This window comes from Bacillus sp. SORGH_AS_0510 (genome assembly GCF_030818775.1).
Classification (GTDB): Bacteria; Bacillota; Bacilli; order Bacillales; family Cytobacillaceae; genus Neobacillus.
The window spans coordinates 825001-879807 of sequence record NZ_JAUTAU010000001.1 but is presented as its reverse complement, the minus strand read 5'-3'; the positions used below and the strand labels follow the sequence as shown (position 1 = coordinate 879807).

69 protein-coding genes, 19 tRNA genes and 1 pseudogene (2 of these 89 cut by a window edge) are annotated in these 54807 nt (G+C 37.3%); 16 read left to right on the top strand and 73 right to left on the bottom strand.

Features of this window, described 5'->3' with window-relative positions:
* From QE429_RS04805 to QE429_RS04780, 6 genes are all read right to left on the bottom strand, one after another.
* A protein-coding gene (locus QE429_RS04805) for an alpha/beta fold hydrolase (RefSeq protein WP_307284631.1) crosses the window boundary here: on the bottom strand, window positions 1-648 show its 5' portion. Its footprint begins 159 nt before the window's first position; 648 of the gene's 807 nt are visible here — the first part of the coding sequence; it begins with the start codon at window positions 646-648; the stop codon falls past the left edge of the window.
* Window positions 649-718: 70 nt separating this feature from the next.
* Complete coding sequence (locus QE429_RS04800) at window positions 719-1318, bottom strand: hypothetical protein (protein WP_307284628.1); 600 nt, start codon at window positions 1316-1318, stop codon at window positions 719-721.
* A gap of 83 nt (window positions 1319-1401) precedes the next feature.
* On the bottom strand, window positions 1402-2604 hold the full coding sequence (locus QE429_RS04795; protein WP_307284626.1) for a YecA family protein: 1203 nt from the start codon (window positions 2602-2604) through the stop codon (window positions 1402-1404).
* A 293-nt stretch (window positions 2605-2897) separates the two neighbouring features.
* Window positions 2898-3275: a glyoxalase superfamily protein gene (locus tag QE429_RS04790; RefSeq protein WP_307284625.1), complete on the bottom strand. Its 378-nt coding sequence runs from the start codon at window positions 3273-3275 to the stop codon at window positions 2898-2900.
* Window positions 3276-4123: 848 nt separating this feature from the next.
* Window positions 4124-4285 carry a hypothetical protein gene (locus tag QE429_RS04785; protein WP_307284623.1) on the bottom strand — a complete coding sequence of 54 codons (162 nt, stop codon included), beginning with the start codon at window positions 4283-4285 and terminating at the stop codon, window positions 4124-4126.
* 172 nt (window positions 4286-4457) lie between these two features.
* Window positions 4458-5003, bottom strand: a complete 546-nt coding sequence (locus QE429_RS04780; protein WP_307284621.1) for a cupin domain-containing protein — start codon at window positions 5001-5003, stop codon at window positions 4458-4460.
* A gap of 152 nt (window positions 5004-5155) precedes the next feature.
* Here QE429_RS04780 and QE429_RS04775 point away from each other — a divergent pair, with 152 nt between their 5' ends.
* On the top strand, window positions 5156-5782 hold the full coding sequence (locus QE429_RS04775) for a LysE family translocator (protein ID WP_307284619.1): 627 nt from the start codon (window positions 5156-5158) through the stop codon (window positions 5780-5782).
* Window positions 5783-5830: 48 nt separating this feature from the next.
* Here QE429_RS04775 and QE429_RS04770 read toward each other — a convergent pair whose 3' ends face one another.
* The 8 genes and pseudogenes from QE429_RS04770 to QE429_RS04735 all read right to left on the bottom strand — a co-directional run bounded on the left by QE429_RS04770 (window position 5831) and on the right by QE429_RS04735 (window position 11219).
* Entirely contained in the window at window positions 5831-6298 is a 468-nt protein-coding gene (locus QE429_RS04770) for a CBO0543 family protein (RefSeq protein WP_307284618.1), read from the bottom strand.
* Complete coding sequence (locus QE429_RS04765) at window positions 6295-6786, bottom strand: CBO0543 family protein (RefSeq protein ID WP_307284616.1); 492 nt, start codon at window positions 6784-6786, stop codon at window positions 6295-6297. Before QE429_RS04765 ends, QE429_RS04770 begins: the two co-directional genes overlap by 4 nt.
* 109 nt (window positions 6787-6895) lie before the next feature.
* Complete coding sequence (locus QE429_RS04760; protein WP_307284614.1) at window positions 6896-7504, bottom strand: alpha/beta hydrolase; 609 nt, start codon at window positions 7502-7504, stop codon at window positions 6896-6898.
* Complete coding sequence (locus QE429_RS04755) at window positions 7504-8448, bottom strand: ring-cleaving dioxygenase (RefSeq protein WP_307284613.1); 945 nt, start codon at window positions 8446-8448, stop codon at window positions 7504-7506. The genes QE429_RS04760 and QE429_RS04755 overlap by 1 nt, the downstream gene beginning before the upstream one ends.
* A gap of 17 nt (window positions 8449-8465) precedes the next feature.
* Window positions 8466-9405: pseudogene (locus QE429_RS04750) on the bottom strand (ring-cleaving dioxygenase).
* Between the two features lie 87 nt (window positions 9406-9492).
* Window positions 9493-9891, bottom strand: coding sequence for a DoxX family protein (locus tag QE429_RS04745; protein ID WP_307284611.1), 399 nt, complete (start codon window positions 9889-9891; stop codon window positions 9493-9495).
* Window positions 9892-9963: 72 nt separating this feature from the next.
* On the bottom strand, window positions 9964-10380 hold the full coding sequence (locus QE429_RS04740; RefSeq protein WP_307284609.1) for a MarR family winged helix-turn-helix transcriptional regulator: 417 nt from the start codon (window positions 10378-10380) through the stop codon (window positions 9964-9966).
* 149 nt (window positions 10381-10529) lie between these two features.
* Window positions 10530-11219, bottom strand: a complete 690-nt coding sequence (locus QE429_RS04735) for a hypothetical protein (protein WP_307284607.1) — start codon at window positions 11217-11219, stop codon at window positions 10530-10532.
* A 214-nt stretch (window positions 11220-11433) separates the two neighbouring features.
* Between QE429_RS04735 and QE429_RS04730 the strand changes: the two genes are divergently transcribed.
* Together QE429_RS04730 and QE429_RS04725 are read left to right on the top strand one after the other, a co-directional pair.
* Window positions 11434-12054: a TetR/AcrR family transcriptional regulator gene (locus QE429_RS04730; protein WP_307284605.1), complete on the top strand. Its 621-nt coding sequence runs from the start codon at window positions 11434-11436 to the stop codon at window positions 12052-12054.
* Window positions 12055-12184: 130 nt separating this feature from the next.
* Window positions 12185-13699 carry a DHA2 family efflux MFS transporter permease subunit gene (locus tag QE429_RS04725; protein WP_307284603.1) on the top strand — a complete coding sequence of 505 codons (1515 nt, stop codon included), beginning with the start codon at window positions 12185-12187 and terminating at the stop codon, window positions 13697-13699.
* 94 nt (window positions 13700-13793) lie between these two features.
* On the opposite strand, the gene QE429_RS04720 is transcribed toward QE429_RS04725, so the two are convergent.
* Entirely contained in the window at window positions 13794-14357 is a 564-nt protein-coding gene (locus tag QE429_RS04720; protein WP_307284601.1) for a DUF1259 domain-containing protein, read from the bottom strand.
* A 247-nt stretch (window positions 14358-14604) separates the two neighbouring features.
* Between QE429_RS04720 and QE429_RS04715 the strand changes: the two genes are divergently transcribed.
* From QE429_RS04715 to QE429_RS04705, 3 genes are read left to right on the top strand one after another with little or no spacing between them, the layout of a single operon-like run.
* Window positions 14605-14946 (top strand): PadR family transcriptional regulator, encoded by a 342-nt coding sequence (locus QE429_RS04715; protein ID WP_307284599.1) that lies wholly within the window; start codon window positions 14605-14607, stop codon window positions 14944-14946.
* Window positions 14939-15421, top strand: coding sequence for a hypothetical protein (locus QE429_RS04710; RefSeq protein WP_307284597.1), 483 nt, complete (start codon window positions 14939-14941; stop codon window positions 15419-15421). The genes QE429_RS04715 and QE429_RS04710 overlap by 8 nt, the downstream gene beginning before the upstream one ends.
* On the top strand, window positions 15418-15945 hold the full coding sequence (locus tag QE429_RS04705; RefSeq protein WP_307284592.1) for a permease: 528 nt from the start codon (window positions 15418-15420) through the stop codon (window positions 15943-15945). Before QE429_RS04710 ends, QE429_RS04705 begins: the two co-directional genes overlap by 4 nt.
* A gap of 53 nt (window positions 15946-15998) precedes the next feature.
* Here the strand turns inward: QE429_RS04705 and QE429_RS04700 are convergent, their stop codons facing one another.
* From QE429_RS04700 to QE429_RS04685, 4 genes are all read right to left on the bottom strand, one after another.
* Complete coding sequence (locus tag QE429_RS04700) at window positions 15999-16505, bottom strand: GNAT family N-acetyltransferase (protein WP_307284590.1); 507 nt, start codon at window positions 16503-16505, stop codon at window positions 15999-16001.
* Window positions 16506-16648: 143 nt separating this feature from the next.
* Window positions 16649-16897 carry a hypothetical protein gene (locus tag QE429_RS04695; RefSeq protein WP_307284587.1) on the bottom strand — a complete coding sequence of 83 codons (249 nt, stop codon included), beginning with the start codon at window positions 16895-16897 and terminating at the stop codon, window positions 16649-16651.
* Window positions 16898-17006: 109 nt separating this feature from the next.
* Window positions 17007-17192, bottom strand: a complete 186-nt coding sequence (locus tag QE429_RS04690; protein ID WP_307284584.1) for a hypothetical protein — start codon at window positions 17190-17192, stop codon at window positions 17007-17009.
* Between the two features lie 11 nt (window positions 17193-17203).
* Window positions 17204-17623 carry a hypothetical protein gene (locus QE429_RS04685; protein WP_307284583.1) on the bottom strand — a complete coding sequence of 140 codons (420 nt, stop codon included), beginning with the start codon at window positions 17621-17623 and terminating at the stop codon, window positions 17204-17206.
* A gap of 171 nt (window positions 17624-17794) precedes the next feature.
* On the opposite strand from QE429_RS04685, the gene QE429_RS04680 reads away from it, so the two are divergent.
* The gene (locus tag QE429_RS04680; protein ID WP_307284580.1) at window positions 17795-18172 is read left to right on the top strand and encodes a DUF3888 domain-containing protein; all 378 of its coding nucleotides are present in this window, start codon (window positions 17795-17797) and stop codon (window positions 18170-18172) included.
* 114 nt (window positions 18173-18286) lie between these two features.
* Here QE429_RS04680 and QE429_RS04675 read toward each other — a convergent pair whose 3' ends face one another.
* The 5 genes from QE429_RS04675 to QE429_RS04655 all read right to left on the bottom strand — a co-directional run bounded on the left by QE429_RS04675 (window position 18287) and on the right by QE429_RS04655 (window position 22909).
* Window positions 18287-18979, bottom strand: a complete 693-nt coding sequence (locus QE429_RS04675) for an ABC transporter ATP-binding protein (RefSeq protein ID WP_307284579.1) — start codon at window positions 18977-18979, stop codon at window positions 18287-18289.
* Window positions 18980-20101, bottom strand: coding sequence for an ABC transporter permease (locus QE429_RS04670; RefSeq protein ID WP_307284574.1), 1122 nt, complete (start codon window positions 20099-20101; stop codon window positions 18980-18982).
* Between the two features lie 106 nt (window positions 20102-20207).
* Window positions 20208-20783, bottom strand: a complete 576-nt coding sequence (locus tag QE429_RS04665; protein WP_307284572.1) for a TetR/AcrR family transcriptional regulator — start codon at window positions 20781-20783, stop codon at window positions 20208-20210.
* 612 nt (window positions 20784-21395) lie between these two features.
* Window positions 21396-22199 carry a hypothetical protein gene (locus QE429_RS04660; RefSeq protein WP_307284570.1) on the bottom strand — a complete coding sequence of 268 codons (804 nt, stop codon included), beginning with the start codon at window positions 22197-22199 and terminating at the stop codon, window positions 21396-21398.
* A gap of 164 nt (window positions 22200-22363) precedes the next feature.
* On the bottom strand, window positions 22364-22909 hold the full coding sequence (locus tag QE429_RS04655; RefSeq protein WP_307284567.1) for a hypothetical protein: 546 nt from the start codon (window positions 22907-22909) through the stop codon (window positions 22364-22366).
* A 379-nt stretch (window positions 22910-23288) separates the two neighbouring features.
* Between QE429_RS04655 and QE429_RS04650 the strand changes: the two genes are divergently transcribed.
* Window positions 23289-24527, top strand: a complete 1239-nt coding sequence (locus QE429_RS04650) for an IS110 family RNA-guided transposase (RefSeq protein ID WP_307284559.1) — start codon at window positions 23289-23291, stop codon at window positions 24525-24527.
* Between the two features lie 399 nt (window positions 24528-24926).
* Here the strand turns inward: QE429_RS04650 and QE429_RS04645 are convergent, their stop codons facing one another.
* From QE429_RS04645 to QE429_RS04635, 3 genes are all read right to left on the bottom strand, one after another.
* Complete coding sequence (locus tag QE429_RS04645) at window positions 24927-25400, bottom strand: hypothetical protein (RefSeq protein ID WP_307284564.1); 474 nt, start codon at window positions 25398-25400, stop codon at window positions 24927-24929.
* Between the two features lie 257 nt (window positions 25401-25657).
* Entirely contained in the window at window positions 25658-26125 is a 468-nt protein-coding gene (locus QE429_RS04640) for a DUF2691 family protein (protein WP_307284562.1), read from the bottom strand.
* Between the two features lie 169 nt (window positions 26126-26294).
* Window positions 26295-26744 (bottom strand): hypothetical protein, encoded by a 450-nt coding sequence (locus QE429_RS04635; protein WP_307284561.1) that lies wholly within the window; start codon window positions 26742-26744, stop codon window positions 26295-26297.
* Between the two features lie 380 nt (window positions 26745-27124).
* Between QE429_RS04635 and QE429_RS04630 the strand changes: the two genes are divergently transcribed.
* Window positions 27125-28363, top strand: a complete 1239-nt coding sequence (locus QE429_RS04630; protein WP_307284559.1) for an IS110 family RNA-guided transposase — start codon at window positions 27125-27127, stop codon at window positions 28361-28363.
* 156 nt (window positions 28364-28519) lie between these two features.
* Here QE429_RS04630 and QE429_RS04625 read toward each other — a convergent pair whose 3' ends face one another.
* The 4 genes from QE429_RS04625 to QE429_RS04610 all read right to left on the bottom strand — a co-directional run bounded on the left by QE429_RS04625 (window position 28520) and on the right by QE429_RS04610 (window position 31816).
* Window positions 28520-28852: a DUF6572 domain-containing protein gene (locus QE429_RS04625; RefSeq protein ID WP_307284557.1), complete on the bottom strand. Its 333-nt coding sequence runs from the start codon at window positions 28850-28852 to the stop codon at window positions 28520-28522.
* 264 nt (window positions 28853-29116) lie between these two features.
* Window positions 29117-30709, bottom strand: a complete 1593-nt coding sequence (locus QE429_RS04620) for a HEAT repeat domain-containing protein (protein ID WP_307284555.1) — start codon at window positions 30707-30709, stop codon at window positions 29117-29119.
* A 79-nt stretch (window positions 30710-30788) separates the two neighbouring features.
* Window positions 30789-31088 (bottom strand): hypothetical protein, encoded by a 300-nt coding sequence (locus tag QE429_RS04615; protein ID WP_307284554.1) that lies wholly within the window; start codon window positions 31086-31088, stop codon window positions 30789-30791.
* A gap of 338 nt (window positions 31089-31426) precedes the next feature.
* Entirely contained in the window at window positions 31427-31816 is a 390-nt protein-coding gene (locus QE429_RS04610) for a cupredoxin domain-containing protein (RefSeq protein WP_307284551.1), read from the bottom strand.
* Window positions 31817-32012: 196 nt separating this feature from the next.
* On the opposite strand from QE429_RS04610, the gene QE429_RS04605 reads away from it, so the two are divergent.
* Window positions 32013-33416: a PQQ-dependent sugar dehydrogenase gene (locus QE429_RS04605; RefSeq protein WP_307284548.1), complete on the top strand. Its 1404-nt coding sequence runs from the start codon at window positions 32013-32015 to the stop codon at window positions 33414-33416.
* Between the two features lie 240 nt (window positions 33417-33656).
* Here the strand turns inward: QE429_RS04605 and QE429_RS04600 are convergent, their stop codons facing one another.
* From QE429_RS04600 to QE429_RS04545, 12 genes are all read right to left on the bottom strand, one after another.
* Window positions 33657-34697, bottom strand: coding sequence for a DUF3231 family protein (locus QE429_RS04600; RefSeq protein ID WP_307284546.1), 1041 nt, complete (start codon window positions 34695-34697; stop codon window positions 33657-33659).
* A 207-nt stretch (window positions 34698-34904) separates the two neighbouring features.
* Complete coding sequence (locus QE429_RS04595) at window positions 34905-35462, bottom strand: DUF4256 domain-containing protein (protein WP_307284544.1); 558 nt, start codon at window positions 35460-35462, stop codon at window positions 34905-34907.
* A gap of 180 nt (window positions 35463-35642) precedes the next feature.
* Window positions 35643-36017 carry a DUF4181 domain-containing protein gene (locus QE429_RS04590; RefSeq protein ID WP_307284542.1) on the bottom strand — a complete coding sequence of 125 codons (375 nt, stop codon included), beginning with the start codon at window positions 36015-36017 and terminating at the stop codon, window positions 35643-35645.
* Between the two features lie 112 nt (window positions 36018-36129).
* Window positions 36130-36288 carry a DUF4083 domain-containing protein gene (locus QE429_RS04585; protein WP_307284540.1) on the bottom strand — a complete coding sequence of 53 codons (159 nt, stop codon included), beginning with the start codon at window positions 36286-36288 and terminating at the stop codon, window positions 36130-36132.
* 165 nt (window positions 36289-36453) lie between these two features.
* On the bottom strand, window positions 36454-36852 hold the full coding sequence (locus tag QE429_RS04580; protein WP_307284538.1) for a hypothetical protein: 399 nt from the start codon (window positions 36850-36852) through the stop codon (window positions 36454-36456).
* A 167-nt stretch (window positions 36853-37019) separates the two neighbouring features.
* The gene (locus tag QE429_RS04575; protein ID WP_307284535.1) at window positions 37020-37721 is read right to left on the bottom strand and encodes a hypothetical protein; all 702 of its coding nucleotides are present in this window, start codon (window positions 37719-37721) and stop codon (window positions 37020-37022) included.
* Between the two features lie 110 nt (window positions 37722-37831).
* Window positions 37832-38431 carry a hypothetical protein gene (locus tag QE429_RS04570; protein WP_307284533.1) on the bottom strand — a complete coding sequence of 200 codons (600 nt, stop codon included), beginning with the start codon at window positions 38429-38431 and terminating at the stop codon, window positions 37832-37834.
* A 68-nt stretch (window positions 38432-38499) separates the two neighbouring features.
* The gene (locus QE429_RS04565; RefSeq protein ID WP_307284530.1) at window positions 38500-39120 is read right to left on the bottom strand and encodes a VanZ family protein; all 621 of its coding nucleotides are present in this window, start codon (window positions 39118-39120) and stop codon (window positions 38500-38502) included.
* A 193-nt stretch (window positions 39121-39313) separates the two neighbouring features.
* Window positions 39314-39763, bottom strand: coding sequence for a hypothetical protein (locus QE429_RS04560; RefSeq protein ID WP_307284529.1), 450 nt, complete (start codon window positions 39761-39763; stop codon window positions 39314-39316).
* Window positions 39764-39834: 71 nt separating this feature from the next.
* Entirely contained in the window at window positions 39835-40008 is a 174-nt protein-coding gene (locus QE429_RS04555) for a hypothetical protein (RefSeq protein WP_307284527.1), read from the bottom strand.
* A gap of 33 nt (window positions 40009-40041) precedes the next feature.
* Complete coding sequence (locus tag QE429_RS04550; protein ID WP_307284525.1) at window positions 40042-40515, bottom strand: NUDIX hydrolase; 474 nt, start codon at window positions 40513-40515, stop codon at window positions 40042-40044.
* Window positions 40516-40533: 18 nt separating this feature from the next.
* Window positions 40534-40794: a DUF4190 domain-containing protein gene (locus QE429_RS04545; RefSeq protein ID WP_307284523.1), complete on the bottom strand. Its 261-nt coding sequence runs from the start codon at window positions 40792-40794 to the stop codon at window positions 40534-40536.
* Between the two features lie 288 nt (window positions 40795-41082).
* Here QE429_RS04545 and QE429_RS04540 point away from each other — a divergent pair, with 288 nt between their 5' ends.
* Window positions 41083-41505, top strand: a complete 423-nt coding sequence (locus QE429_RS04540; protein ID WP_307284521.1) for an SRPBCC family protein — start codon at window positions 41083-41085, stop codon at window positions 41503-41505.
* A 104-nt stretch (window positions 41506-41609) separates the two neighbouring features.
* On the opposite strand, the gene QE429_RS04535 is transcribed toward QE429_RS04540, so the two are convergent.
* The 6 genes from QE429_RS04535 to QE429_RS04510 form a co-directional block, all read right to left on the bottom strand.
* Entirely contained in the window at window positions 41610-42437 is an 828-nt protein-coding gene (locus QE429_RS04535; protein ID WP_307284519.1) for an MBL fold metallo-hydrolase, read from the bottom strand.
* 135 nt (window positions 42438-42572) lie between these two features.
* Window positions 42573-43577: a DUF3231 family protein gene (locus QE429_RS04530; RefSeq protein ID WP_307284517.1), complete on the bottom strand. Its 1005-nt coding sequence runs from the start codon at window positions 43575-43577 to the stop codon at window positions 42573-42575.
* A 129-nt stretch (window positions 43578-43706) separates the two neighbouring features.
* On the bottom strand, window positions 43707-44033 hold the full coding sequence (locus QE429_RS04525) for a helix-turn-helix domain-containing protein (RefSeq protein WP_307284515.1): 327 nt from the start codon (window positions 44031-44033) through the stop codon (window positions 43707-43709).
* Window positions 44034-44325: 292 nt separating this feature from the next.
* Window positions 44326-44844: an NUMOD4 motif-containing HNH endonuclease gene (locus tag QE429_RS04520; protein WP_307284513.1), complete on the bottom strand. Its 519-nt coding sequence runs from the start codon at window positions 44842-44844 to the stop codon at window positions 44326-44328.
* Window positions 44845-45021: 177 nt separating this feature from the next.
* Window positions 45022-45675 (bottom strand): BA5345 family protein, encoded by a 654-nt coding sequence (locus QE429_RS04515; RefSeq protein WP_307284511.1) that lies wholly within the window; start codon window positions 45673-45675, stop codon window positions 45022-45024.
* Between the two features lie 254 nt (window positions 45676-45929).
* Complete coding sequence (locus QE429_RS04510; protein WP_307284510.1) at window positions 45930-46418, bottom strand: hypothetical protein; 489 nt, start codon at window positions 46416-46418, stop codon at window positions 45930-45932.
* Window positions 46419-46554: 136 nt separating this feature from the next.
* On the opposite strand from QE429_RS04510, the gene QE429_RS04505 reads away from it, so the two are divergent.
* Complete coding sequence (locus QE429_RS04505) at window positions 46555-47553, top strand: restriction endonuclease (RefSeq protein WP_307284509.1); 999 nt, start codon at window positions 46555-46557, stop codon at window positions 47551-47553.
* 434 nt (window positions 47554-47987) lie between these two features.
* Here QE429_RS04505 and QE429_RS04500 read toward each other — a convergent pair whose 3' ends face one another.
* From QE429_RS04500 to QE429_RS04490, 3 genes are all read right to left on the bottom strand, one after another.
* Window positions 47988-48878, bottom strand: coding sequence for a hypothetical protein (locus QE429_RS04500; RefSeq protein ID WP_307284507.1), 891 nt, complete (start codon window positions 48876-48878; stop codon window positions 47988-47990).
* A gap of 129 nt (window positions 48879-49007) precedes the next feature.
* Window positions 49008-49139, bottom strand: a complete 132-nt coding sequence (locus tag QE429_RS04495) for a hypothetical protein (RefSeq protein ID WP_307284505.1) — start codon at window positions 49137-49139, stop codon at window positions 49008-49010.
* 38 nt (window positions 49140-49177) lie between these two features.
* Window positions 49178-49342 carry a DUF5659 domain-containing protein gene (locus QE429_RS04490; RefSeq protein WP_307284502.1) on the bottom strand — a complete coding sequence of 55 codons (165 nt, stop codon included), beginning with the start codon at window positions 49340-49342 and terminating at the stop codon, window positions 49178-49180.
* 272 nt (window positions 49343-49614) lie between these two features.
* Here QE429_RS04490 and QE429_RS04485 point away from each other — a divergent pair, with 272 nt between their 5' ends.
* The 4 genes from QE429_RS04485 to QE429_RS04470 all read left to right on the top strand — a co-directional run bounded on the left by QE429_RS04485 (window position 49615) and on the right by QE429_RS04470 (window position 50541).
* On the top strand, window positions 49615-49830 hold the full coding sequence (locus QE429_RS04485; protein WP_307284501.1) for a hypothetical protein: 216 nt from the start codon (window positions 49615-49617) through the stop codon (window positions 49828-49830).
* Window positions 49831-49846: 16 nt separating this feature from the next.
* On the top strand, window positions 49847-50020 hold the full coding sequence (locus QE429_RS04480; RefSeq protein WP_307284499.1) for a hypothetical protein: 174 nt from the start codon (window positions 49847-49849) through the stop codon (window positions 50018-50020).
* Window positions 50013-50222, top strand: a complete 210-nt coding sequence (locus tag QE429_RS04475; protein WP_307284496.1) for a hypothetical protein — start codon at window positions 50013-50015, stop codon at window positions 50220-50222. The genes QE429_RS04480 and QE429_RS04475 overlap by 8 nt, the downstream gene beginning before the upstream one ends.
* A gap of 85 nt (window positions 50223-50307) precedes the next feature.
* Complete coding sequence (locus tag QE429_RS04470) at window positions 50308-50541, top strand: class I SAM-dependent methyltransferase (protein ID WP_307284495.1); 234 nt, start codon at window positions 50308-50310, stop codon at window positions 50539-50541.
* 42 nt (window positions 50542-50583) lie between these two features.
* On the opposite strand, the gene QE429_RS04465 is transcribed toward QE429_RS04470, so the two are convergent.
* From QE429_RS04465 to QE429_RS04365, 21 genes are all read right to left on the bottom strand, one after another.
* Complete coding sequence (locus QE429_RS04465; protein WP_307284493.1) at window positions 50584-50913, bottom strand: hypothetical protein; 330 nt, start codon at window positions 50911-50913, stop codon at window positions 50584-50586.
* Window positions 50914-51594: 681 nt separating this feature from the next.
* On the bottom strand, window positions 51595-52554 hold the full coding sequence (locus tag QE429_RS04460; RefSeq protein WP_307284491.1) for a tyrosine-type recombinase/integrase: 960 nt from the start codon (window positions 52552-52554) through the stop codon (window positions 51595-51597).
* A 143-nt stretch (window positions 52555-52697) separates the two neighbouring features.
* A tRNA-Arg gene (locus QE429_RS04455) sits at window positions 52698-52771 on the bottom strand.
* 77 nt (window positions 52772-52848) lie between these two features.
* Window positions 52849-52923: transfer RNA gene (locus tag QE429_RS04450), tRNA-Asn, on the bottom strand.
* 16 nt (window positions 52924-52939) lie between these two features.
* Window positions 52940-53016, bottom strand: a tRNA-Ile gene (locus QE429_RS04445).
* A 6-nt stretch (window positions 53017-53022) separates the two neighbouring features.
* Window positions 53023-53096, bottom strand: a tRNA-Gly gene (locus tag QE429_RS04440).
* 5 nt (window positions 53097-53101) lie between these two features.
* Window positions 53102-53175 (bottom strand) — tRNA-Cys (locus QE429_RS04435).
* Window positions 53176-53179: 4 nt separating this feature from the next.
* Window positions 53180-53251, bottom strand: a tRNA-Gln gene (locus tag QE429_RS04430).
* A gap of 13 nt (window positions 53252-53264) precedes the next feature.
* Window positions 53265-53340: transfer RNA gene (locus QE429_RS04425), tRNA-His, on the bottom strand.
* A gap of 7 nt (window positions 53341-53347) precedes the next feature.
* Window positions 53348-53432 (bottom strand) — tRNA-Tyr (locus tag QE429_RS04420).
* 36 nt (window positions 53433-53468) lie between these two features.
* Window positions 53469-53541: transfer RNA gene (locus tag QE429_RS04415), tRNA-Phe, on the bottom strand.
* A 364-nt stretch (window positions 53542-53905) separates the two neighbouring features.
* Window positions 53906-53982: transfer RNA gene (locus QE429_RS04410), tRNA-Asp, on the bottom strand.
* Between the two features lie 21 nt (window positions 53983-54003).
* Window positions 54004-54096, bottom strand: a tRNA-Ser gene (locus QE429_RS04405).
* Between the two features lie 8 nt (window positions 54097-54104).
* A tRNA-Met gene (locus QE429_RS04400) sits at window positions 54105-54178 on the bottom strand.
* 18 nt (window positions 54179-54196) lie between these two features.
* Window positions 54197-54269: transfer RNA gene (locus QE429_RS04395), tRNA-Ala, on the bottom strand.
* A 19-nt stretch (window positions 54270-54288) separates the two neighbouring features.
* Window positions 54289-54365 (bottom strand) — tRNA-Pro (locus tag QE429_RS04390).
* A gap of 6 nt (window positions 54366-54371) precedes the next feature.
* Window positions 54372-54448 (bottom strand) — tRNA-Arg (locus QE429_RS04385).
* 13 nt (window positions 54449-54461) lie between these two features.
* Window positions 54462-54550: transfer RNA gene (locus QE429_RS04380), tRNA-Leu, on the bottom strand.
* Between the two features lie 5 nt (window positions 54551-54555).
* A tRNA-Gly gene (locus QE429_RS04375) sits at window positions 54556-54630 on the bottom strand.
* Window positions 54631-54649: 19 nt separating this feature from the next.
* Window positions 54650-54734 (bottom strand) — tRNA-Leu (locus QE429_RS04370).
* Between the two features lie 14 nt (window positions 54735-54748).
* Window positions 54749-54807 (bottom strand) — tRNA-Lys (locus QE429_RS04365) (it continues 17 nt past the right edge of the window).

Sequence of the window (54807 nt, the reverse complement as noted above, 5' to 3'; positions counted from 1 at the left end):
CTTTCCTAGAAGAAAAACACTAGGGTGATTAAATGAAATACAATCCACATTAAATGTGAATCCGTAATTCTTCTTAATGACCGCTAAGAATTTTTCATCTGCAATGGCACAACCACTGGATACTTCCTTTTTGTACCGCTTCCACTTATTCTCATCCAGTACCACATTAATCGCACAAAAATCATCTTTATCTTCTTTGCTTAATTGGCCCAAGAATTCCTTATCTTCAAAAAGAACGACATGTTCTGGTAAGGTTCTATTCTCCATTTCTGGTACAATCATTGGACAAATAAAAGCAACACCATCGACCATTTTCTTTCGCTTTGCGATGACCCCGCGAGATATATACCCACCATAAGATTGACCAGCAAGTAAAAAGTTTTGATTCGGAATAATGGTATCAATAAATTGAATCACAACATCTAGCATGTCATCTGAACACTGGATGGATTCATGCCCTTTCGTATGCCCCATCCCCGGTAGGTCTATATAAATCCTTTTATACCCTTCTCTTTTCGTAAAAATAGGTTCCATACAACCTATCATTAATCTAGAATCAGGACCGAAACCATGAATTAAGACAACCGGCTTTCCTTCACCAAATATTTCATAGTTCATCGCTATATCGCCAACCAGACACTTAGGCATCCTTATCCCCCCGCTGATTTCTTTGGGGGGACAGTCCCCCACTGCGCTGAAGCGCCGGGGGACTGTCCCCTTAATTATGTATCATTTCATTCGCCATTTTGATGAGTTCCTTCTGCTGCTTATCTTTCGAAATGTCCCCGTTCCAGTAGACAATATTATAAGAGACATCTTCGAATTGGAAGTACAGGGCATTCCCTTTGTATTCCCCTTCAACACCCTCATCTAGTTTGATTTCCGTCACGTTTTTTAACGTGTTCTCAATAACAGGATGCCCCGCATCAATTTTAAACTGCATGTTGGCGTTTTGCTCTTTAGGCTTAGCGAAAAATGTCGCCCTTAACTGCGTTCCATCATGCTTGAAATCCCGTATGTTGAACCCATATTGTTCCACTTTAAATGGGATATTATCGGGCATTTTCATATCAAAAGGAAGTGCCTTCCTCCCTACTTTTAGCGACGGGGCATTATAAAGAATCGGCAGTCCCTTCGCTTGCTCCTTCGTCGTATGTTCATACTCCACTTTCTCCAACTTAGACGTATCCAGCTTTCCAGTATGATTAGCCCCGCACCCAGTCAAGACAGTCAAAAACAAAACCGAACCTATTATACTCTTCCTCATCACTAGCCCTCTCTCTACCAAACTAACATCCTCACTATATTCTCTGCCCATATGGTAAAATCCTCCTAGAAACGCAAGAATGGGGACAGTCCCCCGCTGCGCTAAAGCGCCGGGGGACTGTCCCCATTCAATCATTATTTCCCACAACATTTCTTATATTTCTTCCCGCTTCCACAAGGGCACGGATCATTGCGGCCTACTTTTTTGTTTTCATCATCTGATGATAATGGTAGCAAGTGCTTCTTTTCTTCTTGTCCCAGTTCAGAAGGCGCATATCCTTTTAATGACCACATGCGCGTCTGGTTATAAACTTCCATCGCATGTGCAGTTATTTCTTGTACAAACTCAAAGGTTGGAAACTCCAATCGGGAATTTAAATACTTTATCATCATCGATGGATGATCATCCATATTGAGAATATTAATTATTTCCATGGCCAAATCTTCTGTTTCAAGACGGGTTAAATCATAATGCTCTAAGAGGAAACCCAGGAACTTTTCCATAGCAGGAGTTCGATCAATATAACCGGGCTCTCCTGCTTTTAGCAATTGTTCCTTTGTAAAAGGATAAAAGTCTATACTCGACCGCTTGTTATGTTCCTCGATAATTTCATCCGTCTCAAATACTCGGTCATCTTTTAAACTAACCCCATTGGATGAAAATCTTGCTTGCTCATAATAGTCACTTGCAATAGAAATCACATTTAAGTAATCCACAACATCGATTTCTTGCATAGTCAACCTACGAATTCTCTCTAGAATTTTCGCCGTATCCATAACCCCGTAATAATAAAGCATCCCATGAGTGAGTCGGATCCACTCGGTATTCCGGCGAATAACAGTTTTCAGTTCAGGTCCATCTATTTTTGAAAAAAGCTCCATGAGTTCAGAAGGCATGGTTAGGAACTTCTGATCCTTCTCAACAACTGGAAAAATAATCCCCCACTCCATGAGTACTACAATCTTTGAAATAGGAAACTCTCTATTCGAAATGGTAGATCTACCATTCCTAACAATTTCATGAATGAGATCGTACCGCTCTTTATCTAGAGTTAATAGAATGTTTTCGAGATGAATAGGGATCAATCGAGCCAGTTCGCTAGCCAAAGCACCCTTATTGAGTGAACTCATCCCTTTAAGTTCCAATTTTTTTCGAATATCATCCAATTCCGCCTTCTTAAGTAAGTTTAAGACATCAATAAGGTTACAAGGCGTTTTGATTTCTTTCCAAAGTTGCTTTTCTCGTTTGATTGGCATCTGTCGGCTATGTGCCTTTGCATTATGTAACGCACTAAGTAAAGCGTCTTGTGTTTTTTTATCAATCTGTGTATCAATCATTTGAAATCCTTCTTTCTTGCTGTAATGCATTCTAGTTTGCTATAAATCTAAAGATATATTATTAATATAAAAAACTGATAGACCCAACTTTGTACAAGCTGGGCCTTTCCATCCACAGGAACAGTTCTCGTAGTTCATACTAAACACCTCGGAAAGGTCAAAAACCACCAGAACCGCCTCTATGGCCATCCTATCTGTTAATTAAAACATATTATTCCTCCCTATTCAAAGGAAATTAAAGGTTGGGGACAGTCCCCCACTGCGCTAAAGCGCCGGGGGACTGTCCCCACAAATTATATATTCTCAAAAAACACAATCCTATTCCCAAACGGGTCCCCAATGCGAACCTCCCGTGTTTTCAATGGAGTGGTTTCGATGCCAGGCCGAGCATATTTGTAATTCTTTAATATCAGGTCAGAATGAAGTTCTTTAAGATTCTCTACTTCAATCCTGATTGCACCACCAGGACAGGCATCTTCGTAATGCTCGGATAGATGCAGCACACAAGTTCCATTCGTTACCTGCATATACAGAGGGAAATCCTCTTCAAATCGATGCTCCCAATCTACTTGAAACCCCAAAAAGTTCAGATAAAATTCTCTTGCCTTCTCCTCATCAAAGATACGAAAAATAGGCACAGGACTTTTCATAGTAAAATTAGATGTGTTCATTATAGTCATCCCTTCAAACCCATATAAAATAGATAGGCAGACAAGAGCCGCAATATCACCGCAGTAAAGCGCCGGGGGACTGTCCCCACAAATGACCTACCCTTTTAACCAAACTCCTAAAAAACTCACGGTGGTTAAGGACCATAACAAGATTTGAAAATAGGCCCTTTTCTTTTGATTCCCTATCCTCCTAGATACAACAAAATCAAAGATTCCTATTATAGTTAATATAACAGCAACCCATAGTGTTCCGTTCACTATTAACCTCCTCCTCCGCTTATCTCAATCTTGTACATTATGTATAATCAGGAACCAACAGTGCCCCTTCAAAAGATTTTCTTAAAATAATAATTTCTCCTTAAATTTGGAAAATCCTTCTCTTACGAACTTAAACCGTAAGTAAGACTCAGATCTAGTTCATTTTAACAACTTAGAAATCAACTCAGCATTCTGCCTCTCATTAACATCTGATCCATTTATAAAAAAAGGCATTAATCCTCCCGGATCAACGCATCCTTCATCAAATTATAAATTATTATTTTTTGAGTAATTCTCCAAGTCCTTCTCAATCACATCATTGCTAACCTTTTGTTCTTCATCTTCAACATTTAGATGCTTTGAAATTAATTTTAGTTGATATTTAATCGTCGAAAGGCTAAAAACAACATATATCATAAATAAGAGTAAGACAATCCAAAATATTGAATTCTCCTCCCTTTTGTATAGATTAGGTATGGTTAAATTTCACTGTAACCACCATGCTAACCTGCCCTGCTACAAATACAAAAATGGCGCTAATCTTTACTCAGATCAACGCCCTATTAGTTTCGTGCATCCCTATTTATTTCCTATAAAGTCGGGCCATGTGAATTCATCCCATGTTCTGGCGGATACTCCTCCATCTTAGCCTTATAACTTTCGTCCGGCGGAGTCGACCCAGATTTCCGATCAAAATACAATGCAATTCCAACCAATAAAAACACAGGCGTCAGAATATAGATCCAAATCATGAAAACACCCCCATCATTTAGATTATGCATCTGCACGAACACAGAACTCAGTAATTAAACCAATAAATGCCCTACAAAATAACTTTAACATATTATTCCAATTACATATACACTTTTCTATTTTTTTGGGGACAGTCCCCCGTTGCGCTAAAGCGCCGGGGGACTGTCCCTCTTAAAATGCTGGCGGAGTCACGGAAAATAGGATCACTGCATTTTTTTCAAAGTGATTTTCCCATTTGTGCTTCATATAAGCTGGTATTTTGACACTGTCCCCAGCTTCTAATGTGTATTGCTCCTCTTCCAAAAACACCTTTATTCTCCCCTCTAATACAAACGCAACTTCTTCCCCTTTGTGTTCCAATAACTTCTCGGACGAGGCGGTTTGAGGTGGAACATTCATAATCGCAGTGGCCAATGTGCCAGTAAAATCAGGTGACACAAGCTCATACGATAGGTTTTCGACCACCATTTTTTTACGTTCCTGCGCACGAACCACTAAATCTTCGGTCCGTGTTTCTTCAAGTAAAAAACTAAAGGTCGGGACATCCAAGGCTTTCGCTAACACCTTTAGCGTCTGTATCGAAGGATTAGCCAACCCACGTTCAATCTGACTTAACATGGAAGGGGTAATCTCAGCTATCTTCGCCAATTCTCTACTGCTTAACCCCTTGACCCTTCTATATTTCTCCACTTTTTTACCAATATCTATATTCTCCATACCAAACCTTGCTCCTTAAAATTAAAAATAATTTAATTTTATTAAATATAAATAAACAACCAAACCGAATTATGTTAAACTACATTTAATATTCGTTAAATCATATTTTATCAGATGGCGGTCAGTTAACAAGTCAGTAAGGGGTGGAGAAGATGAATGATTTCTTAACATTTTTAGTTCTTTCATTATTTGTGGTCATGAGCCCAGGGATCGACACTGCGCTTATTACAAAGAGGACCATTTCTGACGGAAGAAAAGATGGCTATCAAATGGCTCTAGGTATTACATCCGGCTCGCTGGTGCATACATTTGCTGCCGCCTATGGGCTTTCCGCTATTCTGATGCAGTCTGCCGTTGCCTTTGAAATCGTTAAATATGTGGGGGCCATCTACTTGATCTACCTTGGATTCTCTTCTTTCCTTTCTAGGAAAAAGAAGAATGAAACCGATGTGGAACACCAACATCGTTCAGAAACCACGAAGAAATCCGCGTTCAAACAAGGTCTTTTATCGAACATACTCAATCCCAAGGTGGCTATGTTCTTCTTAACCTTTTTACCCCAATTCATAAAAACTGGAGAAAACGCCACACAACAATTTATTACCATGGGAGTCATTTACACACTGCTATCCATTACCTGGTTTTTCATCTATGTCTTCTTCATTAACTACCTGCGCGAATGGCTGATGTCAGCAAAAGTACAAAGGACCATGGACAAAGCAACAGGCCTCGTCCTTATAGGATTTGGACTAAAATTAGCCTTGGATAAACAACAATAGAGGGACAGTCCCCCGTTGCGCTAAAGCGCCGGGGGACTGTCCCTCTTCTTACACGAGCCCTTTTTTAAACCAAAATACAAATTTCTTTATTATATATAAAAGGATTATATTAGTTAAGACACTCATGAACCAGTTCCACTTTGAATAATGGACTAATGTACTATATTTTTCGATGAATAATGTGTAGGTTGCAATGGCCATGGAGTAGAGGAGAAAATGCACAAGAATTCTTAGATTACCTTTTCCCAAGGGATAAAAGAGAACAAAAAACACGCAAAACGTTGGGTAGACAAAATAGTGAAGAGAAAAGCTCATTTTTGTCGCAACTTCAAATTCTCTAAATGGGAATTCTACCAGCCCTAGCACCACTTGAAGATACTCATAAATCCAGGCGATCGTTGAAGCAAATAAAAAGGTAATATGTGCCTCTCTCTTCCTTTCAATCGTTACATATTTCACCAATAAAAATCCGCATATGATCCAGGAAAGCACGAGAATAAGGATTTCAATTTTCATATGTTTTCAACCTTAAGCAATCTCTTTTTAAACCACGAATAATACTTATGATTTAAAAATAATGAAACCATTACGGTAATTAAGGTCCAATACCATTTCCATTCATGATATTCCACCAGTGTGGTATACCGTTCAAGTAGGACTTCGCAAATCGTGAAGAAACCAGTAAAGGATAAATAGTAGATCAGCGCTCCTTTCGGTTTCACCTTAGCTGGATAATACAAACTAAAAAACACCGCAACAATAGGGAAAAGGAAGAATTCAAAGGAGAAGCTTGTCCGGTTGTACTGGTTAACATATGGGAATAACTGTGTCGGGTACTCAATCCACCCTTTTTCGACTACATATAAGCCAGCCGGCCAAGTGATGACTTGAAGAAAGGAAAATAAAACCCAGGCGTCTCTTGCTTTACTCCTGGGGATCAATTTGAACAGTGCAATAATGCAAAGAGAGGAAAAACCTATAAGAATCCATCTTTCCATATTCATACGCGTCACCCTAGCCCAATTTATGGCTATATTATGTTTCGCTGAGCAAAAATTATACGGGGTCAGTCCCCCGGCGCGTTAAAGCGGCGGGGGACTGTCCCCATATTTTTTATTTATTTACCTCGTTATACCATTTCGCAGCCGCTTCGACTTCTTGGAGTGTTAATTGATGCCCGCGGTTTTCCCAATGCATCTCTACATTCGCTTTGGCCTTTTCTAATAATGATTGCAGTTCTTCCGATTCCTGCGGCGGGCAAATCGGATCATTGGTCCCCGCTGCAATAAATACGGATTTACCTGTTAAATCCGGAAGCTCCACGCCTCTTCTCGGTACCATCGGATGATGAAGAATCGCTCCCTTTAAGGCATGCTGATAGTGAAACAACAGGCTTGCTGCGATATTCGCCCCATTCGAGTAGCCAACAGCTACCACGTTATTCCGGTCAAACCCATACTTTTCTGCTGCTTCATCAAGAAACGCATGTAATTCCTTGGTTCGAAAAATAAGATCCTCCTCATCGAATACGCCCTCTGCCAATCTTTTAAAAAAGCGAGGCATCCCATTTTCCAACACATTCCCACGAACACTTAAGACAGAGGCTTCATCATCGATCATTCCAGCCAACGGCAACAGGTCTAACTCATTGCCCCCTGTTCCATGAAGCAATAATAACGTTGGTTTTGTTGGATCCTGCCCCTTATTGAATATATGTTTCATCAGTTATCTCCCTCCGGAATGCGAACCTCTACAGACGGTAATTCGCCTTCCAATTCTTTTCTTTTTGGCTCCAGCCAAGGCGGGAGCATCAGTCTTTTTCCAAGCTCCTCGACCGGTTCATCCACCGCAAACCCTGGTGAGTCAGTGGCTATTTCAAAGAGTATCCCGCCTGCTTCGTGAAAATAAAGAGCTTTGAAATAGTTCCGGTCCAGAATCTCAGTAGGATAATACTCTTTTTCTAAAAGAAGCGCTCGCCACCGTTGATGCTCCGCCTCATCCTTCGCTCTCCACGCGATATGATGAACCGTTCCTGCCCCCATTAGCCCGCGGACAGTAGGCGTGAGCTGAATATCTATCTTGTTTCCAATAGTTCCATCAGAAGTAAATCGTAAAAATCCCATCTCCTGCCCCACACACTCTAACCCCAGCACATTTTCGAGGACATCCGCCGTTTTATGTGGTTGGGCAGAATACAGAACCGCGCCGCCAAATCCTTTAATTGCATGTTCTGCACCCACGCCACCAAAGGTCCACATACTGCTAGGCCCTTCCTCACGTTCGACCAGCTCAAGCTTCAGTCCGTCAGGGTCGTTGAAGGTTAACAACGTCTCACCAAAACGGCTAGCAGAAGCATACTCAACTCCAAATTCCTGTAATCTTTTTTCCCAAAAAGAAACGGAGCCCTTTGGAATCACATAGCTGGTTACCCCCACCTGCCCCGTTCCGATTCGGCCTTTCAACTGTTTTTCCCATGGGAAAAATGTAATCACCGTTCCCGGCTGACCGGTTTCATTCCCAAAATAAAGGTGGTAGACTTCGGGACGATCAAAATTAATTGTTTTTTTCACGAGCCTTAATCCTAGTACGCCCGCATAAAAATCAATCGTTCGCTGAGCATCATTGACCATCGCTGAAATATGATGAATTCCCGCTGTTTTTAGCATATAATCCTCTCCAAAAATCAGTCTAATTCTCGCACTTCAATCGGAAGTAATACCTGTTCAAGCTTTGCCCGATGCTGTTCATACTGTTCAGGCAACATTAACTTTTCTCCCATCGTCTCTTGGGATTCGTCATGCGCAAAGCCAGGAGGATCCGTCGCAATCTCAAACAAGATTTCACCATGCTCTCTGAAATAAATCGCATTAAAGTAGTTCCGGTCCCTGACATGAGTTACCCCGTATCCATTTGCCGCCACATATCGTTGCCAATCCAATTGATCCGCGTCGTCAACAGCCCTCCAGGCAATGTGATGGACGGTTCCAACGCCCATTTTTCCCCGGCCAATCGGCGTTAATTTAAGGTCGATGATATTTCCGATGTCACCTGTGGAACGGTAGCGGACGAAATCTCCTTCGTGCCCGACTAATTCCAGTCCCATCACGTTTTTCTAACAATTCTCCCGTTTTTGTCGGATAGGTGGATAATAGCGTAGCTCCACCGAACCCTTTAATCGCCACATCAGGTGTGACCTCACCGAACGTCCACTCGTTGGCTTCTCCCTCTTCTCTTTCAACAATTTCCAAATGAAGACCGTGCGGGTCATCGAATTCCAAATACTGCTCTCCAAAGCGTTCCATGATGGTAAAAGGAACGTTGAATTTTTTTAGTCTTTTTTTCCAAAAATCAAAAGCTCCTTTTGGCACAACGTAAGAGGTCACTCCTACTTGACCGTCCCCAATGACGCCTTGACGTGCCCCTGCCCATGGAAAAAAGGTGATGATGGTTCCGGGCTTTCCACCTTCATTCCCGAAATAAAGGTGATAGGTACCCGGGTCATCAAAATTGACGGTTTGTTTCACGAGACGGAGGCCCAAAACGCCTGCGTAGAAATCCACGTTCTCCTGGGGATGGCCGACGATGGCGGTAATATGGTGAATACCCATGGTTTTTTTACTCATTTGCTTCCACTCCTTTTTCATGGTTAGTTTGTTCCTACACGCATCATATAATTTATTTTAACTCAAGAATCTCTAATTTGAGATAGTTTAGAATAAAAAGGCATCTAAAGCGTAAGTTCCAGGGCCGATTAGCGCGACTCCGATTGCTACTGCCATCAAGGTTAGGTTATATTCATACCCGTTAGCGGTAGACCATAATCCATTCGGTGCGTGCACTTTGACGATCGCCATTAGCATGGTCGCTGCAATCATGATTCCTGCAAGTGGAGTGAGAAGTCCTAAGGCAAACAATAATCCGCCAACCAATTCCGCTAAACCAGCGAAAAGTGCCATAGTGACGCCTGGCTTCATGCCAATGGATTCAAACCAGCCGCCCGTCCCCTTCAATCCATAACCACCGAACCAACCAAACAATTTCTGTGCGCCGTGACCTACAAATAAACCACCAATAACTAAACGAATAAGTAATAATCCAATATTTATCATTTTTAAAATCCTCCTAAATAGTGTTTGTTTTTTATCTCGAATTCGAGATATTATAGTAAAAAAAATCTGAGTCTACACGTTAATCTTTTTGAGCTGCTGCGCCAATGTTTCTGCTTCCTCAGAGGGCAGTGCCTCAAACATCTGGTGAACCAGCTCCTGATGTTTCGGCATGATTTCGTTCATCAATGCAGTTCCTTGATCTTTTAAGGTGACATGAATCATGCGGCGGTCCTCAGGACATGCATTCCGGCATAATAGGCCTCGTTCTTCCAGCTTATCGATGACATAGGTCATGGAACCACTTGAAATTAAGATGCAATGTCCGATTTGCTGGATCGTTTGTTTCCCTTTTAGGTAAAGGACCTCTAACACAGAAAACTCGGTGATTGTTAGTTTATATTGTGCCATCTCTGCCTTGATTTTCTCATGAATCGCTTTTGATGTTTGCATCAAGGTAAGAAAAGGGACATTCGTGCATTTCCTCTCCATTATCTTCACCCCTTCGCTTTGTTGTTTGGTATCTCGAATTAAAGTATCTTGAATCTGAGATAATTATATGACGTAACAAAACCTTTGTCAACTAAATATTTTTAGGGGGGACAGTCCCCCGTTGCGCTAAAGCGCCGGGGGACTGTCCCTCATCTCATCAATTGCATACTATCCACGATTTTGACTGCATCCTTTATGGAACCATTATAAAAAAAGCTATACACAAAGCCATCACTTGTCTCCCAAACGAAATTCACGCGTGCTGCCTGTCTTGTACCCCGAACGAAAATTTCACCTTCAATAATATCTTTATTCTTCAGCCAATGGACTTTTTTCATCTGTTTCAGCAGTTCATCCGCTTGTTTGTAGGGCTCTTCCCCATGGTCACCATCAAAAAGAAGTGTCCATTTGCCATCTGTCCCATGAACCATTGACCGAATCCGTGGCTCGATCCATAACTCAAATCCATCTTTATTTTTATAGAAAACAAAATTCTCGGGTCTGACGACGGATGTGACCGTTCCGACGTTTCCGTATAAATCCCCTATTTTCCACGATTCCCGCGGATGAAATAGTGCTGGGTCATTCGGCCGATAAGGCTTATCCATCGTTAAAAAATCAATCTGGTACCCATTTTCGTAAGCGTGTGTATAGCAAGTCAAATACCTCTTTGACTTGCTGGTTGGCTTACTCCAGTAAGTGGGCAACAAAACCGGAACCTTCGTACTTTGTGTCAGCTCTTTCGTGACCGGCTGCAAAAAGGGAACCACTTCCTGTTGCTTCGCCATGGCGGTGAGAAAAAATAAACTGCAAACAGAAAGCAAGACTAACCTCTTCAAAAAAATCCCCTCCTTCACAAATGCTTATTACAAGTATTATTCACGATTGCCAAAGGAATTATTTGAGGGACAGTCCCCCGCTGCGTTAAAGCGCCGGGGGACTGTCCCCCCCCTTTCCTCCCTATTGACTTGTGACACACTGTCATATATAATTCAATTCATCGCCGGTTATGACACGGTGTCACACGCTCGCAATTAAAGGAGAATCTATACAATGCCAAAACAAACGTTTTTTCACTTACCTAAAGATAAACAAGATACTCTCATTCAAGCTGCTAAAAAGGAATTTTCCAGAGCGCCATTACATGATGCATCCATAGCGAATATCATCAAAGACGCTGGAATCCCTCGGGGTAGTTTTTATCAGTATTTTGAAGATAAAGAGGATCTATTTTATTACTTGTTGAGCCAACTCTCGCAAAAAAACAACGAACGGTTTATTTCCACCTTGAAAGAAAAAAACGGTGATCTATTTGAGACGTTTATTGACTCTTTCCAAAGAATGACTTACAACCACACAAGCCAAGAAAACAAAACTTTTTTTAAAAATGCCTTCTTAAATATGAATTATAAAGTGGAAAATACATTGGCTAACAACATTTATGAAGAGAATCAGAGGAACCAGTATGAGGCGATGCTTCAACTAATCAATACAAAGAACCTCAACATAAATGAAGAACAGGAACTGCATCAAGTTTTAAAAATCATCATGGCAGTCACGTTCCAAAACCTTGTTCAGGTGTTTGTAAAAGACTTATCGGATGAAGAAGCGTTAAAAAATTATGTGGCACAATTGGAACTCCTGAAAAAAGGATTGTATAAGGAAGAACACTAATGAGCTCCCTAAAAACGTTCCAAAAAAGGCCCATACCTTTAAAAAAGCTTGTAAAAAAACTTCAAGACCAAGGCATCAACGCACAATTGTGCAAGCGACCAACACTACTAAAAAGGGGAAATACATCTATATGGATTCAACAACAATAGAAAAACAAAAAACACCTTATTTAATGCTCGCCATTCTTTTTATCGGCGCATTTGTTTCGTTTCTCAATAACTCACTTTTAAATGTGGCCCTTCCATCGATCATGAAGGACTTAGACATCACTGATTTTTCGACGATCCAGTGGCTATCAACAGGCTACATGCTGGTCAGCGGCGTATTAATTCCCGCATCCGCGTTTTTAATCACCCGCTATTCGAATAGAAGTCTATTTATTACGTCCATGACGATTTTTACCTTAGGTACAGCGTTAGCCGCGTTCGCACCAAACTTCGGCCTATTACTCACCGGACGAATGATTCAAGCGGCAGGTTCTTCGGTCATGGGACCATTATTGATGAATATCATGCTCGTCAGCTTTCCACGTGAAAAACGCGGAACAGCCATGGGGATTTTTGGATTAGTCATGATTACAGCTCCTGCCATTGGGCCGACCTTATCCGGTTATATCGTAGAATATTACGACTGGCGCCTGCTGTTCGAAATGATTTTACCGTTAGCGGTAATTAGCCTACTTCTAGGGATTTGGAAAGCCGAAAACGTCATGCAGCAAAACAAAAAGGCCACGCTTGATTATTTTTCAGTCGTTTTATCATCGATCGGATTTGGTGGTTTACTATATGGTTTCAGTTCTGCAAGCTCAGACGGCTGGACCGACCAAGTGGTCTTAACTACACTTAGCGTTGGTGCGGTCGCGCTAATCGCCTTTATTGTCCGTCAATTAAAAATGGAAGAACCATTATTGGATTTACGTGTTTACAAGTACCCTATGTTTGCGCTTGGTTCGGTGATAGCGATTGTTAACGCTGTTGCCATGTTCTCCGGTATGATTTTAACCCCTGCTTACGTTCAAAATGTGCGCGGTATCTCACCGCTTGATTCCGGTTTAATGATGCTGCCTGGTGCGATTATGATGGGGATTATGTCGCCGATTACAGGGAAACTGTTCGATAAATTCGGACCGCGTGTGCTTGCTGTCTTAGGACTTGCGATTACAGCCGTTTCCACTTATATGCTGGCACATCTGCAAATCGATTCGAGCCATACCTATATCATTCTTGTGTATACTCTTCGCATGTTTGGGATGTCCATGGTGATGATGCCAATCATGACAAACGGCCTAAACCAACTGCCAACACGCTTAAATCCGCACGGTACCGCAGTGAATAATACCGCGCAACAGGTGTCAGGTTCCATTGGTACAGCCGTTCTCGTTACAATCATGAATTCAGTGACGAAGTCAAAAGCAGAGAGCCTCATGTCGGGGATTGACCCAACTACGTTCACTGCCGCTACTAAAGCATTGGTCACACAAAAAGCGCTATTAGCTGGGATCCAATATTCATTTTACGTAGCGCTTGGCATCAACCTCGTCGCACTCCTACTTGCCCTATTCGTAAAACGCGTAGACACAAGAAAAGAAGACATAGAGAAAATAAACCTACAAGAAAACACCAAAATGAAACCAGTAGCAAACTAAAAATGAAAGAGGGGACAGTCCCCCGCTGCGCTAAAGCGCCGGGGGACTGTCCCCTCTCTTTATAACCGAAAGTTCCTATTATCTAGCAAGTAGCTTACTTTCTAAAAAGCCCTGCTGCCCTTGCTGCTTCAAAGCTTTTTCTAGCAAAATCAAACGGGTCATCCCCTGCATTTTCCCAGTGCATATACATTAATCGTGGATTGTCAAATAGCCAGTGATTATGAACGGCAGTAACAATTAACCCTCTATTTCGTAATTCAGTTAAAAATGGATTTATTTCTTCTTGTAGAACGACCGATTCTCCTAAGTTTAATCCATTATTCTCAAAGGAAAGAGCAAATGGAAGCGCTAAAGGGGATTGCGTTCTCTCTCCCAAAATTGTTGCATTAATATCACGTAGCCGCTGAACAACACAAACAGGAGTTGCAGTAACAACCACACCCCCGATGATATTTGCTAGCTGTTGGCACGTTGAAGTACTGATGCCCCTAACTTCGCCACGAGAGTTAGTTGTATTTCTTTGATTTGATCGATGCCCAGTGAACCTAGCACTCGATTCTTCCTGGGAATCGAATTGATTACTAACATTAGAGTTTCTGCCAGTATTACGGCTATTTCCAAACCAACTGCCGAAGATATCAGATTCTCTTCTATTCATGAAAACCACCTCCTTGTCCTTAACATACTAATCAGTCTATTCAGTGAGGTTGGACAAGTATAGACAAATACCAACGGACAAACACCTTTTTAAGAGGGAGGGACAGTCCCCCGCTGCGTTAAAGCGCCGGGGGACTGTCCCCCCCATTGACTTTTCCATCTATCGGATTTATACTGTTATTAACACTTTACTGTTATTAACAGTATAATGTTAATGACAGCATAACTGAAAATTTGGAGGTTTTACGATGAAACATACTGGTCGACATACAAGCGAATTTCTTTTGTTATTTTTAACAGAGGGAGATAGTTATGGAGGAAAGCTTCTACAGAGATGTGAGGAAGAGCTTCCCAGTAATCCCATTGATAGTGCCATCCTCTATCGTACCCTGAAAAAACTTGAGAACGAAGGTGCAGTTGAGTCCTACCTGGATACAACGGATCAAGATAAGCCCATCAAAATGTACAAAATGACAGCTTTGGGTGAACAAAAATTAGATCAATTCCAAACAGACATCGAAGAGAAAGTGAAAAACTTGTCCTTCTTCTTAAACAAATATAAAGAATGGAAGGAGTCCACTCATGATTAATGGTGTAATCCTTTATTCAATTGCTATTATTCTAACTAGCCTCTCCTTCATTAAGGATCGAAAAAAAACAAAAGAGGCGCTGTTAAAGTCATGGAAAAGCTTCCTAAACATTCTACCTGACATGTTATCCATCATGCTTTTCGTTGGACTATCCCTAACAATCTTATCTCCTTCGGTCATTTCGTCTATCATTGGAGAAAAGTCAGGACTTGCTGGGATTATCTATTCCACTATCATTGGATCCATTGCACTCATTCCAAGTTTTGTCGTCTTTCCTCTTGGAGCGACGCTAGTTCATAACGGGGCTGGCCTCCCACAAGTAGCGGTATTAATGTCAACACTAATGGCAGTCGGCATCACTTCATTACCGATGGAACAAAAAATCTTTGGGCGAAGCTTTGCCTACGCACGTAATGCTTCCGCCTTGGCCATGTCCCTTCTTTTTGCCTTTATCATATGGGTGGTGATGACATGAAATCAGTAAAAAGATTCCGTTTCTTTCTAATATTATTATCTGGGACGCTCATCCTTACAGTAATCAACCGGTCATTGGGTTGGAGTGCATTCCAACTAACAGGAAAAAGTCTAATTGATATGCTGTTTCTCCTTCCTCCTGTCCTTGTATTTGTAGGTCTACTAGACAAATGGGTGGAAAAAGAAACCCTTATACGTTATATGGGAGAGAAATCTGGCATCTACGGTGTCCTGTTCTCCCTCCTATTAGGAGTGATTGCAGCTGGACCCCTCTATGTCGCTTTTCCCATCGCAGCCCTTTTATTAAAAAAAGGAGCAGGGATTCGCTACATTGTATTCTTTCTAGGAGCATGGACAACCGCAAAATTACCGGTGCTTGTCTACGAATTCACATCATTCGGAGCAAAATTTACACTCATTCATATCAGCTTTGGCCTATTATTCTTCTACTTTATGGGGATCATCTTTGAAAAGTTTTATAATCGAAAACAACTGATACAGCATGATTTGACTAAAGAAGCTTAAAAGAGGGACAGTCCCCCGCTGCGCTAAAGCGCCGGGGGACTGTCCCCACTTTTTCACCATAGTTTCCCTTCCCTTAACTCCAGGAACACATCTGCCGCCTCAAAATCTCTTTGATTCTCTTGAGCTTTTTTAGAGAAGAACTTCATCATGACCGCTAACCCGAAGGAATCGCTTCTTAATGGGACCTCTCTTGAACCACCCACTAAACAAGCCCTATCAAAATGCACCCACCCACATTGACGATAAAAGGGGACCAATTGAGGGTCGCAAGTAAACATTCCTACATCTGCATAATTCCTCTCAATAAATGAGGTAGCTTCCTTCACAAGTGATCCCCCATATCCTTGTTTCCGATAGAAAGAATGGGTCATGACCTCACTAAGTCCAAAAACCTTATAAGTCTTACCTTCATGCTTTATATGTTTCCAAGGAACAGAAACATGACAGACCACGAAATCATCGATGAGAAGAACCAAGGAAGTGGAATTCGTTTCAGGAGTCTCATTCCAGAGGGACTCTTCCTCTCCATCCACAAATGCTTGGGGCCATTCCTGTTTCATCAAAGTCAACACTTGTTTTTTTATATGTAAAGGGCACTCCTCTTTGGGAAAAAGCAACGTTCTTATCAATGAATGAACCCTCCTTTATATTTTTATATCTGATCTATTAGGGACATCCGATTAAAAGTGATCTACCAGAAAGGCTAATTTTTGTTTCGACTCTCTTTTTCATTCCCACGTTTAAAGTTACCAGTTATTTTAGCAAGCAATAATTGAACCTCTGTAATATTTCCTTCCGCCTCATTGATCTTTGTAATCAGACGTTCCGCTTCCTTATCCTTTATGATTTTAATTTGTTTATTTTCAAAATAAATAATGACCGTTCCTTTTTTAGTAATTTTATAGGAAAATGGTTCTTCCATTAATCTATTTCGCTTATCTATTTCATTCATCGGACAAACTCCTTTAAGTCCAAGGGGACGGTTCTGATGGCCTTTTTCCTCATCGAGTAAGAGCCACCAGAGCCGTCCCCCTGGTTTTTCCCCTGGTTTCCCTGGTTTTTTATTGTTTCTTCTCCATTTTATTAATTTCTAAATAGGCGCAGTAGAGCACCACTAGAACCATAATCACTGGAAAAATAATGAGAACATCATGATACTTCACTGAACTTGTGGCATACAATCCGTATAAATAAATAGTCATCCACGACCCAGAACATAACGCAATGACACCAATTAAAAAATTCACTAAAATCCCCCCTATAAAACTGGAAAATACGTTTCTAATTGTACTTTCATTCTTTCGAAGTCTTTTATCGTAATAAACTTCAAATTGATTTCCACTTCTTTTTGATTTCTTAAAATTAATACGAACCGATTACCTATGACACGTCCCTGTTCGACTTCGGTTAAATTGATTTTTTTCATAGGCAAAACCAAACCTTTATAAATTGAAAGAATGTTCTCGTTTACTCTTATATAATCAATCGATGTGATTCTAAAGTAAAATACCGTCAAAATACCGCTCATCAAAAAGTTAAAGATAAAAAGTAAAGTTATCACAAAGTAAAATTCACCAAATATTCCGCTAAACATAATTAAGTTCATTATAGCAACAAACAACCAAAGGCTTCCCGCAACTCTCCATAATGGACTTTCTTTATATTTAACCCGCAACATCTCCCCTCCATCTAAAAACATTCTAATTTCATTTTATCACCCAAAGTACCATTTTTGTCATATAATTCCAACTATTTATTTTCCACAAAAATAGCGTCAATCCTTCTGGACCAACGCATTAATTATCCCTTAAATGATGAAAATAGGAGAAACCTAGAATGGAGGAGTTTTATGAAAAAAAGCCTTTTGATAATAATTTCCTGCTTCACGCTTTTCGCTTATTCACCCGCCAAAGCTGCAACCATCGCTAATGACGATGTACAATTACGCGAGGACGTAATCATCACTTTGCTATTTCCCTTTATTTATAGAGAAATCGAGAAACATTACGGCGAACCTAAGCAGTTTTACAACCAAAGGGTTCTCAAAATCAAGAAGCTAAGAGAAGGCAGCTACTTATTTAATGTCACTGTGCAGGTAACAACCTTTGAAGGAGCTCATAATCCACCATATGATTTAGTGACCATTACCTTTAGTAATAAGAATGAACAGGATTGGCCGGCTATTGATTTCAGAAGCAGAAGGCTGAAAACGAACGAAAATCAATGAAAGCACCCTAAGTAAAAAGAGTTTTATTTTTTTGGGTAAAAAACCATCTAAAGGTTGACCAATTATAAAAAAAACTGACAACATTTCATTGTCAGTCATCGCAGAACCAGCCAATTAACGGCTTTTTTCATCCTTTTTGTACATTAATTGTCCATCTTCCATGTGATAAACATGGTCACAGTAAGCTAACATACGTTCATCGTGCGTAACCATAATGGCTGCTTTTTTTCGCTTCTTTACCTCATCAGCAATCAATTTCACCACTTCATGTGCACGATCTGAATCCAAACTAGCTGTCGGTTCGTCAGCAAGAATAACGCTTGGTTGGTTAAATAAGGCCCGAGCAATGGCTACCCGTTGACGCTCACCACCCGATAATTCATTAGGCATCTTGGAAAGTTTATCGCCCAACCCAAGCTCTGTCAGTAAGTTTATTGCCGATTGATAATCCTCTTTATTCATCTTACCAGCCATTTTTTTGATTAAGATTAATTGATCAAGCACAGATAAGTACGGAATTAAGTGGGATGCTTGAAAAATAAATCCTATCTCATTCAAACGGAAGTCTGCTAATTGCTTCTCATTTAGGGTCCCAACATCTTGACCATTTACAATTACCTTGCCAGTAGTGGGCTTGATTAAAGAACCAATAATAGATAACAACGTGCTTTTTCCTGAACCTGAAGGACCCACAATTGCCACTAGCTCACCAGGATTCACAGTAAAAGAAGCTTCCTTTAGAGCGGTTACGGTCGCAGCTCCCTCTTTATATTGTTTCGTCACCTGTTGTAACTGAATACCACTCATCTATTCCACCCTCCCTAAAGCAATCAGCGGATCAATTTTTGTAATTTGTCGTACTGAAATGATGGAACTCAATAAGCTAATCACTAATAAAGCTAGTCCATATAAGGCAACAAGTTTAGCATCTAAGTCAAAAGGCATATTTTTCGGGAAGGCAAGAGCGGTTAAATACGTTAATCCAATGCCGACCAAAATTCCAAAGAAGGATAAAATAAATACTTGTCCCACAATTGATTTTGAAATAAATCGATTGGATGCTCCCATCGCCTTCATCACACCAAATTGTGGAGTCTTCTGAATCGTAATCACATAGAAGAAAACGGCAATGATAAATGCTGATATAACAATTAAGAATGCAAGCATCATGATAATGGTACCAGTCTCTTCCTTATACCCTGGCATTCCTTGAACAGCTGCATTTTTTGTTACGGTTTCAATTCCTTGGACCTTTTTATTCAGCATGGCAGCATCTAAATTTGGTGCGTTTAACGTAATGGCTTGAACGGGATTTTTCACCCCATTGTCAGACCCCGGTGCTGCATATTGATACGCTCTCCATGTATCCATATTTGTAAATAATACAGGTAAATGGTTGAAGGTTTCATTTTCAACAAAACCGCTAATGGTTAATTTCATATTTGAATTAGAAACAAGCAACTCATCGCCAATTTGATATCCCGCATCTTTTAACGTTTGATTGGCTAACACACCAAACTTCTTATCGGTTGAAAGTTGCTTTCCTTCTATAACGGTTGGTTCAATAAACGAACCGCTCGTGACTCCAATTAGTGCAACATCCGTTTTCTTTTGACTATCGTCTGTTTTCTCTTTGGATACAGCGGCCATGGATGCTCCAAAACCAGTTGCATCCTTTACATCTTTATTTGCTCTTATCTCATCAATTAAATCTCCAGAAATAATCGACTTACTAAAGGTAGCACCAGCAGATTTTTCATAAACAACATAATTGGCATCTAGGTTTTTAACAGCGGCAGCACTCAGTGTCGAAAGGCCATTTCCCAGCCCTGATAAAATAAAAACCAACCATGCAATTAAGATAATAATAATACTCATCATTAAATAACGAAATTTTGCATACTTTAATTCCTTTATGGCTAAAAACAAACTCGAACTCCCCCTTCAAGATTAGTTACACATGTGTCACTTTTGCTAAAAAAAATAACTTATATGTGTTTCACAAAGATTATTATACATATAAGTTACAATTGTGTCACTTTTTTTTTAGAATTCCATTGAGAATTAACTTCTTTGTATAATTGAACACTTCTTCAGTGTCCATTCCTGAATGGTTAGGAATCGCAATACTTTGAAAAATAAACCCTAGTAATAATTCATTCGGCATGTCCATATCCATATAGCCTTCTGACTTACCTTGCTGAACTAGATGCATAAGAGGCTGATATAGTTCACGATGCATGAGCGAGAGTTGGTTTTTCTTCGCTTCTAGATGTGGTGCGTTTTTGGTAGAAATACCTTCCTGAATCCCAAGTATTGAATGTAAATCCTTGTACTTATATATTTTTTGCAAAAGTAAGTCGATCTTTTCTAGAAAAGGTAACTCCTCTGGAATAGATGAAAAACTCTTCAATGTATGGTTCATTTCATCTAGCATAAAATCTAATAACAATTCATCCTTATTTTGATAATACTTATAAATGGCTGCTCGTGAGATATCTAACTGTGAGGCTAATTGACCAATGGTAAATCCTTCATATCCCGTTTCAATAATGAGCTTTTTGGTGCAAAGGAATAAGTCCACTTCATTAAATTTCCGATCTCTCCCCATGTTATTCCCTTCTTTCCATTCATTCCTTACTATGTATTTTAGCCATTTCTGGTGTTCAATATATTCCTTTATAAAAAAGGATATAGAATATTTTTTGATCATCACGCAGTGTACTATGATTTTATCAGTCTACTACACTTGTAGCAATAGACCAGGGGGACGATTCCCTTGGTTTCTTACCTCTTAGTAGCAAGGATTTGCTGATGTCTTTGGATTTAAGTAAATTCAGTTGCAATTAAGTGCTTGTAATTTAGCCAAAAGTCACGAACTTCGTCTGGTCTTTCCTTCCATTCATAAGGAAAATATTCTTCAGGCATTCTCCATCCTGACCTTTGCACAATAAAAAAAGCTGCCGCAATGACAGCATTGTATTTGGCAATTAATAAATGCTATAAACGGCAGTATCTTTTTTTATGTAAAAAAGCCAACATACGCAAGAAATGCATAAAACTTGCATATTTTAGACTCTTTTATTTTATAACTTATTATGTTAAAGCACCCGTTAGCTTAAGTACAAACCTTCACAAACTAATAATAACTTAAATTTGCTGTAAAAACCCAAACAAGAAGCGTCCCCTCCCTAAAAGAAACGCCCTTTCGTATAAACTATATTTAATCGAACGTTTGGCATTGTTTTTGGCTTTCTTCTTGCGATATATGTTTCTTTATTTTTACATTTGTCACTTGTAACCCTGTTAGGTTAGAATCCCTTACAGAAAAAGTAAGTTTATCATAATCGCTACCGTGGTGTCCTGAATAGTTTAAAGCACTGGCAAAAATGAGATGTCTCCTGGGATCTCCATCAATGGGTTCAATTCTGATTTTTGGACACATAAAAAATTCCGAATAAGATGGACCCAAATAATTTAAATAACGTGTAAACAATGCTTCTTCAAGCAACTCTTCTTTAATAGGTCCCACCACTTCTTTTCTCCACCCTACAACGAGCCAATCATAAAGAGATTGTGACTTTAATCGTATTTTTTTGCTGTTTCCTGAAACGATTAATTCTCCATCTTTAGCAGTGCAGGTTTTTCGTTTTTTGTCAACTTTACACGTATAGGCGGGTTCAATAGTAATCACTTCATTATTTGCCATTTTTAACGTCAATTTATTAGATGGATTATTTAAAGATACCTCGATTGTTCCATTCACTCGGCTAGAGTGATTAAGCCAGTGTACCACTTTTCTTAGTACACGTTCTTGAAAACCATCGTTGATACTGAAAACACGCTGCTGCCCAGAATCATTTTCAATTTTAATGTATTCGACCTCATAATGCTTTAATGAGTGCGTCAATAATTGTTCCAAAAAAGGGATCTGTTGATTAGTATTATTTTTTGCTTCAGCCATTTGGCTGGATGAATTAAATAAAAATCCAATGAGGATTAGAAATACAATATTATATTTCTTCATAAAAGTGATTTCCTACAACTAAAAATTCTAATTCTAAAAAGTCATCTCTTACACTACAAGTTGTATCATCGTAAAAATTACTTGTTCTCAAAATAACCAATTGGGCAACCTCCTTACTTTTAATAAACTTATGTAAATACCCAATGCTCATTTAAATATTTGTTTTATTTAGGAATGGAATTTGCGATTTCCTTAAATATTTTTGGTGTGACTATGTTCGATACCCTCTTATCAACACTCAAGATATATTGGAAACCATCCTTTTCAAATACAAAGAGGTTAAATCCTCTTACTGCCTTGGTACTAAGGATCGCTACACTACCTTTTATTTTTAACCTTTGATCAATTAGCTTTTCTTTTATTTTTAAACCATATTCTGCAGGTTGAACAAAAATCTTATAGTGATTCTCAGGTATATCTTTATTAATGTACTCGATTTCAAGTTTATCATTAGGCTTATCTTCTATATTACCTACCCTTGCAAAGCTATGAGTAAAAGCAATAGGTGGAATTTGCACTGGTAGCTCAATATTGCGATTAAAATGTATACTGCTATCTTTTAATGCCTGGTGTATTCCAGTATAGCCTATTTCAAAATAAGTCTTTTGTAATTGTTCGCTAGTGTAGGTTGTTGCTTTTGCTCCAAATGTAAAGGAACAGGTTAATATGATAAACATAATAACTATTTTGAAAAACTTGATACTGATCACATCCTTTTTTATAGTTTTTTACTATGGTAGTATTTTCAATTTAACCCTTTAATATGTTAAGGGGTATTTACTGTACACCTTTAGCTAATAAAAAAAAGCGTCCCTGTTTATTACAGAAACGCACCCGTTCGTAATATAAGGTTAGCCAGAATTTTCTGGTTGACCTTTTTCTATATGGTCATATGATTACGGTAGTCGGGGTAGAACGTCGCCCCCGTGGGACTAGATCCCGTCAAGTAAACTGTTCACCCCCTACTTGTATAAACATGTTTCAGGCTGGTTGGGACCATGATCCCGTTTAACAAGCGAACCTATGACATTACAAGGAGCTTTAGGGGATACCGACTAATATGTATTTCTAGGAGGAGGAGTAATTAATATGAATCCAGTGATTGGTCTGGATGTATCAAAAGGGGAAAGCCAAGTTCAAGCATTTTTAGATAAAGGAAAACCATACCGTAAGAGTTTTAGTATTAAACATGATCTTAAAGGGTTAGAAAGTCTATTAGAATTCCTTCTAGATGTGGAAAAGGAAACTGGTGGTTATCAACCTTCGGTCGTTTTAGAATCAACTGGGCACTATCATATTCCCGTTATTCAGTTTCTAGAGGAACAAAATTATGTTTATATTATCGTGAATCCACTTATCTCACATAGAGCCAAGAGCTCAAGCCTTCGAAAGGTTAAAACTGATGCGATTGATGCTTATCATCTTTGTGAACTGTTTTATAAAGAAGAACTAGAGCCTTATAAGAAGCGTGGTGTTCAACTCTTAAACCTTCGTAATCTAACAAGGCAACAAGAGAGTATTGCAGAAATATCTGCAAAAACAAAGATACAGCTACATTCCTTAATTGATCAGGTCTTTCCTGAGTATCGAGGGGTTTTTGGAAGCCTCTATTCAAAGGTATCTTTGCTTACTTTACTAGAATTCCCTACTTCTAAGGCAGTATTAAGTGTAAGTGAAAAAGAATTAACTGATAAAATAGGTTCGTTATGTATGAGTCGTTCGGAGTCATGGGCAAAGGAAAAGGCACAGAAGTTAAGAGAAGCCGCCAATCGTGATCCTTTTCAAAACAATCTCTACGATAGTCATATTTTTAACCTTGAAATCTTGGTTAAGATTGTTCTTCAATACCAAGAGCATCTATCCAATATTGCGAATGAAATAGATGCCCTCGCAAGTGAAATTGAAGAATATGAGATTCTTCAATCTATCCCTGGAGTCGGAGAAAAAATCGCTGCAACGATTATTTCTGAAATCGGAGAGATAGATCGGTTTAATGATGCCAAGAAGTTAGTTGCATTCGCTGGAATAGATCCTAGTGTGTATTCTTCTGGAAAGTTTACTGCATCGGTAAACCGAATAACCAAACGTGGCTCATGTAGGCTTCGCCACGCCTTGTATATGGCTGTTCAAAGTGGTATTCGAGATTCCCGTAAAAAGAAAACGACTGATGAGATCATTCCACGTAATAGAAGACTACGTGAGTTTTACGATAAGAAACGAGAAGAAGGAAAACCCTTTAGAGTAGCCATTATTGCTTGTGTAAACAAACTCTTACATTGGATTTATGCCTTACTAAAAAGCAGAACAACTTTCCAAGATATAGCTTAGAACCTATATCTAACTAAATACAACAAAACCTTCCAGAAAGAGAATTTAGGAAGGTTATTTGGCATGAACATTTTTAGTATATCATGAGGTTATTAAACTTTTTATTGAAAAATGTTGACAAACTATTAGCTGGTTTACTTCAATAACGAAAATAAATTCCATTTACCTTATCGGTCTTTTTGACCAAATATTATAAATCACCCCTGCTATCCCTGGAGGAATTATTATTAGATATTTTAAATGTTGAGGTAATGTAAAATATAGAATGGCTGAAATAATTATTGCTGGGACATATAAAACTAAATACTTTTTAATCAATAAAAACCACCGCCTTTTTAATACAACCAAATTGCCCAATACTTGCTGATATTCCAATAAAAAAGGGGCGTAAAAGAAATTCTATATTTCCCTAATAATATAATACAACTCTCTTTTTTCATCGTATTTAAGTTCTTCGTTATCCACATCTGCCATCAACGCTAGTTTAGTTTTATCCGGTCCCAGATAAAAGTTAAATTTTTTTCTGGATATCGTTTGAATTTCATCCTTAACCGAAGGAATACTATGATTTGAACTCATTGCAAAAGCACATCTTGAACCAACTAGGTTCCAAGTATAAGCACCATTTTTGTCTACATTAATATTTGCAATTGCAATTGAATCACTTAAATTAGGGTTTGCAAAAATAATAAATTGTTCCCCACCAACTTGAATTTCATCAATGATATCATCTTTGGTAATTCCTTCGTCTTGTAGCCCGTATTCAACAGCACTTTTATACTTTAAAAATGTGTTATTTGCTTGAGATGTTTTATTTGTTTGACAACCTACTAGAGTAATGATCATTAAAATTAATAAATAAAATTTTTTCAATTCAATCCCCCTTTATTAACAATTTTACCAAAAAGTATTTAAGCCTAACTCTAATAATAGTCAATATTCCGAAAAGATAGTTTATACCGCTCATTTAAGTAAAGTGCATTTACAAGCAATCTATATTCCGTTTAAACTCCTTCTTGCATTAACATGCCCGTTACTTCAATAAAGAAAAAAGCCACCTTAATTGGCAGCTGGGTCTTCAACTCTTGCCCCTGTTAGTTTGAAATAGAATGTGTAGTTATAAGTTCGTTTTACCAACAAGATAGCCTTTCTATTGTGTCATTTTCATCCGTAATGTACTGGAGGTCCTCAAAACCTTTTAACTTTGCGTTTTGAAATAAACTTTCAAGTTTTTCCGAGTCCTTACAATAGATTATCATATATATAGTATCAACGACTAATAACACGAGTTGACAATTGCTTTTTAAAAACTCATCATACGTTTTAATATCCGCTGGATTATTTCCTTTTGGGTACGCTTTTAAATCTGCAAATATTAGATAATACTCATTTTTTTCTATAATATTTTTTAGAATCTTACCGTCCAAAACGATTGAGTCTTCTGGGAAAAGTGGTTTACCTAGCGTATCATCCTCCACAAAATATGACTCTTCGCCCCCAATAAGCCAGTTGAAGTCAGTCGTATTAAAAGGCTTCAATACCTCTCCCAGGTAACTTCCGTATCTATTTGCAATTAGGAAACTGATGCCTTTTTTCATTTATCTCCACCTCTTCTCAATAACCAAATATCGTTAATTTTACTTCTAGATTCAAATTTCAAAATCCTTCTTTTTGAAGTAAACTGCTCCGTTACTTCAATAAGAAAATCTTCGAAAACCGCACCCAGTTTCTTTTGCAAATGCCGCATTTAGTAAAAAAAAGAATGTATTAATAATTATGAAAACTAGTTTCGGCTGGAATTACATTTTTAATAAGTTCAACATCTTTTTCCATAGCATTAGGAACAAAGAATTCAGTTCCCCAATGACCTGAATGAAATACTGGCACCGTACCTTTATCTAAATTAACTGTAAACCATTTGAACTCTCCAATATTATTAATATTGTCATTCGATAGATAAGCTGAAATAATTGAGGTTTTCATTCCCTTAAAGACAGTAATATTTTCTTCTTGAAACATCTCAAATGAGTTGAGTTTTTTAATTTCATCAATTGTGTCAATTTCTTCATTCCAACAATGCACTTCAATCGTATCAGATTTTAATAAAAAGTATTTTATTAAATGAACCCAATAATCATAACTTCTATTTACTGGTTTGGGAAAGGTTGAATCATCGTCTGTATAAGTTGGAATATGAAAAGCTAAATTATCTTGCACAAAATTCCTCCTCTCAAAAGCCCTTTTCACAATCTATATTCTATATGGTTGTTGAACTAACCTGCCCGTCAGCACAATAAGAAAATGGGATCGCCGCAGCCATCCCACTTCCCTAACTCTTGCACCCGTTCGTAATATAAGGTTAGCCAGAATTTTCTGGTTGACCTTTTTCTATATGGTCATATGATTACGGTAGTCGGGGTAGAACGTCGCCCCCGTGGGACTAGATCCCGTCAAGTAAACTGTTCACCCCCTACTTGTATAAACATGTTTCAGGCTGGTTGGGACCATGATCCCGTTTAACAAGCGAACCTATGACATTACAAGGAGCTTTAGGGGATACCGACTAATATGTATTTCTAGGAGGAGGAGTAATTAATATGAATCCAGTGATTGGTCTGGATGTATCAAAAGGGGAAAGCCAAGTTCAAGCATTTTTAGATAAAGGAAAACCATACCGTAAGAGTTTTAGTATTAAACATGATCTTAAAGGGTTAGAAAGTCTATTAGAATTCCTTCTAGATGTGGAAAAGGAAACTGGTGGTTATCAACCTTCGGTCGTTTTAGAATCAACTGGGCACTATCATATTCCCGTTATTCAGTTTCTAGAGGAACAAAATTATGTTTATATTATCGTGAATCCACTTATCTCACATAGAGCCAAGAGCTCAAGCCTTCGAAAGGTTAAAACTGATGCGATTGATGCTTATCATCTTTGTGAACTGTTTTATAAAGAAGAACTAGAGCCTTATAAGAAGCGTGGTGTTCAACTCTTAAACCTTCGTAATCTAACAAGGCAACAAGAGAGTATTGCAGAAATATCTGCAAAAACTAAGATACAGCTACATTCCTTAATTGATCAGGTCTTTCCTGAGTATCGAGGGGTTTTTGGAAGCCTCTATTCAAAGGTATCTTTGCTTACTTTACTAGAATTCCCTACTTCTAAGGCAGTATTAAGTGTAAGTGAAAAAGAATTAACTGATAAAATAGGTTCGTTATGTATGAGTCGTTCGGAGTCATGGGCAAAGGAAAAGGCACAGAAGTTAAGAGAAGCCGCCAATCGTGATCCTTTTCAAAACAATCTCTACGATAGTCATATTTTTAACCTTGAAATCTTGGTTAAGATTGTTCTTCAATACCAAGAGCATCTATCCAATATTGCGAATGAAATAGATGCCCTCGCAAGTGAAATTGAAGAATATGAGATTCTTCAATCTATCCCTGGAGTCGGAGAAAAAATCGCTGCAACGATTATTTCTGAAATCGGAGAGATAGATCGGTTTAATGATGCCAAGAAGTTAGTTGCATTCGCTGGAATAGATCCTAGTGTGTATTCTTCTGGAAAGTTTACTGCATCGGTAAACCGAATAACCAAACGTGGCTCATGTAGGCTTCGCCACGCCTTGTATATGGCTGTTCAAAGTGGTATTCGAGATTCCCGTAAAAAGAAAACGACTGATGAGATCATTCCACGTAATAGAAGACTACGTGAGTTTTACGATAAGAAACGAGAAGAAGGAAAACCCTTTAGAGTAGCCATTATTGCTTGTGTAAACAAACTCTTACATTGGATTTATGCCTTACTAAAAAGCAGAACAACTTTCCAAGATATAGCTTAGAACCTATATCTAACTAAATACAACAAAACCTTCCAGAAAGAGAATTTAGGAAGGTTATTTGGCATGAACATTTTTAGTATATCATGAGGTTATTAAACTTTTTATTGAAAAATGTTGACAAACTATTAGCTGGTTTACTTGAAGAAGATAAATGCCTTATATGTTTTCATCGTAAGACCATTCTTGTTCAATTGTTATATTAAACTCATGTAATTGTTTAGTTACTGTCTCTAAAAATTGGTTGCAATTTTTTGTTGGTTCATTTAGAAAATAAATTTGAATTACAAATGAATTAAATTCATTATCTGGATAAATATCGTTATATTCTTCAGCTTCGATAAATCCTAAATAAGCATTAATTTTATCTTGTATTATTAAGTGCTCATATTCATTGTCCCATCCAAGATGGTCTGAAATCATAAAAATAAGTTTCTTTTCATCAAAATCCGCACCAATTCCATCCACTTTATCAACTTCAACAACAGACATTTTCCCGCCGCCCTCACGCTTTTTTTAACCGATTTTCCTGTAAATATTTTAGCATTACATTTATATAAGGAAGTTAATTTTTTCTAAAATTATTCAATTTCTTCTTCAAGTAACCTGCTTCATTAGTGCAGTAAGCATCGCTTCACCAATATGAATACATATTCGTTTGTATACAGGATTATCATTCAGTAATGATTCATAAAGATTAATAAACATACTGCCAATACATCCATCAGTTAATTGACAAAAACAAGCTCAAAATTATTATTGAAACCCTGTAATACTGAATTCAATATACCTTACATCTTGTTTTTCTAATCTGCTACCATACATTGCTAATGTATTCTTAATTGATTCTATTTGAATCATAGTTGGTGAATCAAAAGTACGGTTAAAGTTTTCTATCCATTTATCGAAATAGGCTCTACCTAATCCTGTTAGATTACTATCTTCCCTATTTACATAGAACTCTATAATATAGATAATTGCATCCCATTTTGCTAGTGAACATAGTAAAAGAGCTATATTATATTTGGAATGGTTGTATCTAGTCTTTTTGTAAATGGTATATAATTGTTCTTTTAAATCACTATAATTTAGCGTTTTTAATGATCTCCTGGCAGCATTCGATACCCCCACATGCCTGTGATTTAGCATCCAGACAAACTCTCCCTTGTAACTTTTCCCATCTAATATTGCTAATGCTAGGATGGCAGCCTTAACAATCGAAACATCATTATGAGCTAAAAATGGAATGATCTCCTTTGCATGGTCTTTCTTACCGACTTCGCCTAATCCCAAAATAGCTCCACGAAGAGATTGCTTGGAGTTTATCATCTGCATGTAAAAAGAAGAAAAGTCTGTAAAGTTATGCTTTTTTAACAGGAATCTTACTAGTGATCGAATCATATAACTTTTATCTACCAGGGCACTTTCAAGTTCGCAAATACTCTCGTTAGGAAAGAAGAAATGATATTTTTCCAATACTCTTGCTCTTATCATTGGAAATTTGTCCTTCTTTAAGATAGGGTAATATTCATTAAATTCTATTACACTAATGTCACTTATTAATTCATTGAACAGTAGTAGGCGCGGGTGAGGCTCTTTTTCTAGCTTAAGATAATTGAAGAGTAATTCTTTCTTGTACAATTTTGAGTGTACAATCATTTGATAGCAGAAATATCTTACCTTAATTGACTTTGACCTTGTACCTTGGTCCAAATATGGGAACGACTCCTTTTGAGATAACAAATGAGCAACATGTTCAAACATTTGACTATGGTCATTTCTCCTAGTGTTCTTTAGCTTAAATACTATGGGGAGATTGTTGACAATGTGGTTAACATACTTAGTTGTTAAACGACACTCGACATTTTTTTTCGCAGACTCCCTTATCTCCGAAACCCAATCATTACAGCGGATAAGTAAATAAGGAAATTCATAACCTGAGTCATGCAAATTTAATAAATGCAACGCTTTTTCTCTAAAATAACCATTTGGATGAAAACTGCACAAACCTAAAATTATTATTCTCTCAGCTTCAGTCATATCAGACATTAATAAATTCTCTGGTGATTCATTCTTCCAATCATGTTTCCAATCCAATGAAGTATGATTTCTAAAAATACGATCAAGCTTTGATAATACTAGAATGTTTAAAGACAATACATATTCTTGAAGTACTTTTGCTGTTCTAATTTTTAATTCATTAGAGCTAGTTAATAAAAGCTCAAAAATAGGAGGTATTTTTGATAACTCATACTTGCCTGTAACTTTCAACCTTTCTTCTATATACTCCTTTGAGTATCTGTCGGCAGGGTAAAACGCCGATTTCTTTTTAAAAAATCTCCAGCTCAATCGTCCTCATCCTCTATACAAACGACTCCCGTTTGGTGGTCTACTAAGATATTTAATTATATTTTCACTACTCAACTTCTTAATCAAACCGTTCCGTATCAAATCCGTCCATAATATCCTCTAATTCGGTAAGAAAATTTAGTTGTACAGGAGCAGGGATTTGCTCCTTCCACTTTTTTATTTCAGGTAACTCCTCCGCCTCTTCTATAGTCGTTGGCTTTGGGTGAAGAGTTGTCCACCATTTCTTCAATTCATCGATAAATTCATAAAAGTAACGTTCAAATCTTTCTGCCCATTCTGCGCCTTCGTCACCAGAAGTCTTTTGCATCATACTCCAGGCTTCCATCGCTGTTTCAAAGTACTCATCTATTAGCCTCATGTCGAACTCCTTTCTGGACCATTAACTGAATATTATTTTCCTGCTAATGATTCGATCATCTCACCATTAACAATATCAATTTGTATTAATTCCTTTGTCTTTTTTTTATAAGTAAAAAAATATGTTTTTTCCAGATCACTTTTTAATGCAACAATTGCTTGATTCTCTTCAATATCGTCATTACTATATTCGAAGCCCAGGTTTTTCTTTTAGTGTATATACGAATCACACCCTAAAAAGTTCCATTTCCTCAAAAAAAGCAAGGCCTGATTGAACTGGACTTGTACTGTTAGTTCGGTTTCTAACATTTACGGGGCAGCTCAGATTGGCCCTGCTGGTTATTTAACTATTACTTTTCCAACCATACCTTCATGGAAATGATAACGACATATCAGTTCATATGTACCGGTATTTTTCGGATTAACGGTAATAGTTTTTTCTTGTCCTGGCTGAATCTCAACATCAATACTGAGCTTTTCCACTGTGAAAGTGTGCTCTTTCTTACCCTCGTTTTTCAATATCAACGTTGTCGTTTTTCCATTCGGAATGGTGATGACTTTCGGATTAAAGGCATCATCATACAGCTTGACATCAATCGCTTTCGCTGACTCAAAAGACTGTGTTACGACTCCGGTTTCAGCAAATACACTGAGTGCACCTGCAGTTGCCAAGACCAAAATAATCGCAAGGAAAACGGCTAATCGAGTTAACCACTTTTTCATAGACATTCACACTCCCTCCTTTCTTATGTAGTATTTTTTTCCAACTTATAAGAAATTATCACTATAAATTGAATTTAAATAATAACTCAATTTATTAATGGACAATGCCCGGTTAGATTCCTCGACCCTAATTTAAGACTAATAGAACAGATCTACTCATATTCTTATAAAAGAAAACAAATAAGAAGGGGTGTAAAGCGAGTTGAAAAAAGTGAAGGTTCGATTTCGGCCCATTGTAACTAAGATAAATTTACCCACTGTCTTAAAAACAGCTATCCTTCCGGGTGATTCCATTGAAAGATTATTTATTGCAACCCAGGTGGGAGAGATCTTTTATATAAGTAACGGGGCAGTACGGACTTTTTTAGATATTCGCCCGCGAATTATAAAGCTAGGTGATCCTGGTGGCGGATATGATGAACGGGGTTTGCTAGGGCTAGCGTTTCATCCCCAATTTTATTATAACGGCCTGTTTTACATTCACTATTCAGTAGCGGGGACACAAGGTCCAGGTGCACTTTCTGAATCTTTTCAGCCTAACCCGTGTGATCCCAATTCATTAAACCTAAGATGGATTAATAGAGAAACTCAATATGATCATATTGATACAGTGGAAGAATGGATTTTACAATCGAATGGTCAACCCCAAAAACGGCGGACATTACTGAACTTAAGAAGACCCTTCTTTAATCATAACGGTGTCAATAGCTTAAACTTTTCGCCTGAAACAGGAAAACTTGTTTTAACCACCGGAGATGGTGGATCAGGCTATGATCCCTTTAATTTAAGTCAGGACAATCTGGAGATTGCCGGTAAAATCATTGAAATAGATGTAGCTAAGAACACTTTTACCAATAATCCACCCGTTGTCACACGTTTTAATGAACTTCCCCTACCTATCCAAGAAACGCTTTCGGTCATGGCCAAAGGGGTTCGCAATATCCCAGGCATTACTTATCAAAGGTTTTATAATCAGTATATGAAATATGTAGGACAGGTCGGACAGGATTTGGTGGAATCGATTTTTTCTTTCCACTCATATAAACCCATCCCAGTCACTCAGCTTGTTCAAGCTTCTTTAAGCAACACTGGACCTTTCATTAACTTTGGCTGGCGAGGATGGGAAGGTGCTTTTCCTACCTCGACTATAAGAGGCTGCTCTTCAAATCCGAGCGTGGATGAGAAAATCATTGCTTATTATAATGAAGCAATAAATACTTCAGCGAAACGTCTTCAGCCGCTAACTAATTATTTTCATAAAGACCACAGACCCGATAAGTTTGGAGGAACTGCACTGACTGGTGTCCAGGTATATATGGGGAATGGAATTCCCGATTTAACAGGTAGCGTCGTGTTTTCCGATCTTGCTAGAAAAGGAGAATCTCAAACGGCGGCTAGAGGGGTATTAGCTTATACCAAGGTAAGAACAGACGGAATACTAAATGATTATAGTGTAATTGACACCGATTATAATTTTGGAGCCCAATCTGCTTATTATGTTAATTTAGGAACGAATCTGGATCAAACGAGGCTATATTTAGGGGTCTATAACTCTATGAAAGTGACAGAACTTAACCAAGGTACTGTTTTTGAAATTGTTTCTTGATGCGGACCATGGAGACGGTTCTGCTGGCTTTTTTCCTCATCGAGAAAGAGCCACCAGAACCGTCCCTGTGGTTTGTTCCCATCGTCTTCAAGTTGCATTATTCTACATATATGCACAAGGTTATACTACAGCAAAAGAGCAGTCATGTGCCCTCTTTCTTTAACTTTTGCGCCAACCATATTCAATTATATTTCCCCGATATTTTATAGCAGTCCAAGTCCATCCGGAAATATGACACTGTTACTGATTCTTAGCTATCCTATTTCGTGCAGCTGCATAAGGGGGATGTTCCATCCAGCCATTCTCAATCATAATTTTAGCTGCATCTTCAACAAATGAAGAAATCTGTATTAACGTCCGTGTATACATGAGTCCTAAATCATGTCTTCCGTTTACAGCCACTGAGTTTCCAAAAGATCGAATTTTCATCGAAAACATGTCCATCTTATGAAACAACATTAATTTATCTGAAAAGGGAGCAAAGGTGGATGTTGTAACCAAATGATCAAGAAACGATGGGGTAGGTAAATCCTCATTATGTAGTTTTTCCATATATAGTTCAACATGTCTATGTGTAAAATCTTTCCCTCTTAAAAACAAATGACGAAGTTTTTCCGATTTTACCACTTGGCTAAACGCCATAATCAACGCTTTACTCGCTACATTATTTTCAATATTATCGTAAAGGTGGGCAATATCTAAAGCATGTAAAGGTCGCACATGCCCAAAGAAACCATTTAAAAAATCTTGATGAACAAATTCCACTTTAGCTGGTACTGGAATACTAGGGGGCTTAATGATGAGTCCTTTCCCCATTAAGATATCTTTGATTTGTTTCATCAATGCCATAGTAGAATCCATACAATAGGTAAAAAACTCTTCGACATCCTTCCTAAAAACAAGCGGCACAGCAACGTTATAAATACTCATACCAGCTTTCGCGACATATTTAAGGTAATAAACATAATATTCATCTTGAAATAAACGAGGAGCCTCAGCGTTAAGATCTTCTTCTTCTGAAAAACCTTTCGGAATAGGAAAATTTTCCTTTTTAAATATCTCTTCTGTGGTTTTCAAAAACTCCGTACTTAATGAGAAGGCGTTCTCTAATAAAGTTTTAATATCTTGATCCTCAACGTGTTGAAGAAAATAGCGTAAAATACATTTTGACATGCTGTTGCCCATATAAGTTGCCCAAAGTTTACCCATTTCAGCAGATGTAAGCTCTTCGCTAAGGTCTGTTTTTGTTGAACTTATATGAATCGGTTTAAGCGTGTCCATAGAAAATCTCCCTCGCCGTGTTTTGCTTAGTATTCTCTCGCTTTAAAAATCTTATCCTTGGCTGAATTTTTATAAGCCTTTCATTGTATTTAATGAAATGATCCTGCCTCGTTAAATAATAAAAGGACCGTAGTAGGTACGATCCCTCTTAACTCTAGCCCGATAGTTTTCCCCCAGAAAACCTTTCTCAAACTGTCTATGCAAAATTTAGACCCGTAGCGAGCCACGGAAACCCCTTGCAGCATAGTAGGATTCTGCTCCGTTGTGGTAGACAAAGACCGTGTTGTAGCGACGATCACAGAAGATGGCCCCACCAAGTTTTCTAATAGCAGCAGGGGTTTGCACCCAGCTTGAGGTTTTCAGATCGAAATTTCCAAGCTCCTGCAGCTCCCGGTATTGTTCCTCCGTTAAAAGCTCAATGCCCATGGCCGTTGCCATATCGATCACACTAGATTGTGGTTTGTGTTGTTTCCTTGACTCCAACGCTTCGCGGTCATAACAAATACTTCTGCGACCTTTTGGACTTTCCGCTGAACAATCATAAAATATGTATTCACCTGTCTCTTTATCATGACCAACAACATCTGGTTCCCCGCCAGTTGCCTCCATTTCATGGAGCGACCACAATTTTTCATGATTTGCCTCAAGCTTAGCTTGTACATCAGCCCATTCCAGACCTTCATGTCGGTTCATGTTTTTCTCAAATCGGGCTTTCAATTTTTTGAGTAGTTCTTCACGTTGTTCTTGTAACAATTCCTTTGCCATAGTAGGGGCCTCCTTGTTTTTACTCATAATTATATCAGTTCCAAATTGCCATTTCTCCGTTAGAACAAAAGAAAAAAGCCACTAAATACAGCAGCTGGGGCTTCCACTCGTTTATTTAAGATAATTTCCTCTGAATTTACAAGATTAAAACACCATTCATTATTAACCAATTATACTTAATTAATAATAAATTACATTATAAATAACAATTAAAAACATAAAGAGCAGCGTCTTAAGTGCTCCTATTAAAAAAGTGACTTTGTATTCTTTAGAATTTTTAAGGTATTTTTTCTGCACCAAGGCTTCAAACCCGAAGTAAACTAGCCCAAATACAAGAATGGCAAGATAGGTATAAGATGATTCAATACCTATTAGATTGGCAACAACGACGAATATTAGCAATATAAGCAGTTCCACCCACATCTGGTATCTCGTAAAGTATCTTCCTTGAGATATTTTCTCTAGTCTAAACCCTTTTCTAATAAAATTATCAAAAACCTTTGTGCCCATAACTATTGCAATAAGAATAACCACACTTAGTCCGACCAACGGCATTTTTCTAATCCACCCCCCTGTATTTAATTATTCTATCTCGCTTCCACCCATTGAGCATTGCGTATTCAACAGAGCCTAAATGAAAAGACCGACATAGCGGTCCTTATATGTATTAACTCATTTTCTTCTGAATGCGATCAATCTTTCCCTCTATCCTACTAAGTTGTTCGTTCCGCTTTTTGAAATGACGAAAAATCGTAACAATAAAGCCAATTACAAGTAAAAGAAATACCAGATTAAGTATTTGCCATAAAACATCACCAATGTGCATATCAATTACCCCCAAATTTGTTCTTCCTTTTATTATAATTGAAGATTTTTCCATTTTAAATCAATTGTTTTGTGCACTTCTTAAATTCATTTCCTTTTGACCTAACCTACTTCCGATAGTCGCAAAAGAAAAAGACAGGTTAATGGGAAGGATAGGAAGTCTCATTTATTCTTCATAATACTCAATACTTACGCCATTAACCCTTTTATCCATTTCAAAGGGTTTAGAGGAACTAGGGTAAACTACCTTTAGACTTTTTTTATCAACCCATTCAATCGTAAAACTTTTGTCTGACTTAAATGTATTTCCCCCTTCATTTTCCAAATCATCACCTTTATCTAAGATGGATAATTGAGGTGAAAAAACGGTTGTGGCACCACAACTTCTTAGGAAAACATATGCTACTTTCTCTCCATTTGGGGAAGGTATTTCTCTTTGTATATCGTTTCCACACGCAGCTCCCATTACAGTGAAAATAATCTTTATAACACCCATTATTAATGCAATTACTAGGATTAGTAGCACAACAAGTGTTGTTATAAGGATTTTAGTATCTTTTTTCATTAAACATACTCTCCCTGATTAGCAATTCCAATTTATGTAATTGTATCACTGTATACATAGAATTTCTATGTATTTTATAAAATTTTTTTTGCAAATCATGGTTAAGATCTTCATCATTTGCAAAAAAATTTACTATTATAAATTCGCAGTTTAATGATTTAAGTACTCTAATAATAATATGAGTTAGTCCAGCCATAATCCTTCCCATTTTCAGTACACCACTGGACAAAACCTTCTTTTCCTTGACTACTAAACTCCATCCAATCATTCAATAAATTTTTATAATAGGTCACTGTCTGCCTTATATTCTCTTTGCTTTGTGTATCTTCCACTTTAGTAGATAGGCAATCAATTTTTAATAGAATCTCTTGATCCTCATGAATTTCACCAAGATATGCATCTTCGTTTATATGATGAAATGAAAACTCAATGGAGTATATATAATAATTAATAATCTCTTCTAAAACTCTTTGCTCCCTCTTGCCACCAAGTTCGAGCGCCTTTTCTAGATGAGTTAAATGGTCGTCAGTCTTTAAGAAAAGACCACTCCATCTAAATAGTTTTGGATCTTCGGAATCCTCAACCATCCAATCGTTAAGTGTAGGTTTCAATAATTTTTCCTCAAGCGGATGCACTAACACATGATGGATATCATCTGATTTCTCAAACCATCCAAAAAGCCAACTAATGAATGCTCTTTTCTTAACTGCATTCCAATCTTTTGTTTCATTTAAAAAAGTATCCAACGATTTAAATGCCTCTTTTCGTAGTCCCTTTTCTTTGTATTGACAAAACTCTTTAAAAAGAGGATTTCTTTCCAAGTTTTTATCATCTAAAAAATTCTCAAGAATATCTTTCTGATGGTCCATAAGATCACTCTATTCCTCTTATTGTTATTGTGAATTCTGAACGAAACTTATACATTCCTACAGTAAAAATAAACACACATTTCCGAAAAAAAGCCGTCTTTACCCGTTGTTTACAAAACCTGAAGAGCTTCAAAGTCTTTAGCAACAACAAATGATTCTCCAAAAACAAAGATTTTATAAGTGGTATTTTCTTTCGTAGGCAATTCAATTAAAGATGTCTCATAACCGTACTCTGACAAAACCTTTTCGTGTACCTTTATTATATTTACCGGCCCCTTACTAAATAACCCTTCTCCATGTGTTAACAAGCCGACTATATCCTTAGTGTAATAATTGATATTTAAATATTTTTCTAGTGGTAATTGACCGCTCACAGCATTTGAATGAGCATAAAACAACTCTCCAATAACTTGGTTAATATTATTAGAATGCCCTTTAATGAATAAATTTCCTGAATTTTTATTAAATTCCCATAGAAACACGTGCTCATCCAAAACGTCAAAATCCTGAAAGAATTGGACAGATAAACTATGGCTCTTAAAATCCTTGCAGGTAACTCTCCATAATTGTAATACTTGATCATCATCTTCATAAGTGACTTGAATAGTAAGTATTAATTCGTCACCGTTAATTTCTATTCCATCTAAACTTAGATAGACCTCATATGTAAAATCTCCGTCACGTAAAGCTTTTGAAATTTTTGCTATCAAATGTAGTCACCGCCATATGCATTAATTCATACTTGAATAAGTATTACTGACATTCCCTTCTAACTCTTTTATGGCATTTTCAATTTTTCTACCTCAATATTCATATTTATTGGATTCAACCTAAAAATCCGGAAAAACCCAAAACCAATTATTACTCCAACTGTATTTAATATAACATCATCAATATCTATGCTTCGCCCAATAAAATACTGAATACTTTCTACGAAAGTAGTTACAAGTAGACCCAGTAGTAAAATAGTTTTCAATCGATTTTTCTCTTTCCATAAAATCGGAACAAAGAACCCTATAGGCGAAAATAAAAGTAAATTTGCAGTTATATTTAAAAGCGATACACTCCCCCAATCATCTACATTTACATTTGTACTATAGAAATATTGATATAGGGTATGAAAAGGAATGAAATTTAATTGTGCATTAGCGGTCGACATATTGATATGAAAGAAGAATTCCCCAGTATCGCTATATACACCCATATCCCAGCTAGGAATTATGGTTTGTGAAGCTAATCCAACTATGTATAACATGAACAATGCTAAAATCACTTCTTGAATAAAAAGCGTTTGTTTCTTTACTCTTTTCAAGAAAACAACTCTACCAACAATATAGAATGGTAAAAAAACAAGCATATAACCAAACATTCTCTCAAGATATAAAGTTATTAAACCCACAACTTGGCCTCCTCAAATACTATCTTCTTTTACTTTCAAAAAGCCAAGAAAAAAATCCATATAAGGCAACAAAGGATGCAGATTGGATAATATTTTCAGTCCAAGAGAAAGTATGATTCTTAGTATAATCAAAAATACAACGTACAATAAAAACTGCTATAAGTATAATCGAATATTTAAAAGCCCACTTCATTTATTCAAACTCCCAATCGTTGTATGTGTATTTTTCTTTACCAGATATAGGTTTATATTCTTTACAAAAATCAAGGAGTTTTCGCTTTCTAGTATTAAATAGTTCATCCTGGTTGGAGAAAATATTAACGACATCTTCCCGATTTAGAAGAGTCTTATCTTTTAAGCAAAATACTTCATTTTCATTATCACCAACTGGATTGAAATTGCCGTGCTGGCAAGATTGACAACAAGCAATACTGATGTTGTCAGGGAGTTCTTTCTGTAAGTACTGAATCGCATATTCAGTAGAGTTGGATAACTTAGATTGTATTTTTTGATTAGTCCATTCAACCTCAAAATGAATGTTCTCCAATTCGTCTTCATTTAATTGGTTGTAAAACATTTTTGTAGGTTTATCTGAAATTTTTCCATCTATTATATATTTTACATTTAGTGTATCTACTTTCAATTTGTAACCTCCTGCAGCACCAATCCCCTAGGGGTTCAAAAGAGTTAGGGTAAAAAAAATTGCTCACCCGTTTATTTAATTTTTAATAGATAGAAAGCCAATCTCTGAAATAAAATCATAACTGCCCCAAGCATCAAAACCAACATCGGTCTTTCGTTTTGCGGAGCAAATAGATAAATACTAATAATCCCTAAAACTAAAATAACTAAAAATGTTATGGTTACCGTTATTTTAGAATTCTTCATGAGCCTATCCCCCATCCATTTTTCTTGAAATTTTTATAGAAAGGAGCTACCTAAATCCCACAATTTATCTCCCAAACTTTCTAATAGTGCCTTTGCTCTTTTTTCAATGTTAACAGGAAGGTTATCTTTACTGAAATACTTAAGGTTCATACTCTCCCCATCATTCATTTCTAACTTTCCGCTTACGTCTATCGCACGAAATAGGTTAATTACACTATATGTCTCATCCCCATTTGGATAACGGAAATAAAACCTTGGACCTGAGAACACTTCGATTAGCTCAAACTCACTTGCTAAAAGACCAGTTTCTTCTTTTAATTCACGAGAAGCAACTTCTCCTAATGTCTCACCAAGTTCCATTGAACCTCCTGGTAACCCCCAATCTAATGTATCAGACCGATGTTGAAAAAGAATTTCACTTTTTTCATTTACCACAAGAATTGTTGCCCCGACACTTATAATCGGTCTACTCCCTATTAATTTTCGTATTTCAGAAATATATCCCACTTTTCTCCCCCCTAATTTTTAGGGTCCAGTAACGTAAAAAGAACTGAGCGCCAAAATCATAAGTAAAATAAGAAGACCGTGAAGACTGATTCCAACAATACTACAAACCTTCCCTGATATAGCTAACCCTCTCCCATTTTCATTGGAATGATTAATCTCTTTAATACTTTTTGAAGATAAAACAAGCCCAATAATACCAAGGATTAAACCAATGTAAGGCAGAAGAATTGATAAAATGCCCAACGTAAGTGCAGCAATGGATTTATTATTTGTTTTCACCACTTTATACCCCTCTTTTTATAAAATTTTTCACGAACCAAGGGGACGGGTTCTGCTGGCTTTTTTCCTCAATGAAGGAATGGAAAGTGCCACAAGAACCGTCCCTGTGGTTCTTATAATTTCTACATCTGCGCTCATTTTTCCTTGGTGCATGTAGTATTTAAAGCCATTCCTGAAGGAAACAATGTAGAAGTAGTGTAATTTATCGATTTCAGATACAATATAGTCAGACACCTTTGTAGAGACATCGCTTTAAAAATTTTCGAATAAAGAGAGGCGGTACATGCAATGGAAGCAACAAAAAAAGTGACTGTAGAAGCTACAGTACAAGCACCGGTAGAAAAGGTATGGACATATTGGTCGGAGCCCGATCATATCAAGAAGTGGAACAGTGCTTCTGACGACTGGCACACACCTGTGGCTGAAAATGATTTAAGAGTCGGTGGGACATTCCGCTCAAGAATGGAAGCCAAAGATGGCAGTTTTGGCTTCGATTTTGGTGGAACGTATGATGAAGTGAAAGAACATGAAGTAATTGCTTATACCATGGGTGACGGCAGAAAAGTGCAAATCACCTTTAAAGGTCAAGGAAACGAAACGCAAATTACTGAAACATTTGATGCGGAAGCGACCAATCCCATTGAAATGCAACAACAGGGCTGGCAAGCCATTTTAGATAATTTTAAAAAGTACGCAGAGCAAGTAAAGTGATCAAGTGACCAAGGGGACGGTTCTGTTGGCTCTTTTTCCTCCACAAAGAGATGAGAAGAGCCACATGAACCGTCCCTATGGTTCAATGAATGAACATCCATTCATTAGAATATCAGCGTTTTATCTTTTTGTTTAATTATCGAGTAAACAATATGGATGGCGTCCCATTCTCCCTGCGAAAAAGATGTTATCGGATATTTTTTCGGGAACAATGTCTGTTTAATCTCTTCTGGATTCTTGCCTTCATCATACAGTTTTAGGATCGTTCCTTGCAGATCCAACAGATAGTCCAACTTCCTCTTTAGGGCAGTACGCCCCTTGCTCAAATGTCCTGCGTGATTGCAAAATACATCATCAAAATCATGGGTTAAGACTCTTTGCAACGATTCGATAATCACAGGGATATTTTCCTCTCGAAGAACCACTTTTGTTTTTTCCTGACAATAAAGGTCTCCCGTAAAAAGCTGCCCTGTCTCATCATTTAAAAAGGCGAGATGATCAATGGAATGCCCTGGGGTTTTGATGACTTGCCAAGTGGCATTTTGTGATTGAAAGGTAGCACCAATGGGTTCTGCCTGAAAGGGCCTGCGCCTTCCCCAAAACAGTTGACGATATAGAGGATAGTCCGCCTTTTTCTTGCAGTATTCAAGCATGATGTCATCCATGAAAAGCGGAAGCTGAAGATCTTTCTGCAAAAAGGAAGCACAACCTGTATGATCTTCATGAAAGTGGGTGATCACTACTTGATCAATATCGAGATGCGTAAAGAAGGACTTGAAATACCTCTCCAGTGACCTTGCTCCCGTATCAATTAAGACACCATCGAGGAAAAAGCAATGAACATTTAATTTCACCTTTTGGAACGAGAGGGTTCCATTTCCCATCTGCACCCCATTCACTAGCTTTTGCTCAAAACTCTTCTTCATGAACATACACACTTCTCCCAACCTATTACAAAGTTATTGAAATATATTCATAATATTCAAATTATAACAGTTGTAGAAGGGGAAGTATAGGTTGGGGACAGTCCCCCACTGCGCTAAAGCGCTGGGGGACTGTCCCCAACTTCATCCTTTTATTAAAGTTTCCCGATCTTCCATTGGGGGTGGTTCTTCCAACCAGCCATTTTTTATCATGAGTTTAATCCCGTCACGCGCAAAAAAATAAACATCCTTACCGATTAAACCGTTTTTTACGATTATATCGTTTCTCATGGTAAACATCGTTCCAAAAGTATTACCAATCATTCCAAAAGTATTTAGGAAAAAAATACATAACATCATTAATTTATCCGAGAATGGGGCCACTTGGGAACGAGTAACCGTGCTACCAGAGGTGGAGGAGAATTGAATATCATTCTCAAGCAATATCCCTTCGAATATTTTTATTTGTTTTTTAGCCAGCTCTTTTCCTTTAATAAAATACTCTTTTACTTCTTTGTCCTGAGCACATTGAGCAAAGCCTGTAATCAGCTGCATCCCCACATTATTTGTCTCAATTCCATGATGGAGAATGCCTAACTCTACCGTATTTAATACTCTTTTCTCATTAAAAAAGTTCAACCCACTAAAATAACTTTTGTTCTCAACAAATTCATTGGCTTTAGGCATAGTTACTTTTGGCGGCAGGCTAAGAACTCCTTTTTCAAGTAAGTAAAGAGTGGACAATTCATAGATCCTTTGTGTAACCCTAGTTAGCCCGGAGTATATTTTCATGACATCTCTACGATAGGACATGTTCATATTTATGGTGTACATGCCCATGCTGAGTTCTTTTAATACACGAAGAAACATAATGTCAAACCCATTATCGTATAGGTTTGGTGCCTCTAAGTTGACATCGGAAGCAGTAATTCCAACTGGAATGGCCACTCCTTCATCCTGAAGTATCTTCTTTATCTCTAATACATAATCATGAAGCTCCTGCCACAATCCCCCCATTATATTCTTTGCTTCCTGATCATCTGCCTTGGCTAAAAAGTATTCCAAAATCCTCAAAATCATCGTCTTTTCCTGGTATGTAACCCATAACGTTCCAACCTCCGAAGCACTAATGGGGTTTTTATCCTTCATCATTTTACTCCTATTCCAGTTTTTCTTATATTTTTTTCTAAAGGAATAAAAATATACCATGTTTAGGGAAAGCCATGGGGACGGTTCTGGTGGCACAAAATCCAACTTAAAAATCACTAAAATCACTAATTACGGAACAGTGATAAATTCTGCATTTACAAGCCATTTGTCTATTGCCTTTTTAGGATAATAATTAATTTTTTTTATTTTTATATGAGGAATGTAACTTGCAGTAACTCCTTCTCCTTCTGGGACTTCGGTTAATTGTTGAACCTCTTCGACACTAATACCTAAATAATCTGCTACCTCGGATTTAGTAAGCAGCTGATGTTGGTTTTCGTCCTGTATTGTATGGTTTGTCTTTTTATCACTTAAACTATTAGATAGCAACCAACTACTAATGACTAAGGAAATGGCTATACTAAAAATGGCCAATGATAGGAAAGTGTTTTTCATTATTTGCCTCCTTTTAATTGATAGATTTCTACCCCTTATCTTTCACTACCACCCATTATACAACTTTTTCCATACAGACTTAAAAAAGAACATAAAAAAAAACGCTAAATTAGCGTTTTCTCGTTTTACGCGCCTTAGAGGATTCGAACCTCTGACCGTACTTTATTTTCATGATGATTAATACATTAGCACATTAACGATACCAATGATTTATGGGATTACAGATTCGAACTTTAAGCGAACTTCGTTAGTCAATCAACTTCCTTCAATATTATAAGAGTTTGTCTGTAAATTAATCAACATAATTCCAAACATATCCTTTATATGATTTGAACTTATTTTTACATGCCATGCTAATCCCATAGGTATTGCCACCAACAGCATTTGCACCTTCGGAAACACTTGGATAATTGTTTAAATATTCACCTTCTAATGACATTTGAACGATTGCTCGTTTATTTCTAGAATGATTCTTCAAACCATTTCCATAAGCATGAAGTGTGTTTTCAGATGATGAGATCCATTCAAGATTCGAATAGTGATTATTTCGCTTGTTTCCATCTATATGATTAACATATTCTTTTCCTTCTGGTGCCATACCTTTGAATAATTCACATACAATGCGGTGCAATTTTATGGTTTTTTGTTTCCCACTTTTCCAAACGATAATCTTTATATAACCTGCTCGATTTTCTTGAACATTAAGTGGCCATCCATTCTCATATTTTTTATTTTTAAATGAAAGCACATTCCCAAAGTTGCTCACTTGATAATCTTCATAGTTGGGTATTTTCCGCCATATTTCCTTCATCTCACTCACCTCAACTCTATTATATTGAGGTTATTTGAAATAGAAAGTTCATGGCACCAATTTTTTTGTACCTATCCCCAACAGTTCGTTCAGTTTTGATATTTATTTATCACCCCTCTTGTACTATTGCAAACTTAAAACCCACCAGCTTTGATAACTGGTGGGTTTAGTCAGGTATTAATTACTTTGTTGCTTCCGACCTTTGTTTCTTTCCTTATCATTAATGAATTCATTAAGGAACATTCCTTGAAAAGCTTGTGTTTTCTCAGAGTAATACAAGAAATTCAAAAAAATTAAAACAACTAACAATACTAATATACTTAAAACAGCAATTGTATCATCCGTGCCCATGTCAATTTTTTTAAGAATAAATATTGCCACGAGAAATGAACTTAACATACTAATACCTAAAACTCCCAAGCTGTGAGTTGTAGATAACAGATGTCTGTATCTTTCAGCTATATAGTCACGTTTGGTTTGTTCTAATAGGCTAAGTTCACTCTGCCACAAGTATTCTAAATGATAATATTCTTCATCAACATCATTAGGGAACTTCCTCTGATAGCCGTTAATATGCTTGGTGATTGACTTAACGCCTTTTGTTTTGGACATTACCCAGAATACACCAAAATACAATTGATGAAATATATACCCAACAGGAACACCAATACTCGCAACTGCTAATACAAAGCTCAATAATTTAATTGGATCTGAAGAAAATACTTTCAGAAATTTATCTGCGTGGTAAACAACGTACAGGAATATTATGCTCAATAGAAACACCCATCCAGGAATGCCCCATCTTATTAAATATTTAGTATCGAATTTCATAATACACCTCCTTTTACAAAATTCGATAAATTTGGCTGATTCCCTTTTTAGTAAAAAAATAAAAATTGTCATGAATAATTCGTTTATGAAGAAGATGGAATTTTTTTTCGTGTATCTCATAAAAACAAAAGAGTAAAAGTTACTGCTAAACTCGGTAACAGAATGATAATTGAATATGCCGATACATCACATATAGCGGCTGAAAAGGCAATGAAAATACTGCTCAAATCTAATACATAAAAAACGCCAGTTTCTTACTGGCGTTTCAGTTTGTGTTCAAATTTATTTAGTTTTAGTTTCTGCATAATAATTTCATGTTTTTTTATATTAAAATCCATCACATGGTGTCGGTTATCCCTATATAATAGCCCATTTGATATTCCGATTAAACTTCCACATACCTCGTTGATATCTTTTAATGATGGAGCTCTGAAAAATATGCGGTATAACCAGTAAAAGCCTTTTAAATTATATGTGGCTGCTCGAAGTTTGGTGGACAACCTTCTAATTTCATCAGAAACTTTGTTGATTTCTGCAATTATGGAATTAGGGATATCTTCGGTCACATGCAAAGGACTAGTAATTCTATTTGTATAAAATATCATTCCATCATAAATTTCTGCTATGACACTCTTATGCTCCTTAATGGGGTCAATGAATAACTTCTCAATAAACCTCCCAATTACGAATACTAATACCCCCGATAAAATCCCAAATATTATGGTTAAAACTTCTTTGCTCATAGCGCACCTCCCAATCTCCTAATATTCGACAATAAAAAACCAAAATCCTTGTGACAAAAATTCATATTAAAAATAAATTTCTGTCATTTGTTTTGGTTTTAAATGGTAATATTTAATTAGGGAGGTAATGGTAAAAATGGCATATTATTATCGGAATCGCTACCGTAACCATAAAAAGAAAAACAAACAGAATACAGAGCCAATAAGAATCTTGAAAATGAATTGCCCTATACATGGAGAATTAGTTGGGGATACAACATGGAATAGGCTTGTAGTTTATGAAACTTTTAATCAAGAAAAGCAGAGCATTGAATTGAAATGCTATAAGTGCCTAGAAGAAAAGGTTTCAAAAGATAGAGAATATAATCGGGCCATTTTCGATGAAGTTAACAAAGAAGCATACAATATATTTGGGAAGACTGCAAAGGCATTTAATATTTTAAGCATAATATTAGGAGTAATTGGAGTACTTGGATTATTTGCCTTTTGGAATTTGTATGGTTGGTTAGGCGGATTGGTGCTCGGTTCATTTTTCATTATCTTATGTGTAATTTGTTATCTCAGAAGTGAGTCATTGATAAAGCAAACTGAACAGTACCGTATTGAAAATACTCGTGACCGTGGCTTAAAAGATGTACCAAATATTAATACCTTGTTGAAAGAAGAAACTTTTAATGTAAACAAGTGGTTAAAAGAACAAGAACGTGAAAAAAAAGAAAAATTAAAATACTCTTTTACTGAAATTGATAAAATGACTGGCATCCAATTCGAACACTTCGTACAAAATCTACTCGAAAAAAGTGGTTATACTGATGTTCAAACCACCAAAGTTTCTGGCGATGAAGGTGTAGATTTAACAGCAAGAAAAAACGGTAAGAAAATAGCTATTCAGTGTAAAAGGTATAAAGCAAAAATTACAAATAAAGCTATTCAGGAGGTATTTTCGGGAAAGTTCGTTTATAAATGTGATGAAGCATATGTCATTACCAATTCATATTTCACTGAAAATGCTATCCAATTGGCGAAAAATCATAAAGTTAATTTGATTGACCGAGATGGTTTATTTGATTTAATGCAAAATGTTTCTGAAATTCACAATAAGAAGCAGTCTGAATATCAAACTCAATTATTTTAATCTATGGCGGTCAATTTGACTGCCTTTTTAATTATTACAATATCTGGTCTATCCTTTAGACCGTTGGATCCAAACAAACATCTAATAAAATGTTAATTTTAGTTGATAACCATCTTCAACTACAGATAACACTTTTGTTGCATATTCGACAGATTTATTCATGTTTTTGCTCCTTTTTCGTCAATTTCTCGAAGTTTCTGAGTTATGGGGAAAATATTTTTCACCAGGCAACCTAGACCTGGTCCTTTCCTCCTATAACATTTTTTTATTTTTGACAGGGGGGTATCATTTAAATGGTCTGCTTATTTGTCTACAAATTATATATATGTTGTTTATGTGGTAAGCACATTACTAAAACCATTTGCTCGTATCAATGATGAATGATAAAAAGAAAAATGTACCTAAACAAAGGTACATTCATTGAACGCATTATATCAACTGGCTTTAATAGGAAGGAATGACAATTCATCATCAATATACTCTTGAAGTTCTTCTTCATATGCTTCTTTAGCTACTTCAATCAATTCTTCATAATACTTATCAAAAGTTTCTTGATTATAATCTTGAAACATGAAATCAAAAAATTCATCAGCGAACTTAATCATAATACCTCTGTTGTAAAATCCGCCAGTTATACCTATTTTAATCAACTGGTCAATATGCTTTAATGATGATTGTTTTCTGCTGGCAGTGTAATTAGAAATAAAATTCTCAACTGCCTCAATATATTTTGATTCAAAATCAATAGTATGATAAGCACCATCGTAATCTTCGACTTCAAAATCATATTCAGCAGTCAAAAGGTTTTCTACCGTAACTTCATCGGATATTGTACTGTGTATTAAATATTGATTGTAAAAATAAGCAATATCATTGTCCAATAAGGGTTGATACTTTTCTACCGATTCAATTAATTCCTGGCATTCATTGTTGATTAATTTCATCCTCGTAGCATAAAACAATGACGTTCCGTACTCGGCTTTAATGTTTTCAGTCGCTTCATTTTTAGCCTTTTTGTATAAAAGGAATAAATCTTCTAATTCATCTGCTTCATGGTGGCTTTCGTCATTTAAAACAACATATAATTTTTCGTAAAGGTTTACATTGTCAAAAATTCCTTTGCGAATAAGGTCGAATGCTTCGCCCATAAGTCGATTGATTGAAAGATTAATATTTTGAATTTGCTTGAATACATATTTATCCAAAGTATCTAAATCCCAATATTTAACGCCACTAAACTTGGATTCTATTTGCTTTATGTTCCGACTTTTAAAACCTAATTTCTCAAGATAATAATTTTTGGTGACATAATCATCATTTCCCATTTGAATAAATAATTCTGCCAGTTGATACTTTAAAGAATTTTTATCAACTGCCCCTTTATTAACTGGTGTTTTCCCTGTATTGCCATGTACTCGTTCTTTCGGTACATCGTATATCTCATAAATGATATATCAATTTCTTCCATTTTTTTCATAATTGCATAATGATTTTGCTTTTCTTTCTTCCGTTTGCCATTTGCTATTGGTCTTAGTGCCATCAGACCCCAAAATATCGGCAAATTCTTTTTTCGTAAGGTTTTTCATGTGAGATAGTGCTCCTTAAATATATTTAAGCAAGTGAATTACTTTTGATAGCTCAACAATGCTTCTGAAAGTCGGTCATCATTTTTAAATAAAAATGTTTGACGCTTCGGCTTGTGCTTCACTTCCCCACATCTAATTTCAACTAATTCCGCTCCAAATGATAATAAAAAGTTTGCCATTTTAACGCTAAAAATCCTTTTCATGGTAAGATTCCTCCAAGTGAAGTTTGTTCACTATCATTATATTGTGAAAAAAATTATTGTAAGGACGATTCAGAAAGAAATTGCAAGTGGTTATTTTGCTGTTTCTTTTGTTCTTTAACGTATGAAAGAAGGTACCATTTTCCCTAGTGTATATAATGAATGTAATATATGAAGTAGCGATTTTGGTACCTTTGTAATTGGAAATAGATTGCCAGCAAATATCAGTCTATTATAATTAATAAGTAGGTTACCAAAATATGGAGGTTGATAATATGCCACAATTTCACGAGACGTTATATGGCAGACGATTCTTAGAATCACAATTGCCACGATTAATCAAACAACTGGAGATTATCGGAAGTGAATTAAAGAGAATGAATGATAATCAACTTATCCCGAACAATGAGCGGACCAGATTTGAAGACGAACTTGCTTTAGCGGATTTCATAAAGATACAAGTCCTTAATGAATTGCTTAACGATAATTAATCGGGGAGGGTACTATATGAAAGAAATACCGATTTACAAAAAGCGAATTATGGTTGAGTTGATTCGGAAGTATCACAATTTCTTGTACAGCAAAAGGGATAAAAAGCGTCCTGGTTATCAAATTTTTTACTTTGAGGAGACTCCCGAATTGCTTGTGGATCTGAAACTAATCGTGGAAAATGATGATTAGATTAATATACTTCGTTAAAGCGACCTTGCTTGGTATTAGTGCAATATTAGTATTGTTATCAATGGTTTTTATGGTATGGATCCATGCGTTTCCGAAAGACCCTGAAATGGAGGAACGAATGGCATTTGTTGAAAAAATGAAGCCAATCTATGAAGCCCGATTCAAACAATGGGAAAAAGAAAAAGCGGAGCAACATAAGTAAGGTACGGAACTTTCCGTATCTTTTTTTATTTGTTCACAAGGTATTTGTCAATAAATGGCGAATTATGGAAATAGGAGGTGATATTATGATAAAAATAGATTGGGAATACCCAGTGATAAACACAGAAAAACAAATTGTTGAAGCCACTTTTAGTCACGAGGAAAAAGAATTATGCAGAGTGGTCAGCGACATTAAAAATGAAACTGTAGCTATAATAAACGGCTCACTTCAGTTCATTCCTAATGTAGACGAGGAAAAAATGCTTAATGGTATTTATCAAAATTCCAAAATGCTACTCACCGCAGCCATTAGGAAATAATGAAACAAACCACAGTGCTAAAACTGTGGTTTTTATTTAAATCTAAAAATCAATTTGAGGAAGAGCTTCTTGTATGCTGCTAATTAAAGCAGTTAAGTCGGCAATTTCTTTTCTGATTTCACGGCGATTTTGTTCATTATTTGCTAAATGACTATTATAGCTTACTTCAAGATTTTTTACATATTTTTCATGAAACTCATTTTGCCGTTCTTCGCTTTGTGGAACTCTGTGCTTAGCATCTTTGGCAATACTCAATTTTATTTGTGCCAAAGACATATTTACTTCCGCTTGTTTCAACCTGGTTTCAGCATCTTGTTTTTCTGCTTGTAATTTTTCTAGCCACTCTTCAAGACCTTGTTTTGCAGTACTCATCAAATTCCCTCCTTTTTCTACAATATTTATTCTCCATATAATTACAATTTCCTGCATGATTTTAACTTTTTTATTAATGTTTATTGTTTTATTAAATAATGCAAATCATCACTTAAACGCACTTGAAGTGTCACTACGATGTTCTAATTTGATTACAATAGGAATCTTAAAGAATGAAAATATATGGAAAGTGACGGAAATATTTTGTCCACTAGATTCCATTGGGTACCTTCTGTGCCAACAGAGGGCAACATGGTCCTCCAGTTCTTCTTGTGTTTTTTGCTACGGAGGCGGGCGGGCTAGTTGTATTAGAACAGATAACAGTGATAGAGAACACCTATTTTTGAATATTAATAATCAACGAATAAACGTTCGTTTGTTCGATTAACCAGCGCAAAATTGCGTTCATCTTTTTTATGCAATAAATTTCAGGAAATATTGTGTGGATTTCATCAAAAACCTTGAAGAATCAACAATGTATAAAAATATGATTATGGATAATATTTTCGTAATTTAGAAACGTTGGTCCTATGCGATTCCTATATTACATTATTACGTGTAGACAGTATTTTACGTAATTATGTTCTAATACCATATTCACTTTTTGCATAAGTGGGATTGTCAAGAGGTGCCATGAAAATATAAAAAAGGTCTTGCTGATTTGACAAGACCCTCTTCCGCTTATAAATAATCTCTCAAATTTTCTGCTACTTCATCAACTTCGAGGTCAAGGTATTGTGTAGTAACTGCCAAGTTTGAATGTCCCAATGCTTTACTGATTAATGCAATATTGGCACCCTTGTCATATAAACTTTTGGCATATGCCCTTCTGATTGCGTGTGGATTGATGTTCGGTAGGTTGTATTCTTTCGCATATTTCGTAAGTTGCTTCGAAATGGCATTATTTGTAGACCTACTGTTTATCTTTCCGCCTCGCCTCGTGATAAATAGGAAATCATTGTCTTGTTTGTAATACGTACGGATTTTTTGATTCTGCTCAATCAGTACCCTATACAATTCAATCAATTGTTCGTCTAATGGCAATTTCAAATGCTTATGATTTTTCATTATCGACCCTTCAAGGTTTAACAATCCGTTAGCAAAGTCAATGTGGCATTCTCGGATTTGTCCTAATGTATTGATACGGACACCTGTCTTGTACAATGTCAATATTGCTACCGCATCTCTTAGACCGATAAAGGTTGAACTATCCAACAATGATAGCAATACGTTTAAATCGTTTTCTTTTGCACCTGGTTTAACTTTCTTATCAAGTTTGATTTGTATCGTTAACCAAAACTTCGATTGGATCCACCCATTGTTAAAACATTTACTTAACACTGCCTTTAGACATTTCAAACGTGTGCTTTTTGTAGATGCTGATACATTCATGCTGTCCAACCATTGATAAATCGTATTAACCGTTATTTCTTCTAAATGTTTAACATTCATTGCTTCAAGAAAAAGATTAAAGATTAAGTTGTAATCATTCAGTGTCCGTTCTCGGTAGCCATTTAACATCATTTGGCGGTGAATGATTTGTAATGCTTTTTCAGCATCCATTCCTTTTGTAATTTCCGTTTTCGGTTTCAACACTTCTGCTTTAATTGAAACATCGAAAATACCCGTCTTTTTTGGCAATTAAAAAACCTCCTAAATATCATTTAGGAAGTTGATTTTGCTTAACGACTTTTTTAAGGAATTTCATTCAAGTTAGAATACTTTTAGTTTTCCTTAGAGTCGTTAAACCTTTGATACTTTTGAATTGCTTAAAGTTTTAAGTACGCGCCTTAGAGGATTCGAACCTCTGACCGTACGCTTAGAAGGCGTATGCTCTATCCAGCTGAGCTAAAGGCGCATTAAGATATGTATTAACAGGGATAAATGAAAACTGTAAATCTCTAGTCTCAAGGAAACCTGCCTAAAAAATAAAAATGGCTCCGCAGGTAGGACTCGAACCTACGACCGATCGGTTAACAGCCGATAGCTCTACCACTGAGCTACTGCGGAACAACAGTATAGAGTATGGTGGGCCTAAATGGACTCGAACCATCGACCTCACGCTTATCAGGCGTGCGCTCTAACCAGCTGAGCTATAGGCCCAAAAATTGGAGCGGGTGATGAGAATCGAACTCACGACATCAGCTTGGAAGGCTGAGGTTTTACCATTAAACTACACCCGCATAATTGGAGGCAACACCCGGATTTGAACCGGGGATAAAGGTTTTGCAGACCTCTGCCTTACCACTTGGCTATGCTGCCATGACTGGGCTAGCTGGATTTGAACCAACGCATGTCGCAGTCAAAGTGCGATGCCTTACCGCTTGGCTATAGCCCAATAATATTATAAATGGGGCGACTGATGGGAATCGAACCCACGAATGCCTGAACCACAATCAGGTGCGTTAACCACTTCGCCACAATCGCCATAATTTGGTGGAGGGGGACGGATTCGAACCGCCGAACCCGGAGGGAGCGGATTTACAGTCCGCCGCGTTTAGCCACTTCGCTACCCCTCCACATATGAATTAGATGCTTAAAAAATTATTAAAAGGTGGCTCAGGACGGAATCGAACCGCCGACACAAGGATTTTCAGTCCTTTGCTCTACCGACTGAGCTACTGAGCCATATTAAAATGTTTCACTATTCTTTTATTGCGAATAAGTCCTTTGCTCAAAAGAACTCCCGTTCTTTTTCGCAGATTGCCGCAGGAGCAAAATCAGGAAGTGAGCAATCTGCTCTACCGACTGAGCTACTGAGCCATATTAAGATGTTTCACTATTCTTTTATTGCGAATAAGTCCTTTGCTCAAAAGAACTTCCGTTCTTTTTCGCAGATTGCCGCAGGAGCAAAATCAGGAAGTGAGCAATCTGCTCTACCGACTGAGCTACTGAGCCATATTAAAATGTTTCACTATTCTTTTATTGTGAAGACTGAGCTACTGAGCCAACACTATATATCAACAGTAGAGTTAAGCTACTGCGATAAAAATGGCGGTCCGGACGGGACTCGAACCCGCGACCTCCTGCGTGACAGGCAGGCATTCTAACCAACTGAACTACCGGACCAAATTTAATTGAAAAATAATATGGCGGAGGAAGAGGGATTCGAACCCCCGCGCGGTTTAACCCGCCTGTCGGTTTTCAAGACCGATCCCTTCAGCCGGACTTGGGTATTCCTCCATATTATATAGCGGCGGAGGGGATCGAACCCCCGACCTTACGGGTATGAACCGTACGCTCTAGCCAGCTGAGCTACACCGCCATTTCTATAACCATTAAATGGAGCCTAGCGGGATCGAACCGCTGACCTCCTGCGTGCAAAGCAGGCGCTCTCCCAGCTGAGCTAAGGCCCCATATTGAAAAAATTCGAACTGGTCGGGAAGACAGGATTCGAACCTGCGACCCCTTGGTCCCAAACCAAGTGCTCTACCAAGCTGAGCTACTTCCCGTAATAATGGCGCGCCCGAAAGGAGTCGAACCCATAACCTTCTGATCCGTAGTCAGACGCTCTATCCAATTGAGCTACGGGCGCATTTTATTAAAAGTGGTGCCGAGGACCGGAATCGAACCGGTACGGTAGTCACCTACCGCAGGATTTTAAGTCCTGTGCGTCTGCCAGTTCCGCCACCCCGGCAAAAATGGAGCGGAAGACGGGATTCGAACCCGCGACCCCCACCTTGGCAAGGTGGTGTTCTACCACTGAACTACTTCCGCATCTCATATTAAAATTAAATGGTGCGGGTGAAGGGAGTCGAACCCCCACGCCTTGCGGCGCCAGATCCTAAGTCTGGTGCGTCTGCCAATTCCGCCACACCCGCTAAATTTTTTAAAATGGTGAGCCATGAAGGACTCGAACCTTCGACCCTCTGATTAAAAGTCAGATGCTCTACC

Excerpts from the sequence above, each read along its gene's own strand:
- QE429_RS04800 (WP_307284628.1), bottom strand. The coding sequence starts at position 1,318 with ATGGGCAGAGAATATAGTGAGGATGTTAGTTTGGTAGAGAGAGGGCTA.
- QE429_RS04795 (WP_307284626.1), bottom strand. The coding sequence starts at position 2,604 with ATGATTGATACACAGATTGATAAAAAAACACAAGACGCTTTACTTAGT.
- QE429_RS04790 (WP_307284625.1), bottom strand. The coding sequence starts at position 3,275 with ATGAACACATCTAATTTTACTATGAAAAGTCCTGTGCCTATTTTTCGT.
- QE429_RS04785 (WP_307284623.1), bottom strand. The coding sequence starts at position 4,285 with ATGATTTGGATCTATATTCTGACGCCTGTGTTTTTATTGGTTGGAATT.
- QE429_RS04780 (WP_307284621.1), bottom strand. The coding sequence starts at position 5,003 with ATGGAGAATATAGATATTGGTAAAAAAGTGGAGAAATATAGAAGGGTC.
- QE429_RS04775 (WP_307284619.1), top strand. The coding sequence starts at position 5,156 with ATGAATGATTTCTTAACATTTTTAGTTCTTTCATTATTTGTGGTCATG.
- QE429_RS04770 (WP_307284618.1), bottom strand. The coding sequence starts at position 6,298 with ATGAAAATTGAAATCCTTATTCTCGTGCTTTCCTGGATCATATGCGGA.
- QE429_RS04765 (WP_307284616.1), bottom strand. The coding sequence starts at position 6,786 with ATGAATATGGAAAGATGGATTCTTATAGGTTTTTCCTCTCTTTGCATT.
- QE429_RS04760 (WP_307284614.1), bottom strand. The coding sequence starts at position 7,504 with ATGAAACATATATTCAATAAGGGGCAGGATCCAACAAAACCAACGTTA.
- QE429_RS04755 (WP_307284613.1), bottom strand. The coding sequence starts at position 8,448 with ATGCTAAAAACAGCGGGAATTCATCATATTTCAGCGATGGTCAATGAT.
- QE429_RS04745 (WP_307284611.1), bottom strand. The coding sequence starts at position 9,891 with ATGATAAATATTGGATTATTACTTATTCGTTTAGTTATTGGTGGTTTA.
- QE429_RS04740 (WP_307284609.1), bottom strand. The coding sequence starts at position 10,380 with ATGGAGAGGAAATGCACGAATGTCCCTTTTCTTACCTTGATGCAAACA.
- QE429_RS04730 (WP_307284605.1), top strand. The coding sequence starts at position 11,434 with ATGCCAAAACAAACGTTTTTTCACTTACCTAAAGATAAACAAGATACT.
- QE429_RS04725 (WP_307284603.1), top strand. The coding sequence starts at position 12,185 with ATGGATTCAACAACAATAGAAAAACAAAAAACACCTTATTTAATGCTC.
- QE429_RS04720 (WP_307284601.1), bottom strand. The coding sequence starts at position 14,357 with ATGAATAGAAGAGAATCTGATATCTTCGGCAGTTGGTTTGGAAATAGC.
- QE429_RS04715 (WP_307284599.1), top strand. The coding sequence starts at position 14,605 with ATGAAACATACTGGTCGACATACAAGCGAATTTCTTTTGTTATTTTTA.
- QE429_RS04710 (WP_307284597.1), top strand. The coding sequence starts at position 14,939 with ATGATTAATGGTGTAATCCTTTATTCAATTGCTATTATTCTAACTAGC.
- QE429_RS04705 (WP_307284592.1), top strand. The coding sequence starts at position 15,418 with ATGAAATCAGTAAAAAGATTCCGTTTCTTTCTAATATTATTATCTGGG.
- QE429_RS04700 (WP_307284590.1), bottom strand. The coding sequence starts at position 16,505 with ATGAAACAGGAATGGCCCCAAGCATTTGTGGATGGAGAGGAAGAGTCC.
- QE429_RS04695 (WP_307284587.1), bottom strand. The coding sequence starts at position 16,897 with ATGAATGAAATAGATAAGCGAAATAGATTAATGGAAGAACCATTTTCC.
- QE429_RS04685 (WP_307284583.1), bottom strand. The coding sequence starts at position 17,623 with ATGTTGCGGGTTAAATATAAAGAAAGTCCATTATGGAGAGTTGCGGGA.
- QE429_RS04680 (WP_307284580.1), top strand. The coding sequence starts at position 17,795 with ATGAAAAAAAGCCTTTTGATAATAATTTCCTGCTTCACGCTTTTCGCT.
- QE429_RS04675 (WP_307284579.1), bottom strand. The coding sequence starts at position 18,979 with ATGAGTGGTATTCAGTTACAACAGGTGACGAAACAATATAAAGAGGGA.
- QE429_RS04665 (WP_307284572.1), bottom strand. The coding sequence starts at position 20,783 with ATGGGGAGAGATCGGAAATTTAATGAAGTGGACTTATTCCTTTGCACC.
- QE429_RS04660 (WP_307284570.1), bottom strand. The coding sequence starts at position 22,199 with ATGAAGAAATATAATATTGTATTTCTAATCCTCATTGGATTTTTATTT.
- QE429_RS04650 (WP_307284559.1), top strand. The coding sequence starts at position 23,289 with ATGAATCCAGTGATTGGTCTGGATGTATCAAAAGGGGAAAGCCAAGTT.
- QE429_RS04640 (WP_307284562.1), bottom strand. The coding sequence starts at position 26,125 with ATGAAAAAAGGCATCAGTTTCCTAATTGCAAATAGATACGGAAGTTAC.
- QE429_RS04630 (WP_307284559.1), top strand. The coding sequence starts at position 27,125 with ATGAATCCAGTGATTGGTCTGGATGTATCAAAAGGGGAAAGCCAAGTT.
- QE429_RS04625 (WP_307284557.1), bottom strand. The coding sequence starts at position 28,852 with ATGTCTGTTGTTGAAGTTGATAAAGTGGATGGAATTGGTGCGGATTTT.
- QE429_RS04615 (WP_307284554.1), bottom strand. The coding sequence starts at position 31,088 with ATGAGGCTAATAGATGAGTACTTTGAAACAGCGATGGAAGCCTGGAGT.
- QE429_RS04610 (WP_307284551.1), bottom strand. The coding sequence starts at position 31,816 with ATGTCTATGAAAAAGTGGTTAACTCGATTAGCCGTTTTCCTTGCGATT.
- QE429_RS04600 (WP_307284546.1), bottom strand. The coding sequence starts at position 34,697 with ATGGACACGCTTAAACCGATTCATATAAGTTCAACAAAAACAGACCTT.
- QE429_RS04595 (WP_307284544.1), bottom strand. The coding sequence starts at position 35,462 with ATGGCAAAGGAATTGTTACAAGAACAACGTGAAGAACTACTCAAAAAA.
- QE429_RS04590 (WP_307284542.1), bottom strand. The coding sequence starts at position 36,017 with ATGCCGTTGGTCGGACTAAGTGTGGTTATTCTTATTGCAATAGTTATG.
- QE429_RS04585 (WP_307284540.1), bottom strand. The coding sequence starts at position 36,288 with ATGCACATTGGTGATGTTTTATGGCAAATACTTAATCTGGTATTTCTT.
- QE429_RS04580 (WP_307284538.1), bottom strand. The coding sequence starts at position 36,852 with ATGAAAAAAGATACTAAAATCCTTATAACAACACTTGTTGTGCTACTA.
- QE429_RS04575 (WP_307284535.1), bottom strand. The coding sequence starts at position 37,721 with ATGGACCATCAGAAAGATATTCTTGAGAATTTTTTAGATGATAAAAAC.
- QE429_RS04555 (WP_307284527.1), bottom strand. The coding sequence starts at position 40,008 with ATGAAGAATTCTAAAATAACGGTAACCATAACATTTTTAGTTATTTTA.
- QE429_RS04540 (WP_307284521.1), top strand. The coding sequence starts at position 41,083 with ATGGAAGCAACAAAAAAAGTGACTGTAGAAGCTACAGTACAAGCACCG.
- QE429_RS04535 (WP_307284519.1), bottom strand. The coding sequence starts at position 42,437 with ATGTTCATGAAGAAGAGTTTTGAGCAAAAGCTAGTGAATGGGGTGCAG.
- QE429_RS04530 (WP_307284517.1), bottom strand. The coding sequence starts at position 43,577 with ATGAAGGATAAAAACCCCATTAGTGCTTCGGAGGTTGGAACGTTATGG.
- QE429_RS04525 (WP_307284515.1), bottom strand. The coding sequence starts at position 44,033 with ATGAAAAACACTTTCCTATCATTGGCCATTTTTAGTATAGCCATTTCC.
- QE429_RS04520 (WP_307284513.1), bottom strand. The coding sequence starts at position 44,844 with ATGAAGGAAATATGGCGGAAAATACCCAACTATGAAGATTATCAAGTG.
- QE429_RS04515 (WP_307284511.1), bottom strand. The coding sequence starts at position 45,675 with ATGAAATTCGATACTAAATATTTAATAAGATGGGGCATTCCTGGATGG.
- QE429_RS04510 (WP_307284510.1), bottom strand. The coding sequence starts at position 46,418 with ATGAGCAAAGAAGTTTTAACCATAATATTTGGGATTTTATCGGGGGTA.
- QE429_RS04505 (WP_307284509.1), top strand. The coding sequence starts at position 46,555 with ATGGCATATTATTATCGGAATCGCTACCGTAACCATAAAAAGAAAAAC.
- QE429_RS04500 (WP_307284507.1), bottom strand. The coding sequence starts at position 48,878 with ATGGGAAATGATGATTATGTCACCAAAAATTATTATCTTGAGAAATTA.
- QE429_RS04495 (WP_307284505.1), bottom strand. The coding sequence starts at position 49,139 with ATGAAAAACCTTACGAAAAAAGAATTTGCCGATATTTTGGGGTCTGAT.
- QE429_RS04490 (WP_307284502.1), bottom strand. The coding sequence starts at position 49,342 with ATGAAAAGGATTTTTAGCGTTAAAATGGCAAACTTTTTATTATCATTT.
- QE429_RS04485 (WP_307284501.1), top strand. The coding sequence starts at position 49,615 with ATGCCACAATTTCACGAGACGTTATATGGCAGACGATTCTTAGAATCA.
- QE429_RS04480 (WP_307284499.1), top strand. The coding sequence starts at position 49,847 with ATGAAAGAAATACCGATTTACAAAAAGCGAATTATGGTTGAGTTGATT.
- QE429_RS04475 (WP_307284496.1), top strand. The coding sequence starts at position 50,013 with ATGATTAGATTAATATACTTCGTTAAAGCGACCTTGCTTGGTATTAGT.
- QE429_RS04470 (WP_307284495.1), top strand. The coding sequence starts at position 50,308 with ATGATAAAAATAGATTGGGAATACCCAGTGATAAACACAGAAAAACAA.
- QE429_RS04465 (WP_307284493.1), bottom strand. The coding sequence starts at position 50,913 with ATGAGTACTGCAAAACAAGGTCTTGAAGAGTGGCTAGAAAAATTACAA.